Origin of the sequence: Flavobacterium chungangense LMG 26729 (assembly GCF_000735715.2) — a bacterium.
Classification (GTDB): domain Bacteria; phylum Bacteroidota; class Bacteroidia; order Flavobacteriales; family Flavobacteriaceae; genus Flavobacterium; species Flavobacterium chungangense.
This window is the reverse complement of sequence record NZ_JASY01000014.1, coordinates 1-57,671: the sequence shown is the minus strand read 5'-3', so window position 1 is coordinate 57,671 and position 57,671 is coordinate 1. Positions and strand designations below refer to the sequence as shown.

Below are 57,671 nucleotides of genomic sequence, written 5' to 3'. Positions count from 1 at the left end.
GAGCAGTTACACTACGTTTGTTTTAAATTATTTGACTGCCGAAACTATTAATATACCGGCAAATGGCGTGGATGGTTTTTACTCCAACTTTTCTACCAATAATGATTTTGTTTTAAATAAGGAAAAAACAGTATTGTTAAATTTCAATTTCCAGTGTATGCCTGTAGGCACTTATGGTGTTAACAGGCTTGATTTATCCAGCTCAACTTCTCTTTCTGCCCAATATTTATTACTTAATAAAGATTTAAAAATTACCCTGAAAGCGAATGATATTTTTAAGACAGACAAAATGAGGTTTAATTCAACTGTTAATGGGATATATCGTGATTCTAACTATTATTTTGATACCCAATACCTGCAATTGTCTTTCAACTATAAGCTTGGAAGCAATAAAGTAAGTGTTGCAAAAAGAAGAACCGGAAATGAAGAGGAAAGAGTGAGAACAGGAGTTTGATAATGATATGCCTTTCTCCTAATTAACAAATGATGGATTCATAATAAAATAAGATCCCTCGTTTTAAAAATGGTATCTAATCCTCCAAATAAACTTTATTGGTTTACTGGAGGAAAATTTTATAATGACAAACAAAACAGATGATCTGATGACTTTTGAATTCTCAAACATTATTACAAATATACAGCAGTTACAAAAGATTTAAGATTAAACTAAACCAATATTCCAATCTCACGTAAGAGCTTTTAGCAGACATTTATCCTATTATTTCTGCAGTCAGAATTTGACACAATAGTTTTGTTGATGATTCAATTTTAACTTTAAAACTTATGTAGAAAATTAAGAATGTAGCCGGTAATAATATTATAAAAAAATTCCAGGTAAAAAAGCTGCTAATTGGTTTTATAAAAAGAAATATTGCAAAAGCTAAATTCAAAATTATAATTATAAACATTGGAAGTTTTAGATAGTCTTGCACTTTAAATTTTAAATTAACTAAACTATAGTTTTCATGCTTTTCTATCTTTCCATTGATTTCTGGACGTAATTGATTTCTGGATCCATAATCAAAAGTTGGAAATATTTGAAATTCGGAATTGTATATCTTACCTTCGAATTTGTATTTTTTTCCAGAGTTTGTATGAAATTTTTCTGTCACAATATTTAGTTTGTCAATAACTTCAGTAACTCCTAAATCGGTTTTAATATTTTATTAAATGTCATGTTTAATTTATGTTTATGAATATGGTTACTGACTAATGTTCAATTCATTCAAAACTACTTTTAAATATTATTGTAACCCGGTTGGGTGAAATTAAAAATAAGTGTCTGGCTGAGTCCATTCGTCTTCGCTCAGGATAAACCTAGTCGAAGCCCTTTCGTATTCAAAAGCCTTCGACTCCGCTCAGGATGACATCAATGCCTTAAGTTATAAAATGATGTTTTACTCACGATTTTATACTTTTTTTAGTTAAATCAATTTTTTTAATCAATTTCACACAACGGGTTATTGTAATAATTTATTTTGTTACTCCAATTATCACTCCGAAATTACCATCTGTTTGTATCCAGTTTTTTTCTGGTAAATAAGTTCGTGAAACAAATCCATCCAAATATAAGGCATTTAAACAACCTAGTTTTTTAAAGTATTCTGCAAACTGATAGAAATTTATTTCCTTTTTGGACATTGCAAATACTATTTCGTTGTTTGGGAGAATTCCAACACCATTTCGAATATTTAAGTTTGTCGAATTTTCTTTAAAAGCGGGGTGAATTTTTCCGTTAATTACTAACATTGGTCCTGATTGCGTGGCATATTTTATTTTACTATTATCTGTAAAATCATTTGTTAAGCAAATAATTGGTGTATTGTTAGTTGTTATGTAGAAAACTCCATTTGGTTTAAGATAAAAATTCCCCCCACTTTGAGTTGTATCGATTTCAACTTTCTTAACCTTATTCTCAATGTAGAGCCCTTGTGGTGAGCTGTCTTTTTTATACATTCCTCCGTTGGTTGCAAAAACAAGTTCTCTTTTTTGTTTTGTCAATTCAACCTTTAGATTTTCAGCATTTTTAAAATTTTCATCTTCCTGGTTTTTCCAATAAAATTCAACTTTTAGTTTTTTTGGATTAACGGTATAGCTAATGAAACGTTCATCATCATTTTTTAGCTCTTTAGATTGTACAAAAAAGCCAACTGAAGTGAACAAAATTATAATTAATACTATGACAGCTTGTTTTCTCTTCATTTTTTTAGCATTTGGAAAAGCTTCCTGCAACAAATTTGATAACTAATTAAAATTTAATTTCGGCTGTGAAACTTAATTTTTGACAGTTGAATTCATAATTTTGATTGTTTTTGAAATATCGATGAAGTCTTTCATGTATTTATTTTTTTCGTCTTCATCAATTGTATTCAGCACCACAATAACAATAGTTGTTTTACATTCTATGACTAATGTAATTTGCTGGCTTTTGTCTAAATAATCATATGTTATAACCTTATATTTTCCGGTTAAAAAATTATCTTTATGAATATTCTCGAATTTTAATTCCTGCTCTCCAATTTTTACTCCTTTATTGTTTTCTTTTTGATATTGGTTTTCAATTTCAATCCAATTATCAATTTCAGGTGCGGTTTCATAATCGTTACCAAAAACATAAATATAAGTTTTATCACTTACATTTTTTTCATCAGGGACAATAAAAAAAGGAACAGGACCATCCTGAACCTGAATCCAGTTTTTAGGCATATCTACCAATAAAGTATGCTTTTTTGATACAATCATTTTAGTTTGAGCTTTTGAATAATTAATGCTCATTACAAGTATAAATAGAATAAAGTATCTTTTACTTTTCATTATGGTTGTTATTATATTAGGTTGTCTTAAGTTTTCTGTTAAAATTTGTGTTGCTGTACAAGATCACAAGTTGTGGTTATGGTTTCTTGCACAATCTATTTTTGTCTTTATAACTCAATTATTTTTTATAAATATTTTTTACTCAAAAAATCAGCAAGCCGTTTTATACTGACTAATCTTGACTAATCAAGAATGTTGGCTGTATTTTTATTCAGACAGCAATTTATAAAATTCAGAATTATTTTGAATTTCAGCAATTATTTGCCCTCTCTCTTGTTCGTTCATCATTCCGCCTAATCTCCAGTAACTTAATTCAATTTTTCTATTTAAGAAATTTATGTAGTAATAAGTATATTCATTTTTATTTCTGGTTTCTTTTGTAACTGCAACATTTTTAAAAGAATTTTCTAATTGGGCTTTTAAATCTTCTTTTTTGTGGTTTTTCAGCAAAGCATTGAATGTAATATTTACAAGTTCAGAATTACTTGCTAAACCATTTTCAATAATGTTTGGTATTAAAATATCATAAGCTTTCTCTTCTTCATTTAGACCTAAATAACATTTAGAGTACATTTGCGCCATATAAATTTCTTCTGCAGCGAATTCATTTCCGCAAAAATGGCGATATGGATATTTTTTAGTTAAATCAAGGTAAGTTATTGCGCCTTGAAAATTTTTATTTTTTATCTCTAAATCAGCAAGTATTTTGCAAGCTCTGTTTTTATAATTTGCATAGGGCTCTCCCATTAATCCTGAGCCAATTCCACCTTTTTCTTTGTCATTTGCTTCACTTTCTAAGACTTTTAAAAAAGTGTTTTTAGCATTCTTGTAATCCTCAAGTTCAAATTCTGCAAATCCTTTGTTATTTAAAGCCCTGAAAATAAGTTTTGATTTTGGATATTCTACTATTAATTCTGTGTAGTTTTTAATTACTTTATTTAGAATTTTTTCTTTGATTTCAATAGAAAATTTCTGTTTTATTTTTTCGTCCTTATCTATGCCAACCGTGTCTTTTGCACTTACAATTTGATATAATTCATCATGCAATAGTTCTTGTATTGCTACTGTTTTCTCAAATAAAATTAAATCTTCATTTAAGCTCTTTTTCTGTCCAAAACTAATTGATGAAAATAAAAGCAAGATTGTAATTAAAATATTTTTCATGATTTTGAAATTTTGAAATAGCATTATCAACGGTTCACAACTATCTACTGCTTATGGAAATAAAAACGAAGTTATGGAAAAAACTCTTTCCCATAAAAACAAAGCCAGCAATTTGAGGAAGTTGCTGACAGCAATTGTTGTGTTCTTTCGACAAACTTTTCATACATGGTGACATATCCATATTGATTTAATGATCACTATCGCCGTACACCTAAGACATTTCTGCCACTTATTTATATTACACATATACACCCAATTTTAGGTAGATTGGCGCAGTTGTAGTACATTATTATTTTCCGAATATAATAAAATTATTTTCACAAATCATCTATAGCGTATTTTGGTTGTCCTTAAATTCTCCAAGGCTCAACTGCCATTTTTAAAATCATAAAACCTATAATAGTCAGCAATAAAAAAAAATGCACGAAAAATATATCTTCGTGCATTTTTAGGTCCCTACCGTATATTTTATTTTTTAAAATTAGAGTTTAATTCCTTCATTCCCTGAAAAACTAATCTGGCTACCTCAACTCCTCCTTTGGTTTGAAAATGAGTGTTGTCTTTCTGGCCTTCCGGATAGGCTTCATATACGCCTGCGGGTAAATTCATGAAGTAGTTTTCAGTAACGTAAGGCTGTCCTTTTTTGGTAAAAAATTCTCTTGAAGCTTTGTTTAAATCTATTAAAGAAACCTTCATCTCTGTGGCAACATCTTTGGGTGCTTTATCATATTCGCCATGAGCATTGTTTAAAACATTGTCTTTCCATGGGAAATTCCTTGCTACAGGAGTCAGGATAATAGGATACGCTCCTTTTTCTCTTGCCTGCGATACAAAAAGCCTTAAAAACTCTTTGTACCCTTCAACATCTACATATCTTTCTGTTTTATCTACAGCTCCGTCATTATGTCCAAACTGCATGATAACTACATCTCCTTTTTTAAGGTTTTCATATACGGATCTCCAGCGTCCTTCCTGAAAAAATGTTCTGGTGCTTCTTCCTCCTCTTGCCCGGTCATCTACAAAAACACTATCTGTTTTTATTAAATTCTTTACTTGTTTTAAACTGTCTTTCGCAAAAAATTGTTGAAAAACCTGTCCCCAGCCAGTCACCGGATATCTCGTTTTCATATAATCTTTTCCCGGTTCATAATTATTGGCATAATCTGCCATAGTCGAATCTCCGATTAGATAAACGGTTGTTATATTGGATTTTTTTGTTGTAAAAGCCATAATCATAAGGCTGGCAGCAATGCAAAAAATTGAAACTGTAAATTTTGAATTCATTATTTATTTAAGTTTTTAATTAAAAAATCATAGATATAATTGACCGTAGGATCAACCCAGGGTTCAAACAGCCAGAAGGGATGCATTTTTACATCAAATTTATGAACTTCGGTATAAATTCCCCATTCTTTCATCATCCCGACTAACTCGTCCTGACCTGCATGAAATCTCGAAAATCCACTGTTAATGAATAAAACGGGACAGGACTTTTCGTTTGCCCAAAAAATACCGGAAGCGTCTTTCCAGATTTCGGGCTTTTCATAAAATGTACCTCCCAGCCATTCTACATCCGGAGAATTTGGTTTTCTGTTTAAATTTAGAGACGATGGTGCCATAAAATCGACTACCCCGTCAATATCAACAATAGCCTGAATTTCACTTGAAAAACCTAAATTTCCATGATCGCCTTCTTTAGATTGCACCCCATTTGTTAGTCCGACCAACATTGCCAGCTGTCCACCAGCCGAACAGCCGGAAATAGCAATTTTATTAGAATCAATATGGTACTTTTCTGCATTTGCCCGCATCCATCTGACAGCCGATTTGATATTGAAAACAGCTGCCGGATATTTTGCTTCCATCGAAAGCTGATATTCTACACATACTGTTACTATGCCTTTAGCAGCTAATTTTTGTGCCATCGGAATTTGTAATGATTTATCTCCCGATCGCCATCCTCCGCCATGAACCATAATTAAAGCAGGATATTTTCCTGATTTCTTTGGAGAGAAAACATCGACATGCAAATCCCTGTCTCCAAAAGGAGTGTTTTTTAATGTGGTGTAAATAACCTGTCGGTGTTCTGCAACTCCTGCCGGTAAGATATCTTTAGCTACTTTGATATCCGGAAAATGCCTGAGGTTCTTCTTAAACTCATTTGCTGCAGTAAAAGAAGTATCTCTTGGAATAGCACTAACTGTCTTTTGTGCCCAAATTTGGAAACACAGAAAAAAATTTAGAACGAAAATGATTTTATCAAATCTCATTTTTTGCTTATTAAATAATGTAATCAAAATCAATAATAGGATTGAACTTCAAATATACTGACAGTAATCAATTTATTCTTTGATAAACTTCGTTGTTTTAATTTTACCATTATCCAATATAATTTGTATAAAATAGTAACCCACAGAAAATCCTTCAACATTAATGGTTTGTTGAGTTGAATCATTCCCTTTCATCTCTTTTATTTTTGCACCGGAAAGATTATAAATTACAATTTTTTCAATCCCTGTATCAGTACTCACTGTAAAATCATTTCCTTTTACCGGGTTTGGATAAAAAGAAAATTTATTAGTAAAATTTACATCCTTCACTGATAAATTACATGATGTTGGAACTCCAGTCGTTGTATTGATGCCGCTTATTGTGTTGCTTCCGTTTACTGTTTCTGCTTTATAAGGAATAATCGCATCACCATTAGGAATACTAATAGAAGAGCAGTTTTGGAATACAAGCCCTGTTACAAAATTGACAACCATTCCCTTCTTTGCGCTAATCTTCACATTATCGAAAACAACATTGGTGATAAGGGATTCCGGCAAACCATAAAGTACTCCAGCGTTGGCCGAATTGTTTACGGTAATATTTTTGAACGTAATATTTTTCCAGGTTGGTGTTGTACTTGTAACTGTTCCGGGAGTTAATGTTGATGGTGACGCTGTAGGCTCTTTTGGATACCAACTTGTAATTGCAAACGGAGTCGATACATTTTCCATCGTAACATTCGAATAGTAAAATGTAGTTTCATTTCCCCCACGATCAATAGCTGATTTTAGGCGGAATCCGTTGGAAGTGCCATTAAAACTGCAATTATCGACAAAAACATTGTTTACATTAGAAGTGTAGCTTCCCACCGAAACACCGTGACCCTCACCAAAAGCACAATTTTTAATTTTAATATTCTGAGAATTGGCATCTACTGCCACATCATCGTCACCCACAGAGAATTTACAGTTCAGCACATCCAATCCGTCCCAGTACCATACATCCAGCGCATCTGTATTTGGAGCAGTTTCCGGTGCAATAACTGTTACATTTTTGATTGTTCCGTTTCCACCACGGCCACTGCCACTTTTTCCCATGGTAAGACTAACATTTGGGGCGTTGTGTACTTTAATATCAGAAATTAAAACCTTATTACAGGCCTTAAAACGTATTATCCCCGGACGACCGATACCAGTAGCATCAAAGGCTGTCCACCAGGCGCTGCCGTCTCCTTCTATAGTTCCTCCTCCGGTTATGGCAATATTGGTAAGGTTTTCTCCATAAATAAAGGTTGTATAACTATCCGTTGTTCCACTGTTTGGATAAGAACCGGCAGGAGATCCATTTCCGTTTCCGTAAGGCATCAACTGTAGGGTCGCACCTGCCGAAATATAAAGATTAACATTGCTTTTCATCGTAATGGGGCCACTAAAAAAAGGTGAAGCAGCGGCAGGAATGACAACAGTTCCCCCTCCTGCAGCGTTTGCAGCAATAATGGCTGCATTTATAGCCGCTGCATTATCAAGATTGGAAGTGCTTCCCCCATATATTGCCTCGGTAATCACATATTGAGTGGCAGGTATGTTAGGCAGGATTTGTGTAGTGGCGGCATCAGGAAAAGTCTCTGCCACAAATTGTGCAACACGGGTGGTATTTGCGGTCATAGCAAACGTAATTGTTCTATTTGTCGAAACAAGAGTTCCGTTACCATCTACCCATTTTGAAAAAACATATCCATATTCTGGATTTGCCGTCAAACTTATCAGGGTTCCTTCTGCATATTGGGTACCGGATAGATTCCCAATTATTGCTCCCGATGAAGCAGGACTCACATTGGTTGTCAAACTATACATGGTAACACTGGGGTCATTGGTCACTTTTTCAAAATAATCAAAATTACCTACATAGTTATTTCCTGATACAGGTTTAAATACAAAATACAAATCATGTGTACCTGCCGTTTGGCTTATTGCAGCAGAAACAATTTGATAAGTTGTCCAATTTGACGTCGAAGTCGCATTAACACTGGCTGTACCAATCAGAGTACCAGCAACTGCATCTATTCTTATTTCAACAGTCCCGGCCAAAGTGCCAACTGTTGGTGATCCGGTTTGCGTTTTACTGGCAGCTGCGATATCAAAACGGGTATCATATTGACTAAAAACATGTCCTGCGAATTTAACCCAATATCCATTTTTGCAACTTCCGATATTCTTACCTCCGGAGAGAGCCGCATTAGTTTCTGTGGATACACCATTGTAGGCGCTATAGTTTTCTGCTTCAATACGCTGAATTGTTTGCGAAAATCCTGTTAATGAATAGAGTACCAGTAATAAGGAAATAAAATATTGTTTTTTCATATTTAAATTTTTCTAGTTTTTAATCACTTTTACTTTATATACTACTCCGTCTGTATTTTTCATACTAATAATGTAAACACCGGAAGTCAATTTGCTTAAATCTACTGATCGGGTTGTATTAGCTGCTAAAACGCCTTGTTTTACCTTTTGTCCCAGAATTGAATACACTTCATAATTTACGCTTCCGGTTCCTTCTGGCAATGTTAGGTTCACGATATTATTTGTAGGTATTGGGTATGCACTTACTTCTTTTGATTGATTTTTCGTTCCTAAACCCAAAGTACCCAAAGTACTAACAGCGCTCAATCCACCATATTCACTAACAGCTTGTACTGTGTAAACATAATTACCTCCTGCTGTTGCAGCAGTATCTTCATAAGCTGCATCAGTTGTAATTGCCAACACCTTGCCGTCTCTGCTTACAACATAACAAATCGCATATTGATTATCATCCCATTTCAGCGTGTTGTTACCAAGATTCAAAAGATTAGTTGGCGCTCCAATTTGTTCCACCACCAAACGAGGATCCCATTTGTCTGTACCGCTAAGGACATTCTCTATGGTGTATTGATCTGCCTGTGCTTTGGTCAAAATTGGATTATAACTTCCTGTCTGATTAACACCACTCACTGAAAACACATTGGTTCTGTTCGCAGTATTAACCGCTATTCCACTTCCATTTACACTATTGTATTCTGCAAAAAGTGCCGGTAAAGTTCCCATACTTGCCCAGCCTAATGTATTTGGCTCATTTACCATTGTAGTATTCAGATAAACAGCTCTTGGCGAATTTTGCCATGGACGGCCTAAATAATAACTGGTAGTTGCTGTAATGGTGTTATTGTTAAAAATATATCCGTATTTAATGTCTGCTGTATGATTTGGAGCTACTATATAACCACTTGCTACAGAAACCAGTTTACATTCTTCAAACCAATGTGTTCCTCCTCCGCAGATAAAATCTACATCACCTTCAATGGTTGATTTGTAATAAAAACTTCTGTTTCCGCCTGTAACCTGGGTATCCTGCTTGCTTCTTAATTTGATTCCGTTATACACATTTCGATCTCCGGCAGGGTTTAGTGCTGGTCTTTGGCCTGATGTTGTGATTCCGTCTTTGTGTTCTATTGTTATATTCTCCATATATAAATCATTGGCTTCAATAGAAAGCACCGCATTCTTGATTCCCCATCCCGGATTTCCCTGAAGTATTACCTTGTCTTTTGACTGGGCAATTAAGGATACATTATTTTTTCCTGAAGGAAGCTGCAGTACAATTCCCTGTGGATTTGTTCCATCACCACCCAAATTATAAGTTCCATTTGTAATCAGTACCAAAAATCTGCTTGATGAATTAGAAGGTGCTGCAGTAAATGCCTCTGCAATGGTTTTTACATATTTTCCTGAGGCTATTTGGTCAGCTGTTGCATTAGCATCAATAATTAAATTGAATACACGTTTTGCAGGAACCGGTTTTTCCATTGTTTTAAATGATAGAGAAACTGCTGCAGCATTATTACCCGAAAGATCTGTAACCAATCCTGCTGGCAGACTAAAAGTATATTGTGTATTATAGTCCAAACCGAAATAGCTGAATTTTACTGTTTTATTTACAAATTCTGCCGTTAAATTTTTTCCGTTAAGTGTTGCCAATCCTGTACCTAACTTCACTTTTTCATCGTAATTAAGGATAATATTTCCGCTGGCACCAGCCGTTGTTGAAGCATTCGCAGGAATTGAAGACAAAAGCACCGGAGCAATTGCATCCGAAACTAAAACTTCTTCTGCTTTGATTATCACATTAGACAATACTGTTGCAGTTACATCGGTTGCACTTCCGTGTTTTGGTCCGTTTACATTTGGAAACCATCTCAGATATATTTTTGCTTTTCCTTCTGCTTCAACCGGAAGTATTCCTCCGATTGGCGTAACTGAGCTTGTATTTATGGTTGTTAAGCCTGAAATATTCTGAAAAGTCACACCGTCAAGTGAATATTGAAAAGTCCATTCGTCACAGCCGTAATAATATCCAATAAGTCCAGAGGAAACATTAATATTTTTATATCCAACCGTTGAAAAAGAGGTACTAAAATAGAAGAAATCGCCTCTAACCGTATTCCAAACACAGAAACCATTTTTCCCGCCTCTGTTTTGCAGTCTCACATTTGGTGCAAAAACATTATCTGCAACATTATAAGCAGATAGCTCAGGTTTGTTTTCAACTTTAGAAAACAATTCGGCAATTCTTGGATTAGCATACTGATCGTTCTTGAAGGTCCAGCCTGCTATAAATGATGCGTTATCATAAGTTCCTGTGACAGATCTGTTTTCAGTCATTGTAACAGCAGTACTTAAAGCAGTTGATCCGTCTGACCAATTGTTGAATTTAATAATATCATTTTCGACCGCCGTAATCGTAACATTTGTGCCTGTTTCGTAAACAGAGAATGCACCATCTTTACCAGCAGGAGAAACCGTATATTCGCCCAAACCGAAAGCGCCTGCAACATTTACATTTAAGCTATAGGTATTTACTGCTGCATATTCTGCAACCAAATTAGCATTTGAAGTGATCGTAAAAGTATATGGATTTGCCGTTGAAACAGGAGTTCCGTTTCCATCTGTCCATCTAACAAAGTTATAACCAAAGTTTTTATTTGCGGTTACAGTAATGGCAGTTCCATCAACAAAACTAACTCCTCCGGGATTCGAAGAAACTGTACCCGATGCGGCAGGACTTACATTCGTAGTTAAACTATAAGTAATCGCACCCGGAATGGTAGTCACTTTTTCTAAATAATCTAAATTAAATAAGTAACCCGTATTGGTTGGATGCTTAAAAACCAGATATAAATCATGTGTTCCGGTTGTAGGTATAATTGTTGTTGAAAATTTTTTGTAATCGCTAAATCCGGTTGATCCGCTTACTGTTACAGTTCCAATTAAAGTTCCGGTTGCCGAACCCAATCGCAACTCAATCGTCCCTCCTGTTGCTCCGGCTGCCAAAATATTAAAGCTACTGTCGTATTGATTAAAAACATGTCCGGTAAAGCTAATCCAGGTATTATTTTTAATGTATCCAACATTTTTTCCTCCGGAGAGCGCGGCATTATTTTCTGCTTTTGCTCCTGAAGCTGTATTAAAAGTTTCGGCTTCAATTTTTTGAATTGTTTGCGAAAATCCCATTACTGAAAAGAGTATCAGTAACAAGAACATAAAGTAATGTTTTTTCATTTTATGGTTTGGTTTATAGTTAGTAACTTATCTTCCTGCTCCAATTTAATTTCGGAGAAAGGTGTATTCGTAATTTAATTCATTAGATTTTAATTAATTTGATGATACATTTAATCAGTTCGAGTAATCCCGCCCAAAAGCGGGATTGCATCGAGAACAGTAAACTATCAAAACGGTTCCCGATACATTTTTTCTTGTATATCGATTACAGAAAACACTCGAATTGATCTTTTTAATATTTTTATTATTATCCTGAGCTTAGAACTAATCACTAAGGACTAATTACTAAGGACTAATCACTAATTACTCAACAAGTTTTACCTCGTCTTTAATCGACTCCAGCACTTTTATATCTTCATCAAAAGCCATTTTCTGACCATTTTTCTTCAATGATATTTCTTTTGTGGAAGTACCTCCAACCCAAAACAATTGGTTTTCTCCGGCAGATTTAAAACTTCCGACATTTATATTCTGGCTGTTAGAAAGACTGATTGCTATACCCGGTTTATCAAGTCTTAGATCAATATTATCAAAATCAATTTTACTTCCATAATTGATTTGGATTCCTGCTTCTGATCGAATAACCATGTTTTTGAATTGCAGATTTTCAACAGGCATTTCAGGGATTCCCATGATTTTTAAAGCTTGTTTGGCACCGTTTACATAAATATTTTTGAAATACATATTTTTAAACGAAGGAGTCTCTTCTGAAACTGCCATTTTTTCAACTGTCATTTCGCCTGTTTCCGGATCTTCATCAATTGCTTTTCCAAAATAATACAGGTTGAAATTGATGGCATCTGTTGGAATATTGTTCATTTTTATATCTTCCATCCAAATGTTTTCAACCGCACCGCCACGACCTCTGACCGATTTAAAACGCAGACCGCAATCGGTACCATTAAACGTCAGGTTTTTGACAAATATATTTTTAACTCCGCCTGACATTTCACTTCCGATTACAAAACCACCATGCGCATGATAGACCACACAATCCGTAATTACAAATAATTCTGTCGGTTTTCCACGATCCCTACCTTCTTTATCTTTACCTGATTTGATACATATCGCGTCATCGCCAACATCAAAACGACAGTTTGTTACAGTACCAATTCTGCAGGATTCTAAGTCAAGACCATCTCCGTTTTGAGAATACCACGGATTACGAATGGTGAGATTACTTAAAGTAACATGCTCGCACATTAACGGATTGACATTCCACGCCGGAGAATTCTGAAAAGTAACGCCATCCAACAACAGTTTTTTACAATTCACAAGACTCACCATTACCGGGCGAAGTGCTTGTTTGTAAGGCTCCATATTTTCGACAGTAGCCGTTTTAGGAAGTTTATCTTTTTCTTCGTTGCCAATATAAGCTCCTTCTGAAGGGTACCAAATTTTACGGTCTTTAGACAATACTCCTCCGGATTTAACAAGTTCACTCCATTGTCCGGCAGTCATTTTGCCAATTTTAACCGGACGCCAAGCAGAACCGTTTCCATCAAAAATTCCTTCTCCTGTAATGGCAATATTTTCTAAACCAACTCCCATAATTGGAGATTCACAACGGATAACCTTATTCCCTTCAAAATAGGATTCTATCAGTTTGTATTGCTTCACATCGCTTGTAAAAGAAATAAAAGCACCATTTTTGGTATGCAGATTTACATTGCTTTGCATCTTTATCGGACCGGTAGTCCACATCCCTGAAGGAATCACAACAACACCTCCACCCGATTTTGAGCATTTATTGATAGCATCATTAATCGCTTTTGTACAAAGCTGTTCTGTGTTTGGAACAGCTCCGAAATCAACAATATTCAACGTGTCTTTTTTAAACTTTGGAAGCTGTACTTCCGGCATATTAAAAGGGAGTTTGCTTTCTGTGGAAACCTTGTTTTTTTGTTTGGATTTATTTTGAGCAATAATATCGTTACAGAAAATCAGGGAGAACATTACTAATCCGATAAGGGAAACTTCTTTAATTTTTATCATAATTAATTTTATGTTTTAATCGCTGCTATAATTTTTTTGAAGCAGAAAAATTGAATATTTTCAGGCGTGTAGTCCCGCTATTCGTTGCAATCTTGTAAGCCGAACCCCGGCTCACAAGGATTTCCACTGCTATCGGGGCTAAATGGAGATATTTTGTTTTTTTGCGGACAATCAAATTATTTTTTATCCAAAATCTTTTGCAATTCGATACCCGCCATAATAAACGGACCAACTGCTTTGGCATCATCATCCCTTATAGGTTCTGAAATATAATATTCAAATGAACCATCACGATCTTTAGGATTTTTTCCTCCTAATCCGGCAACAGCACAGCATTTTGAAATCGAAATAGTGCCGTCTGCATTTTCTTTGATGAACTGTTTTTGGATTCCGTTAAAACCAATCCTTGCCGATTTTAGAAACTTTAAACCTACATATCCTTTTCGATACGCCTTCGCAAACGAATAAACAAACATCGTTGAACAGGTTGATTCCAGATAATTGCCTTTACGCCCCGGCTGATCCATTACCTGCCACCATACCCCAGCATCTTTTTCCTGTGCTTTAAGGACAGCTGTAAATACTTTTTGGAGGATTTTTATCAAATCTTTTCGTTTGGGATGCTCTGCCGGAACAAAGTCCAGAATATCAACCAAGGCCATACAATACCAGCCCTGAGCGCGTCCCCATATGTGGGAAGAACGTCCTGTTTCCTTATTCGCCCAAAATTGTGCTTTCTTCTCATCATAGCCATGAAAATTCAGTCCGGTTTTTGAATCAAAAGTGTGTTTTTGAATGAGTTCTGCCTGCAAAATGGCATCATCAATGGACTTCGGAACATTAAAAACGGCTCCATATTCTGCAGAAAACGGATCTGCCATATAAACGCCATCCAGCCACATTTGCCAAGGGTAACTTTTCTTGTGCCAATAGCCTCCATCTGAGTTTCTTGGATGACCTTCTAACTGTTTGTGGAGTGTGTCCATTGCTTTTTTGTAGCGCTCCTCACCCGTTTTTTTATATATTTCAAAAAGAATTTTTCCGGAGTTTATCAAATCAAGACTATATTTTTCCAGTTCGTAACCTCCTAATATTTTTCCTTCCTTATCAATGAGCTGATCAGCATATAAAACTCCGTAATCCCAGTACTTTTGTTCCTTTGTATAATCATATAACTGTTGATTGGCAAGTGTTACCAATCCGTTTGTATAATTCCATTTAGGAAATTTTACACCATCCAGAAATACCGGATTTGGAGTACGTTTTTGATCGGAATCGGCCATTTTTTTAGCCCATTCAATTGGTGAAATTTGATTGTCCTTTGGTTTTAATTGCCCAAATGAAGCCAAGTGGTAAACCAGAATTGAGAGGACGTAATATTTAATTTTATTTATCATTTTTTATTTGAGTAAAGTATATTTATACTTTTAGAAATCAATGTCATCCTGAGCCCATTCGGCTTCGCTCAGGATAAACTAAGTCGAAGAGTTTTAAACGGAAAGGGCTTCGACTCCGCTCAGCCTGACAACTTTTTATTTTTATATTACTTATTTTCTTCTACTCTAAACCAATCGTAATCGGCATAACTGCTGTCACTAATAAGTTTCGTTCCTGTTGCAAACAATCCTATTTTTGCTCCTACCCAACGGCCTGCAACAAGTTTAAAAGGTTTGCCAAATGCTTTGAATGTCTTTCCATCAGTACTGTAATAAAAAGCCGCTTTTGAGTCAAAAGGCTCTTTGTTTTGTACCATTTCGACCTTAGTACGGAAATAAATTGTTTTTTGATCGATGGGTATTGACGCTACTTCTGTCTCAGTATTCTTAGAAGTACGGGCGTCATTCATTAATCGCTGTACTAATTTGAGTTTACCTTCAACATCTTGTTCAATAGCGATGTACGCATAATCTTCACCAAAAAGAATTAGCCCGGTACTGCATTGTTTTGCATCTGGATTGTTCTCAAAAGTGAGTTTTGAGGTGGCTGTAAAGTTTGCACCAGGTAATTTTTGTAATAATTGATTAGGCATCATCCACATAGTTTTTATAGTTTCGTCACGAGGAATACAATTTAAACGCATAAATCCGAGATTGGCAGATGACCATCCCCATTGTTGTCCGGGGTTTTGATTGGCCTGCCACTGCCATTGCAGTCCCAATTGATGTCCGTTGAATTCATCCGAAGAAACCAAAGGAGTTGCGGGAAAATTTTTGCCCACATTTGGCTTTGTGTATTCCATAACCGGTTCTCCAATGCCATCATTATTAGAATCTTTTCCCATTATTGGCCAGCCGTCTTTCCAGGTAACAGGCTGCAGATTGACAACTCGCCCATATGCCCAACGATCCTGAAAGTGTATAAACCATCCGTCTCCGTTTGGCGTTTCAACATATCCTCCCTGATGTGGGCCGTTCATTTTTGTATCTCCTTGGTGCAATACGATTTTAGATTCATAAGGTCCCCAGACATTTTTAGAACGCATAGCCAGTTGCCATCCCGGTTTTACACCTCCGGCAGGAGCCATTACCCAATAATAGCCATCTCTCTTGTACATTTTAGAACCTTCAACAGTGGTATGACCATTATGTCCGTCAAAGACCATCGCCGGATTACCAATTAATTTGGCTCCATCTGGCGCAAGTTCTGACAACATTAAAACAGTCTTTACAGCTGCACGGCTACCTGCAAATGCATAAGACAGATATGCTTTTCCATCTTCATCCCAAAACGGACAGGTATCGATGATTCCTTTTGCTTCTTTTACCAATATCGGCTCATCCCAAGTCCCTGCCGGGTCTTTGGTTTTAACCATATAAATTCCGAAATCAGGATCACCCCAATAAATATAATATTCGCCATTGTGATAACGAATTGAAGGTGCCCAGACACCATCGCCATGACGTACCGTGCGATAATGTTCTACAGGAAATTGATTTTGTAATGCGTATCCAATTAATTCCCAGTTTACCAGATCATTTGAATGCAGAATCGGAAGTCCCGGTGAACTGTTAAAGCTGGAAGCAGTCATATAATAACCGTCTTTGCCCGCACATACATCCGGATCTGAATAATCCACATGTAAAATAGGGTTTTTGTACTTTCCGTTTCCTAAATCGCCATTCCATCCCTGAGCATTTGCTCCTAATCCATAAACTGTCAGACCTATGGACAGTACTAATTGTTTTAATTTCATTTTAAAAAGTATTTAATCAACATGTTTTTACTAAAAAACATTTATAATAACAGGCACTGATTATCTCCGGACTAAAATGTCTGAGGTCTCAGCATTAGAAAAAACATGGTAGGAAAAAGAAGTATCCGGGGTTAGGATACTTCTTTTTTTAACTAAACAATTAACCAGCAGGTATTAAGGAAGCCATCTAAGATCGCCCACTTTGTTTGTAACAATTGGAGAATTTGAATCTTTGATTGTTAAATCTCCTGCTTTTGGATTTACGAATAAGTCCTGAGCACTTATTCCTAATGCGGTACCCTGAATACTCGAAGGTCCCAGCAGATAATTTGTAGTGGTATAATTATTACTGAATGAAGTTGTACTGCCTGCAGCAATTGACTGGATAACTTTACCACAAGCTGAGGCTAATAATACATTTTTGAAAACCAAAGTAGACCCTACAGCTGCCGGGAGATTAATCAACCCTCGGTTATAAGCATAATCATAAATAGACACATGGTCGTATTCTAAATAAATTGGATAAGTAGAGGTACCATAATCGAACAGGTTTTTAAAATTGTACGTATTATTGGTTGTCCCATAATAGTCTCTCATAAAAGTACAATTTTTGAAAATAGCTTCTTTAAAATTGTCAGCTCCGGCAGAACCCAAAACAAAGGTACCATAGGTTCCTGAATGACCTCCTACTTCATCCAGAGTACAATATTCCATCTTAAAGCTTCCTACTTCTTTGTATTTTCCGCTTCCCTGATGTCTCCAGAAACCGCGTTTAAAATTATTAAAGTCGCAGTTGTAAATGATAACCTCTCCAATTTTCCATGAAGTTCCGCTATTAAAGAAATAACTGGCATCAATAGTCTGATAAAAACGAATGTTTTCAAACTCTAATGAGGTTAAAAATGATCCTTCAGTAATATTCCAGTTTCCGTTCATCTCAATTTGAGGTTTTGCTCCTTCTGTACCACCTTTAAGTTTAAAACCTTTTGAAATCGTAAATGGTGTAATCTTGAATAACGACCCTGCTTCAAGGAAATATACTGTTCCTTCCGGAATTGTAGCGTCAGTATTGTTTTTTTTCAATAATGCATCTAAATCATCCCCTTTCATAACCAAAATCTGTCCTGGTGATGGTCCTGCTGAACGGAAACTTTCCTGATTGTATGGTCTGTCATAAACACGTGGCTTATTATTGTCGTAAACATTTACATTGTAGGCTGTACTTTTTTCAAGACCTTCAATTTTAGCCTGTCCAAGACTTATTTCTGCCTGAGTCAATTTACGTCCTATAGCCGGAATTTCCTTAGACTGTGCCGGTGCTACTGAAATACTGTCGACTGGATTAGCCGCATCGATTGTCCAGCTTACGGTCACTTCAGTTTCAGTAATATTTACTTTCTCTACAGGTTTCAATATTTGAGCATAAGTCGGGCGATCTTCTGTCAAAGCATTTGTATAAGCCCATTGCGAATTAAATTTAGCGTCATCACTATTAGCGCGAACCCTTATATAGAACTGCGTTTTATATGGTATATCATCCATTAAAATTTGCGTATCTGTAATAGTATACGATTTGAATAAACTGGAGTAGTAATTATCTAAATGCAATTCTACCGTATAGGAAACAGCATCATTTACTTTGTACCATACTACTGCAATAGAATTACTTTTAACCACAGGAGCAGTAAGTACAAACTTTGGCTGAAACAAATCTCCAACCTTAGCATAAGCAAAATCGTCTTGCTGGCAGGAGTTTAGCATTCCTCCAAACAAAATCATGCTGAGGAATGATAAAATATAAATAGCTCTTTTTGAATTTTTCATATGTAATTCAATTAATAGTTAAAACCATAATAATTCTGAATAGCCCCACGATGATCTGAAATCACTTTTGAAGGATAAGGACATAAATAACGCAATGGGTCATTTGGAGATTTAGTTGAAGCGTTATTGAAGTTTATGAAACCTCTAAAACTCCACTTAACCTCGTTGTTTGGTTCATAAGCCTGCGTATCGTTATTTAAGGCATACCATTTTGTGGCAAAAGTCGTTTCTGTATAACCTGCGGGTTTGGCTTGTAAAACCGGATCAATTCCTTTTATATCTAAAATTATTCTGCCTGCATTAATTGGGTCCGGAATCTCTTTCCAGTAAACGCTTCCCGGAACATTGTCAACACCCGGAACATACGCTCCATTGGCTACTTTGCCCCAGTTCACGAATTTGTTATATTGATTGTAAATTACTTCACTGTATTTATTCCAACGGGCTAAGTCAAATTTACGCTTGCTTTCTCCGCCAAGTTCCCAGGCACGTTCATCCATAATTGCCTGAAAAAACAGATCCGGATTTGATTTTGAGGAAACATAGCTATCTACTTTTGCTCCCCAGTCTGCCTGACTGAATGCTCTGCGGCGCACTCGTTTTAAACATTCCTGAGCATCCTGACGAGGACCAAATCGTTCGTTTACCGCTTCAGCATACATCAACAGTACATCTGCAAATCGCATCCAGGAGTAGTTGATACCTGTTCCTTTAGTACTTGTACCTCCTTGTGGGGCTGAGTAAAGTTTTGACCATTTTCCAACAGCCAGCTTAGCTAAATCCAGACGAATTACCTGTTTTAAATTGGCATCATACGAGTAAGGTGCGCAGGTAAGATCACGTCTCAAATCTTTACTGTCAAACGAGTACAAATAGGTTCCTGCTAAATTGAGACTTCCGGAAGCGCTTCCGTAAGGGTGAGTTCCTTCTATAATTGGAATACCAATAGCATAGCCATATTCGCCTGAGATAGATTTCAATAATGGCAATGAAAACATTACATCATCATTAACCGGAGTTACCCAATTGTTTTGCGTAATCCAAAAATTGCGATAACTTAATTTGAGGTCATGCTGTCCTTCATTAATTACTTTTCCTAAATACTGAATGGCAATATCATAATACAATTCATGATTTTCCCCACGAACCATATGACCAATACTGGCTGCATCACTATCCGGGCGTAAAGTCCATCCTCCGCGTGTAAGGGCAAGCAAACCAATCAAACCCTGATTGAAGCTTCTTGATGCACGTTCTGTACCATACTCTACTACGCTTGCATATTGCATTAATGGCTCTACCGATTTTAAATCGTCTATTAGAAATTCAAGAATTTTATTTCTGTCTGTAACTCCTACTCTAAAATCCTCATCACCTGTTGATGATTTAGTACGAAACACAACGTCTCCCCAGATTCGGATCATATCTAAATATATCATGGCACGGATTGTTTTAGCTTCTCCATACATTTGCGTAATTTTTGAAGGCTCAGTTTTGCTGGCTGTTTTATAAAGATCAGAACCTTCAATTCCTTCAATAACATCATTCGCAGCATTGATAATCTTGTACATGGCATTCCAGGTAGAATTAAGGGTTGTCCAATACGGTTTCGGTTCAAAACAGGCAATATCAGAGCCGTTAACATTAACTGCAGTAGTGCTTACCGCTGCCATCTCTACATCTGTATTCGGATTAAAAACAAAGGCAAGACGATTAGAATACGTATCATCAGTCAGCATAAGTGTATATACCCCTGCAAGTGCAGATTGTATTTCACTTTCAGAACTAAAAACTTCATCTCCGGTAAAACCGGTTGCCGGCTGTACGTCTAGATAATCATCACAAGCTGTAAAGCACAGTGCGAAACTAAATAGCATACTTAATAATATCTTTTTATTCATAATTTTAAATTTTGATTTAATTAAAATGATAACTGAGCTCCTAAAGTGTAGTTTCTTGTCCTTGGATATGCATTGTAATCAATGTTAGGTGTCAATCCTGTTGACAGATTAACTTCCGGATCATAGCCTGAGTAATTCGTCCAGACATATAAATTAGTACCGGTTACATACAAACGAACTCTGTTAAATATTAATTTTTTGGATACGTCTATTGGAATTGTATATCCTATAGAAAGTGTGTTTAATCGTAAAAAAGAACCATCTTCAACGGCATAAGACGAAGCAATAGGACGACCGATTGATGTTGGGCTCCACATAGTGGCATTTTTATTGAAATCTGCCAAAAGTGCCGGAGAGTAACGAAGATCATTCCCCATATCATCAAAGTTACGCCAACGGTTATCCATCGACACTTCCATTCCTAAGTTGTTTTGGTTGTTTTGATACCATGAAGTCATCATAACTTTGTTTGCGTTGAAAACATCAAACCCATATACAAAGTTGAAAAAAGTAGAGAAATCAAAATTTTTCCATACTGCATTCAGTCCAAAACCTCCTGAATATTTTGGGTTTGTATCCCCAATCACTTTTCTGTCATTCGCACCAATTACATACGTATTTGAATCTGATGCATCAACAGGTGTCAGTTTTTTAAATTTAGCATTTCCCGGACGCGGATCACCTGACAGGTTTTTGGAGTTTGCCACACCTTCTTTCAGTTTCCATGTTTTTGTTAATGGGTCAAATGAGTCGAAATCATCCATGGTGTAAAAACCATCATTAACAAAACCATAAATCAACCCTTTTGTACCGCCTACATAAGCACGATAATCGTCATCATTTAACAATTGTGTTCCTGCCCATCCTGAACTAAGGATCCATTCACTCTCTCCGGTTGAAAGTGCGTCAATTTTATTTTTATTATATCCAATATTGAAATTTACATCCAGATGAAAATCTTTTTTCTGAATCAGATTGGCATTAATTGCAAATTCAACCCCTTTGTTGGATGTCTGTCCCACATTGGTCATAATTTTACTAAAACCTGATGATCCGGGAATATCAGAAGGCACTAACAAATCTTTTACCGTGTTTTGGTAAAATTCGATATTACCGGTTAGACGTTCTTTAAAAAAGCCGAAATCAACACCTATATTGGCAGTATAAGTTGTCTCCCATTTCACGTTAGGATTGTTTAAATACGTTACACTCTTACCGCTCGGATTATAAAAGTTATAGTAGTAATGACTCTCCTCTCCCCAGCCTACTGATCTGTCTTGTGAAACACCATAATATTTGGCGTACAAATCGCCATCAATTCTATCATTACCCGAAACTCCGTAACTTAAACGTAATTTTAAATTTGAAACGGTTGTACTCTCTTTTAAGAATTTTTCATTTGATATTCTCCATGCAAATGCTCCGGCTGGAAATACTCCCCAGCGATTTGCAGGACCGAACTTTGTGGAACCGTCTGCACGAATTGTAAATGTTGCAAGGTATCTGTCGTCATAACCGTAATTTACACGACCGAAGAATGATGAAATTTTATTAGGCGAACCTTCTTTTGATGAGTTATTATAACCTTTTCCTAGGGCAAGATTATCCAATGCTTTCTCTGCTGTTATACTTTCAGGGAAATAACCCGTGTAATAAGTTTTACTGGCACTCCTCTGATCCTTCATTTCCTGCCCCACCATAGTTTGAAAATCATGAACATTATTGATTTTGAAGCTATAATTTAATACATTGTTCAATTGTGTACGAGGACTTTGAGTCATTTGCCAGCCCACTACCGGCAGACCTCCATTAGCATTTGCAGTACCGGTCTTTAAGCCCCAAAAACGGCCGTCTTCTTCATACTGGTATTCAAAACCGAATGAGCTGCGAAAAGTCAATCCTTTCATTAAATTCCAGGTCAATGCCCCCACTGTATTGAATGTACGTGCGGTACGCTCCCGATAATTTCTTTCGGCTTCCTGTATCGGATTGAAACGCGGAACAGGTTCATAATCTTCCGGATCAAAATAAGTATCATCATCAGGCAATGTCATATAATCCTGTAAACCCAGTGTTGGTGCCTGACGCAGTGCAGTAAGCAAATTAACCCCTTCTGTACCTGCTCCTTCAATTTTCTTGTTTATAAAGCGGGACTGGAATTCGAAAGTAAATTTATCAGACAGTTTTGTATTAAGCGTTAGGTTCATGTTGGTCTGCTTTAAACCAGTTCCTATTAATACTCCGGGCTGATCCTGATTGGTTAGCGAAAACTTGAATTTGGTTTTTTTATTACCTCCATTCATACTAAAATCAAGGTATTTAGTAATCGGGTTAGTACCAAAAATTTCGTCCTGCCAGTCTACTCCATGATCACCTTTATAAATATACATTTCATTCGCCTGTCCATAACGATTGTAAAAAGCAGTCGGATTTGAGGATCTTCCTTTTTCATACTCATATTGCATCATAACATATTCATACGGATCCATTACATCCAGACGGTTCGCTAAGGTTTTTATTTGCATATAACTGTTTATATTCACTGAAACCCTTCCTGCTTTAGGATTTTTTGTAGTAACCAAGATAACCCCGTTAGCACCACGGGCACCATAGATAGCAGTAGATGCAGCATCTTTTAATACCTCTACCGATTCGATGTCTGTTGGCGGAATATCATTTAAGGTAGCAACCTCAAACCCATCAACCAAAATTAAAGGTGCATTGTCCTGAGTAATAGAACCTCCTCCACGAACCCGTATCATTATCTCGGAACCAGGAGAACCATCTGCCGAAGTAATCTGAACACCCGGCAATTTACCTACCAGCGCTTCTGCTACGTTACTGGTTGGAACTTTTTCTAATACTGTTCCTTTGATACTGGATACGGCACCGGTCAGGTTTGCACGTTTTTGCGTACCGTAACCAATTACCACTACTTCATTCAATTCACTGGTCGATTCCTTCATCTCGATGTCAATTCCGGAGGTGCGCCCATTTAAAGGCACCGTTATATCTTCCATACCAATAAATTTAACCACCAAAACAGCCGTTTTAGGGTTCGTTACTTTGATGGAAAATTTTCCGTCAAAATCACTGGTGGTATTTGATTTTTCATTCTTTACAATAATTGTTGCGCCAGGAATCGAGCCCATTTTATCTCTCACCACCCCGGTCACAGTTTCCTGAGCATAACCGCCAATCGCAAAAAACAAGACGATTAACGTGCTCATGATATGTTTTTTTATCATCATAACTACTATATTTTATTTTGATTTAGATTTGTTTTCAAATCTGTTCATCATTGAATTTTATTTATCTGGTCTGTACAACTCCATTAATGGTCACTACATAATCTTTAATGATTGGTGTATCGGGATCATTAAGATTAAAATCGATATTAGTAACACCGTTTCCTAAAATTGGAAAAGAGCCTTCAATTTCTTTTGTTTTTACTACAACCAAATCGGCTGTCATAAATTCAATACGAATCGTAACATTATTCGCTGCTTCATCAGTCTGAAATACAATAAAATCATCTAAGTAGTTAATTCCTCCTGTGGTTGTTTTCTTTGATCTGGAAACGGTCATATCTCCTTTTACAAAGGTTTCATCGGAGACTTTGTATCCGTTACGTTTTACAGAAACAGTAGTTTTTATGACAGCATAACCTGGATCGGCTACGATGTCTTTTGACTTCAGGCGTAATGTCCCTGTTCTGGTAAGAATGTTCATGGTAAGCTTTTCCTCAAATGGTGTTCCATAAGGAACCACTGCCGATAAATTTACTTTTTGATCAGCATTGACTGACTGAGGAACAACAAAATCATTTAGATTAACCGGTAACGGAACCATTTCTACCGGAATATCAGATGCAATAAACTTGTAACTTCCTTTTTCAAGGGCAAAACGATAAAGCGAACTGTAGTTGCCAAAATAATCACCGTTATCTTTATAAATAAAAATAGGTCTTGTCGATATACCTACATTTATATTCCACGGATTACCATTCAGCTGAAGTGCATAATCTCTCACAACAGAGGGCTCGTATTTCATTTCATCACTAGAGCAGGAAGTCATGATAAAAAGAAATACGCCTACTCCGAGTATTAGTTTTTTTATGTTTTTCATATCCTATTATTTTAATTGAAACTGTTTATCTGCTAAATATTCGTCTGTTGAGACCAATACGCCAGTTAATAATAGAATGAGAGTCTGGTTTGTTTTCATAAGTTTTGGTTATTAATAGTTAGTTAAAAATTAGTTAAAGACTTTTGGTTTATGCAGCAAAACTAGAGATAGCGAGCTGGAAAATGGTGTAAATATTGCTTTTCGAGGAGGGTGAAATCACTAATTCGAGTAGTAATAATTGATGATTAGTCAATTAATTAGGATATTTTTTACATTGTACTAAAAAATAACCGCTAATAAAAAACAAACTCGCATTGTATTTAGCTAAAAACAAAGTTTGAAGCTTTAATAAATTTTACAAACCCGAGTTCTTTAGTAAGAAGATTTTGAATTGCCTCCTGCTTCAGCTGGAGGATTATGATTTGATGTAGTAAAGGCTTTAGCAAAAATAACGTAGCAGTTTCATTTGGCTAAAGCCAATAACCTTTGAAATTTATTTACCTCCAGCTGAAGCAGGAGGCAATTGATAGATTTTGTAAGATCCTTTTTGCGGATAATAGTCAATTAGTATTTAAAACAAACACTATAAATAAAAAAGAAAACTTCTGCATTTTAAAAATGGTAAGTGCAAAAATTTTCCTTTAAATCTGAGTTCGATTAATACAGCACAGAACTTGTTTGCAAATAAATTATATCAGTTATGTTCCTGCAAGGTCTTTTTGGAGACCTTGTAGGTATCTTATCATCAGTATGCATACCTACAAGGTTGAAAAAACCTTGCAGGATATCCAATAGATAACAAATTATTCAATAATCGAATTCAGGCTTTAAACTATTTCTGCATTTTATATTATTTATCAGCGATTCAAGCGACGGTATTCAGCCGGTGTATAATTAAATTTTGCCCTAAAACACTTTCCGAAATATTTCAGATCATTAAAACCAACTTCAAAACAAATTTCCTTGATCAGCAAATCTTCTTTTTTAATAAGTTCGGCTGCTTCATTCAAACGCATATCGCGAATAAATACTACCGGCGAAACTCCTGTAATACTTTTAAGTTTATTAAAGAAACTGGCACGCGACATGCACATCAATTTACCTAATTCATCAACTGAAAAATCTGATTTAGACATGTTTTCCTTTACCAGATTTATTACCTGTAACATGAATTTATGATCCTTTGTAGAAATTTGCAATGGCTCTTTTTCAGAAATTTCAGGAATTGTACCCGTAGAATATAACTGTTGAAGGCGTTGACGCTGTTCTAAAATATTTTTTACCCTTGCTTTTAAAAGACTTACATTGAAGGGTTTGGTTATATAATCATCAGCGCCGTATTCCATTCCGTCCAATTTACTTTCAATTGCTGTTTTTGCACTAAGCAGAATTATCGGAATGTGACTTGTCGCAAGGTTGTTTCGAATCAATTTAAGCATTTCTATCCCATCCATTTGTGGCATCATGATATCACTGATGATAAAATCAGGAGATAATTCTGCAGCTTTTAAATGCCCCTCTCCTCCATTTTCTGCTACATAAATAGTATACTCTTTTTCTAAAACAGAAACAATAAAGGCTCTTAATTCAGGATCGTCTTCTACAATCAAACCTACAGGATTTTGTTCTTCCTCTTCATCAAATGTCTCCAAAATGGACTCCTCTTCAAATTTGTGATCATTAACAAAATGCTCATCAGATTCGGATTCCTCAAATATAATATCCACATCCTCATTAAAATGTTTATATCCTTTTAAGAAACTAATTTGAAAACAGCTTCCTCTACCAGGAGTACTGTCTACTAAAACACCTGCTCCGTGTTTATCTGCCAAATCCCTGACAATAGAAAGCCCTATTCCAGTGCTTGGGTTATAGGGATTTTCATTGTAGTTTGAAAAACGTATAAACAATCGTTTTTGAAGTATCGGACTAATCCCCGGTCCGTTATCCATCACTTTTAGAAAAACTTCTTTTTCAGATTCTTCCACATATACCTGAACCAAATCTCCTTTTCGACAATATTTAAACGCATTTGAAAGCAGATTAACCAAAATCTTATCAAGACTATCCGGATCAGCCCAAACAACTGGTTTTGAATCACTAATATTTACCTCCAATTGTATGTTACGCTGAATACTCATTTCACTAAAATTTTCACTTATTTTAGTTGCAAACACTCCTAAATCTATCTCACTAACTGCAAGTTTCCTGTCCTGAATTCTTCTTAAATCTAAAATCTGATTTACCAGATTCAATAACTTATTGCTGTTTTTTTCAATAATTCGAAGCTGGCCTTTTACAGAATCTTTAATATCATCATCGGTAAGCATTACCTCCAAAGGTGCCGTGATCATGGTAAGAGGAGTCCGGATTTCATGCGAAATATCAGTAAAGAATTTTAATTTTAATTCCCCCATTTGTTTCTGCAATTTTACATCACTTCTCAGTTTTAATATGGTCAGGATCGCACGATTAACCACTAAAAATAAACCAATAGCCAATACCAGATAACAGAAATAAGCCAAATTAGTTCCCCAAACAGAAGGCCGAATCGTAATTTTAATCTGCCTCTGATTATCTGCCCATAGATTATGACCATTTGTAGAGGATATCAAAAGGGTATAATTTCCCCTTCCCAAATTCGTATAATTAATGGATTGCCCCCCTTTAAGATAATTCCATTGCTTATCAACTCCTTCGAGTTTGTAGCGATACACAATACTCTCGCTTTTAATGTAATCCAAGGCGGAAATTTGTACTCTGAAAAAATTCTGATCGTGTTGCAGCGTAACTTCTTCCAGTAAATCAGGATTTTTAGGCGTATCAGGATTTATTTCATGTAGTTCTTTATTATTAACCAAAAAACCGGATATTGCCAGGTAAGGCTTGAAATTGAAGGCTTTAATAGCTTCAGGTCTGAAATAAATAACTCCGTTTGAATACCCTACTGCAATTTCACCATTTGCAAGGCGGCATTTTGTTGCTTCTGAAAATATTTCTGTACCAATAAGTGATTTCAGTTCAGGAAACGTTTCGGCAGTATTTTTCTTGGAATCAAATCTAACCAACTGGTTGTCACTCATTAACCAAATATTCCCAACTTTATCCTCTTGCATTGCCACTACTCCTTCAACAGGAAAAGCAGTACTCTCGTTCCAAACTGACTTAATATTCAATTGCTCCTTTTTATACAAATCATTCAAAATCAATCCATTGCCATTGGTTGCAAGCGCTACCTTATTGTCATGGGTTATTAGAACATCTAAAATATCGTTGCCTGAAACCTGACGATATTCTTTAAACTGCAGTTTTTCTGCGGGTTTATTTTCTCCGGAAAAAGAGAATAATTTATGGGATGAAATAAAAAATAATTCATGCTTTTTATTTTCAACTATAGAACGAACTTTATCAGCTGTTTTTATCGGAAAGTTTTTTAGTTCGTTCCTGTAATTAATAAAACGGAATTCATCATTTGACTGACGAATGAGATTGATTCCTCCTCCCCAGGTAGCTATATAAATCTGACCTGATGACGCCTGAAAAATTTTATAAATATCATTTGAACTAATGCTGTATTTATTATTTTCATCATATTTATAATGAGTCACTTTGTAGTTAAAAAGCTGTCCTGTAGGGGCTAAACAAAATAATCCATTTCCACGGGTTCCAATCCACACCTTGTTTTTGGTATCCTGCATCATGCTGTAAATATCTGCTCCCCATCCCGGACCTGCCTGAGACAATTGTCCGTCAGATGCTAATACACCTATCTTGTTTTTTTTCGCATCAAACAAGGTGATTTTTTCAGTACGGCTTGCGGCCCAAATATTACCGCTTTTATCTGTCATCAGACTACGAACATTATGTTTATGACCGTTATTCGATGAATTGAGATTTAATATTGAAAAATTACTGTTATTAAAAGTGATCAGATCTAATCCCTGCTTGAAGGAACAAAACCAGAGGTTTCCTAATTTGTCGAACATTGCCTTATGCATCACATCAGACACTGTTTCTTTTGATTCTTTAATAGATTGGATAATCGAGGATAATTTGTTGTTTTTTTCGTCCCAATAAGCAAATGGTTCACTGTGTGACTGAATCCAGACCTTTCCGTCCGGTGAATTAAGCAGAAAACTTTTTCTTTCGATACCGGCAGAGGCCGGATCAGCTGAATCAACTTTCATATGTCTTAGTTTTCGGGTAACCAAATCAAATTGATACACACCTGCTCCTGCACCCTCAAACCAAAACTGACGCGAATGGCTTGATCCTAAATAATTAACATTCTTATCAGGAAAACCTGCCAATGTTTTACTATTGTAAACATCCAGTTTGCCCGTTTTTGTATCATAAATATAAAAGCCATTGCTGCGTGTTATTAGCAATACTTTGCTTTCGCCCACACTTTCTTCATTAATAATATCTTCGTTAATCCCCAGCTCAAAATCAAAAAAAGTACTTGATTTTTTAGTAAAGCGCGTAAGCTTTCCACGGGCTCCTCCAAACCATATATCCTCTTTGGTTTCCATGAAAGAAATAAACGAATAAGACTTTCCGGACTGTCCTTTCATATTTACAAAAAAATATTCGGGCCCTGTACCCAGCTTTTTTAGTCTGCAAATACCGTTATCTGTCAAAATCCAGGTTGTTCCCAATCTATCTTCAAAAACATCATGGACTTTACCACAATGTTTAGAAGGGTCTAAAGGAATTTTTCGAATTTTCTTATTCGTTTCGAAAACTGTCAGATAGTTTTTCTTTTCAGGAAACAACCACACTCTTCCGGAAGGCATAACTTTAAATTTTTGAAAAACATTATCAGAAGATATAACAGATTTTCCTTCAACAGGGTAATGAAAATTTAATTGATGCGTATCAAAATAATAAATATCATTTTTTTCAGACTGAATCCATATACGCCCGTTTTTATCAAACTTAAATTTAGCAACCCTGTTCGATAATAAATTCATGGTATTGTTTTGTTCTGCCTTAAATTTCTGAAAAGTATTCCCGTCATAACGTATTAAACCATTGAAAGTACCAAGCCAGATAAATCCCTTTTTGTCCTGCTGTATATCAAGGATACGCGACTGACTTAACTTCAGATCATGCGAAAAATGAGTAAGAATACCCGATGGCTGTGACATACAAAGACCACAAATCAAACAGAAAAAAACTATAATTATGTTTCGTTTCAGCATTTATCTTTTTATTACGTAATGCACAAAAATATCAAAATTCTTTTCCCAACCTAAGATTCACCCTGTCAGTAGCCAAATACCACCCTTTAAATAGTAATTTGTACCTACTCGATATAGTAAAACAAATTATTAAATTTTAACAATGAGCTTTATAACGTCCCTTAAATAGTAATTTATCCCAAGCCAAAAAATATAAACATCTAATTTTGCGAAAGAAAAGTAATTGATTGTTCAAAATTTTCGAAATTTATAAAATAATTACCCCACTAACTATAAACCAAAAACTTTCAAGAGAATTCCATGAGAAAAATATACCATCTTGTGTTTGTACTAAGCTTTCTGGCAGTAAACACTTTCGCACAGGAAAACTTTGCGTTTAAAAATCCAAATTTACCAACTGATCAGCGTGTTAATGATCTCGTGTCCAGAATGTCAATTGATGAAAAAATCAGTCAGTTAATGGATTCCTCTCCCGAGATTGAACGTCTTGGTGTACCTGAATATAATTGGTGGAACGAATCGCTGCATGGGGTTGCCCGTGCCGGATATGCAACCGTTTTTCCGCAATCTATTTCGATTGCATCCTCCTGGGACAGGCAATTAATTTTTGATGTAGCCAATGCTATTTCGGATGAGGCACGTGCCAAACATCACGAATATTTAAGAAGAGGACAGCACGGCATGTATCAGGGACTGACCTTCTGGTCACCAAATGTCAATATTTTTCGTGATCCACGATGGGGACGTGGACACGAAACTTATGGCGAAGACCCTTATCTTACTGGCCAGTTAGGCCTTAAATATGTTACGGGTCTTCAGGGTACTAATGATAAATACTTTAAGGTAATTGCAACCGCTAAACATTATGCAGTTCATTCTGGTCCGGAACCTTCCCGTCACCAGTTTAATGCAGAAACGAGTGATATCGATTTATATGAAACTTACCTTCCTGCTTTTCGAACTTTAGTAAAAGAAGGACATGTCTATTCCGTAATGGGCGCTTATAACCGTTTTAGAGGAGAATCAGCCAGTGCCAGTCCATTTTTATTCAATATACTGCGAAATGATTGGGGATTTAAGGGTTATATTGTATCAGACTGCGGGGCTGTAACCGACATCTGGAAATACCATAAAATTACCCGTGATGCTGCAACAGCCTCTGCCTTAGCTGTAAAACAAGGTTTGGATTTGGAGTGTGGAAGCTGTTACAAATCATTAAAAGAAGCTCTTGATCGCAAGTTACTAACCGAAGCTGATATTGACATTACCTTAAAACGTTTGTTTACAGCCCGGTTTAAATTAGGTATGTTTGATCCGGAGGAGATTGTGCCCTACGCTCAAATTCCTTATTCGGTAAACAACAACTCAGCCCATGACTGGTTGGCTCGTGTCGCTTCTCAAAAAAGTATCGTTCTTTTAAAAAACCAAAATAATACACTTCCTCTTTCTAAAGATATCAAAACGGTTGCCGTAATAGGGCCAAATGCCAATGATTTACAGTCATTATGGGGCAATTATAGCGGTATTCCAAGCAATCCTGTTACCGTGTTAAAAGGAATTCAAAACAAATTAGAGCCTCAGGCTAAGGTTTTATATGCAAAGGGAACCGATTTAGCGAAAGGAGTTCCGGAAATGAAAGTTATTCCTTCTGTTTATCTTCAAAATGAAAATAGTACACAAGGGCTGACAGCAGAATACTTTGACAATAAGGAATGGGAAGGAAAACCAATTTTTACCCGTATAGATGATAATGTTGACTTTCACTGGGACATAAATTCTCCAGATACCCGCATGAAAATGGGCAACTACAGTGTGAGATGGACTGGTTATATTGTAGCACCAAAAACGGGAGTTTACAATATTTCCGAATGGTCTAAACCTTTTATGACAGTGGAAATTGAAGGTGGAAAAAACACTGGTGGAAAAAACAATCACCACCCGCGCATCCGTTCGCAGAAAATTCAATTAGAAGCTGGGAAAAAATATAAAATCGAGGTTAAGTACCAAAACTTCTATGGTGATGCCATCGCACAGCTTTTATGGTCTGAACCTGAAGAAAACATACTACAGGAAGCAATTCAGACTGCGAATCAGGCAGATGCTGTGGTATTGGTTTTAGGATTAAACGAACGTCTGGAAGGCGAAGAAATGAAGGTTGAGGCAGAGGGTTTTGAGGGCGGAGACCGTACAAGTCTTAACTTACCGGCTAATCAGGAAGAGCTTATGAAAGCAATGATAACAACCGGAAAACCTGTCATTCTGGTTTTAATAAACGGAAGCGCACTTTCAATCAATTGGGCCAACGATAATGTGCCTGCAATTTTAACCGCAGGATATCCGGGACAGCAGGGCGGTAACGCAATTGCAGATGTGCTTTTTGGCGATTACAACCCGGCCGGAAGACTTCCGGTGACTTATTATAAATCGGTTGATCAGCTTCCTCCTTTTGAAAATTACGATATGAAAGGCCGTACGTATCGTTATTTTGATAAAAAACCGCTGTATCCTTTTGGATTTGGTTTAAGCTATACCAAATTCGAATACAACAATCTGAAATTCGCAGCAAGCCCATCTTCTGAAAAAGATTTTGAAGTATCTGTTGATGTAACGAATATCGGTGAACGTGATGGAGATGAAGTTGTCGAATTGTATTTAAAAGATGAAAAAGCCTCTACACCACGCCCGATATTGCAACTGGAAGGTTTTGAACGCATCAGCCTGAAAAAAGGAGAATCAAAAACGGTTCGTTTTACAATAACTCCCCGACAGTTGTCCCTAATAGATAAAAAAGGCCAGCGTATTGTTGAACCGGGGTGGTTTACAATATCGGTAGGCGGAAAACAACCTGATGGTTCTGACGACACACAAAAAGGCCGATTTCAAATTACCGGAAAAACAGTTTTACTGGAAAAATAATTTTTAGTTTAATACATAAACCCTTTACATCTTTCGTAAGGGGTTTGTTTGTTTTTATTTATTATTAATACTCACTCCAAATAATTTAGTAAGGATCAAAATAAAAATCCTATTTTTACAACCGTGAAACTTACAAGTACCATATTATCAATTGTTATTCTAATACTTTCGTGTATGCCTTGTGCAGACATGGGGATAAATAGTTTCGCGCACACTAAATCAGAATTGGTTTCAAAACAAGACAATCATTCACACGAAAAAGAAAATGATTTGTGTTCACCGTTTTGTATCTGCAGCTGCTGTGGTTCACAAATGGCAAGCTATTCACGACCTATAGCAATAGATTTTCCAATACCTTTTAAAGATATAGAAACACAATTGCCAACTTACCAATCTATTTTCACTTCCAATTTCTACGGAAGTATCTGGCAGCCGCCTCAATTAGTATAATGATACCCGGGTAATACCAGGTTAGAAAGCTGTGCTTTGGCACGAACAATGGCAAATGTTCTGTTTACTTATTTCTAATACATTATACATTTTCAAATGTTAGACAAGATTATACAATTCAGTATAAAGAATAAATTCGTTATACTGCTTTTTACCCTTGTGCTTTTGGCATGGGGCAGTTATTCCATTAAGCAATTACCGCTTGATGCTTTACCTGATGTAACCAACAATCAGGTACAAATTATTACTACAGCTCCCACTCTTGCCAGTCAGGAAGTAGAGCAGTTGATTACCTATCCTTTAGAACAGGCTGTAAAAACCATTCCCAAAGTAATTGAATTGCGAAGTATTTCACGCTTTGGACTTTCTGTGGTAACGGTTGTATTTAAAGACGAGGCCGATATTTACTGGGCAAGGGAGCAAATTTTTCAAAGAATAAAAGCAGCTGAGGAAAATATTCCAAAATATGCAGGTACTCCTGAATTAGCACCAATCACGACCGGTCTTGGTGAAATTTTCCAGTATGATGTCTATGCCAAAAAAGGCTATGAAAACAAGTACGACGCCGTAAAACTGAGAACCATTCAGGACTGGATTATTATTCCGCAATTGCAGGGTGTCGAAGGTGTTGCCGAAGTAAGCAGTTGGGGAGGAAAACTAAAGCAATACGAAATTGCCGTTGATCCTAACACATTAAACAGTCAGGGAGTTACGATTACAGAAATTTTTGAAGCTTTAGAAAAAAACAATCAAAACACCGGCGGGGCTTATATCGAAAAAGACGAATATGCTTACTTCATCCGTGGTGTCGGAATGGCTTCAGGAATTGCTGATCTGCAAAATGTGGTAATCAAAAACCGAAACGGCGCTCCTGTTTTGGTTCGTGATGTTGCCACGGTTCGCGAAGGCATCGCGTTGCGTTACGGAGCATCAACCAAAGATGGAAAAGGCGAAATTGTCTGCGGATTGGTTCTTATGCTAAAAGGCGAAAACTCAAGCGCAGTTGTAGAAAGAGTCAAGGAAAGAATGGAGCAAATCAACAAATCCTTACCCGAAGGAGTTGTCGCAGAACCTTTTATTGACAGAGGAAAACTGGTCAATAACGCCATTGGAACGGTAACCAAAAACCTCGTTGAAGGAGCATTAATTGTAATATTCGTCCTGATATTGTTTCTCGGAAACCTGCGTGCCGGCTTAATCGTTGCTTCAGTGATTCCGCTATCCATGCTTTTTGCAGTGATACTGATGAATTACTTTGGCGTAAGCGGAAACCTAATGAGTTTGGGAGCCATCGATTTCGGAATTATAGTCGATGGCGCCGTAATTATTGTGGAAGCCACAATGCACCATTTAGCAAACATCAAAAGGAAAAAGGAACTCACTCAGGAAGAAATGGACAACGAAGTTTATTTGTCAGCCTCCAAAATCAGGAACAGTGCTGCCTTTGGCGAAATCATTATTCTGATTGTGTATCTGCCAATATTAGCCTTGGTCGGAACCGAAGGAAAAATGTTCAAACCCATGGCAATGACCGTTGGATTTGCAGTTATTGGAGCTTTCGTACTGTCATTAACCTATGTCCCAATGATGACTTCTTTATTCTTATCAAAAAAGACGGAGTATAAAACCAATTTCAGTGACCGAATGATGGCGTGGTTTGAGAGTAAATACACTCCGCTGCTGAATAAAGCTTTACATTTTAAAAAAGCGGTTCTTTTGGTTTCTGTTGGTTTATTTGCCTTCGCCTTTATTACTTTCCAAAATATGGGTGGCGAATTTATCCCAACCATTGAAGAAGGTGATTTAGCCATTAATACTACAATTATGACAGGAAGTTCTTTGAGTCAAATGGTAGAAACGACTACGAAATACGAAAAGATTTTAAAAGCCAAATTTCCTGAAATTAAAACTATTGTGGCAAAAATCGGCAGCGGTGAAATTCCGACCGATCCAATGCCGATCGAAAGTGCTGATTTGATTATTGTCCTAAAAGATAAAAAAGAATGGACTTCTGCACATAATTGGGAAGAATTAGCCAATTTGATGAAAGAAGAGATGGAAGCGATTCCCGGAGCCAATATCGAAATTTCCCAGCCTATCCAAATGCGTTTTAACGAATTGATGACAGGAAGTAGAAGCGATATTGCCATCAAGATTTTTGGTGATGATCTGGAAGTTTTAGACAACAAAGCCAAAGAACTTATTGGAAAAATCAGTTCCATTGACGGAATTGGTGATCTGAAAGCCGATAAAGTAACGGGATTACCTCAAATCACGGTCAAATATGACTATCACAAAATTGCTCTGTACGGATTGAATATTAGTGACATCAATCAAATTATCCGCTCTTCGTTTGCGGGAGAAAGTGCAGGAAAAATTTATGAGCAAAGCAGGCGTTTTGATATAGTGGTACGGCTGAATAAAGACAATCGGGCAGATATTTCAGATGTGAGCAATCTGTTTATTCCGTTGCCAAATGGACAGCAGATTCCGCTAGCGCAGGTAGCAACCATCAGTTACGAGCAAGGTCCCGTTCAGGTCGCCCGTGAAGATGGTAAACGAAGAATTACTGTTGGTTTAAATGTCCGGGGACGCGATATCAAAAGCGTGGTAGAAGAAATTCAGGAGAAACTGAAAACCAACTTCAAGCTTCCTGCGGGTTACTACGTTACCTATGGTGGACAATTTGAAAACCTGATCGAAGCCAACAAAAGACTTTCAGTCGCACTTCCTATCGCTTTGGGTTTGATTCTTGTTTTGCTGTATTTTACATTCAAAAGTATCAAACAATCGTTATTGATTTTTACAGCCATTCCGCTTTCTGCGATTGGAGGTGTCTTTGCACTTTGGTTACGCGGAATGCCGTTTAGTATTTCTGCGGGAATTGGTTTTATTGCTTTGTTTGGTATTGCTGTTTTAAACGGAATCGTGCTTATCTCCTATTTCAATCAGCTCAAAACTGAAGGCATTATTGACCCGCTTCAACGCGTTTTAATTGGAACCAAAACAAGATTACGCCCCGTTTTAATGACGGCCGCCGTAGCCTCTTTAGGATTTATGCCAATGGCGTTATCAACGAGTGGTGGTGCAGAAGTACAAAAACCTCTGGCAACTGTGGTTATCGGCGGATTATTTTCGGCAACATTACTTACGCTCATTGTATTGCCAATACTTTATTTATTATTCGAACGTGGAATTAAAAGAAAAAACACAATGAATACTTCAATAATGACAACAATCTTTTTGCTGATAAGCACCTTTTCTTTTGCCCAAAATACCCAAACGGTAACTTTGGAACAGGCTCTTGAATTAGCAAAAAAAAATAATGCGACACTGAAAATAGCCGATAAAGAAATCGAAAAACAAAACGCCCTGAAGAAAACTGCTTTTCAGCCTGATCCATTACAGATTCAGTATCAGGGCGGGCAGTTCAACAGTGCAGATTACGATCATAATGTTTCTGTTCAGCAATATTTCCCTATTGGAAAAATAACGAAAGCCAACCGACAATTACAGGAAGAACTGGCAGCATTGGCCGAAAAGCGCAAAGCTATCTCTGAATATGAAATTGAAAAAGCGGTAACTTTAGCTTATTATCAATATTTGTACGGTGTCGAACTACAAAAGCTGAATAACGAGCTGAATTTGATTTATACCAAATTCCTCAAAAATGCCGAATTACGTTTCAAAACCGGAGAAAGCGGCAATATTGAAGCAATAAGTGCCAAAGCCAAAGTAAAGGAAATTGAAACAATCAAAGCTCAGATTGAATACGATTTGGCTATTTATCAAAAGCAGCTGCAATATTTTGTGCAAAGCGATGCTATCGTCATTCCTGAAACAACCGCTACTTTACAATATAAAAATACACTTGATGTAAGTTCATCCAAAGCAGAAGGTTTGGTAAACGATTATTATGCACAGCAGATTTTAGTTAACCAAAAAGAAACCAGTGTTTTTAAAGCACAGCGAACACCTAAATTAGGATTGGGTTATTTCGCCCAAACGATTGACACTAAATCCTTATTTCAGGGATTTACGGCAGGTTTTCAGATTCCGCTTTTTGGAGGCGTAAATTCGGCTAAAGCCAAAGCATCCGAAATCAGTGTTTCGCAATCACAACTGCTGCTGGACAGGAATAAATTAGCCCTAAAACTGAAAAAAGAAGAATTGCAGAATGAGTTTGACAAACAGCAAAAAGCATTACAATATTATCAAAACGAAGGGTTGGAATATGCGGACCAAATTATCAATACGGCTCAAAAAAGCTATGCCAATGGTGATATGAGCTATTGGTCGTACATCAGTTTTTTGAATCAGGCTATTGACATCAAAAAGCAAAATGCCGAAGCGGTTAATTTATACAATCAAAGTGCCATTCAGCTGCAGTTTCCATCCATTCCTAACAATTAATTTATATAAGATGAAAAATATAATAGTCAATAAAATACTTCTACTTTCTATTTTCCTTTTTATTTCCTGTGGAGAAAAGAAAACCGAAGAAGAACATGCCGAAGAAAAATCAGAAACCGAAGTAGCCTTAACCGAAAAACAAGCCAAAACTATCGGAATTGAAACGGGTAGTATTGAAATGAAAAACCTCAACACCATCATCAAAGCCAACGGTTACACAGCTGTACCACCCCAAAACAGAGCTGATGTTTCGACACTAATTGGCGGAGTTGTAAAAGATATTTTTGTTTTGGAAGGAACATTTGTAGCAAAGGGTAAAACATTGGCAACCATCCAAAATCTGGAAGTTTCTGAAATGCAGGAAGAATACCAATCGGCAGTGGCGAATATTGAATATCTGGAGCAGGAATTTAAACGTCAGAAAACATTAAGTGAAGAAAATGTCAATCCGCGAAAAACATTTCAGGAAGTAAAATCAAAACTTGCTTCTGAAAGAGCCAAAGCACAGGCAGCCAAAAATAAACTTCAGGCTTTAAACGTAAATCCTAAAGGCAGTACTTCCTTAGTCCCTATAGTCTCTCCAATTAGCGGTTATGTGGGTAATATCAATATTACCAAAGGCGCATTTGCAGAAACTGGCGTAACTTTGTTTGAAGTAGTTGACAATAGTCAGATGCACCTCGACCTGAATGTATTTGAAAAGGATTTAGGTAAAATTTCGATAGGACAGGAAGTCGATTTCATACTGACCAATCAATCGAATAAAGCGATTAAAGGGAAAATATTTGGTATCAATAAATCGTTTTCCAATGAAAGCAAAACCGTTGCCGTTCACGCCAGAATAAATCCGGGCAATACCAAAGATTTAATCTCCGGGATGTATGTTGCGGCGAATATCAACATTTTGAATCAGACGGTTCAGGCATTGCCAAAAGACGCTATTGTAAAAAACGGAGAAAAGTATTTTATTTACATTCAAGAAGATAAGCACGAAGAAGTTTCAAAAAAAGAAGAAAACCATAAGGAAGGAGAAAATCATACAGAAATTCATTTCAAAGCAATTGAAGTCTCAGTAGGAACAACCGATTTGGGCTATACCGAAGTGAAGCTAATTGAAGAAATTCCTTCGGATGCCAAAATTGTGATTAAAGGTGCTTATTATCTTTTATCACAATCAAAAGGTGGCGGAGAACACGAACATTAAAACATTTAAATATGGAACACAAACACCAACATAATGCAGAGGCTAAAGAGTCTTGTTGTACCATAGAACAAAAAATCCATATCCAAACGGATACCCATGATTGCGGTTGTTCTTCCAAAAAACAAAAGCATACAGATCATGAGGGACATGACCATAGCCATAATGCAAATGAAAGCGTCTTCAAAATGTTTCTGCCTTCAGTCATTTCTTTGGTATTGTTGTTAATTGCTATAGTTTTAGACAATTACTTTACACCAATTTGGTTTAGAGACTGGATACGAATAGCCTGGTATCTTGTCGCTTATATTCCTGTCGGCTTTCCTGTTATCAAAGAATCTATTGAAAGTATTAGGTATAAAGATCTTTTTTCTGAATTCCTGTTGATGGTGATTGCTACTGTTGGAGCATTTGCCATTGGTGAATATCCCGAAGCGGTGGCTGTGATGCTTTTTTATTCTGTTGGAGAAGTTTTTCAGGCTTTGGCAGTAACAAAAGCGAAAACGAATATTAAATCTTTATTGGACCAACGGCCCGATGAAGTTACTATTTTAGTCGGTTCTGAACCTAAAACTATAAAAGCTTCAGACGCTACAATTGGCGACATCATCCAGTTGAAAGCAGGCGAAAAATTAGGTTTGGACGGAGAATTAATCTCTGAAACTGCTTCGTTCAACACCGCTGCTTTAACAGGAGAAAGCAAACCTGATACAAAATCTAAAGGAGAAATTGTTTTAGCCGGAATGATCAACCTTAATAAAGTTTCACAGGTAAAAGTGACCACAGCGTATAACGACAGCAAACTTTCGAAAATTTTAGAATTAGTACAAAACGCCACAGCGCAAAAAGCACCTACTGAATTATTCATCCGGAAGTTTGCTAAAATCTATACTCCTATTGTGGTTTTACTGGCAGTGCTGATTACTTTTCTTCCTTATTTGTTCGTACCTGATTATGTTTTTTCAGATTGGCTTTACCGAGCCTTAGTATTTTTGGTTATCTCTTGCCCTTGTGCATTGGTAATCTCTATTCCGCTTGGTTATTTCGGTGGAATTGGAGCTGCGAGTAAAAACGGTATTCTGTTCAAAGGAAGTAATTTTCTTGATGCAATTGCCACCATTCAGAATGTTGTGATGGACAAAACAGGAACCATGACCGAAGGCGTTTTTAAAGTACAGGAAGTTGTTTTTGACTCACAATTCGATGAAAAGGAAATTTTACAGATGGTAAATGCTTTGGAAAGTCAAAGTACACATCCCGTTGCGACTGCGATACATGAATATGCAGGCACAATTGACACTTCTATTAAACTCGAAAAAGTGGAAGAAATCCCAGGGCAAGGACTAAAAGCAGTCATTGATGGAAAAAGCTTATTGGTCGGCAACTTTAAGTTGATGGATGCTTTCTTCATTCCTTATGATGTTGACCCCAATTCGATAGTATACACACTGATTGCGGTTGCCTACGACAAAAAGTTTGTCGGTTATCTGACCATTGCCGACAGCATTAAAGAAGATGCGCAGATAACCATCGATAAATTAAAAGCACTGAATGTAAAAACCACTATGCTAAGCGGTGATAAAAATACAGTTGTACAATTTGTGGCTCAAAAACTCGGAATTGCAAATGCTTTTGGCGATTTACTCCCGGAAGATAAAGTCAATAAAGTCAAAGAAATAAAGGCTAATAATGAAACTGTTGCCTTTGTTGGCGATGGTGTAAATGATGCCCCAGTTGTGGCACTCAGTAATGTTGGTATTGCCATGGGCGGACTCGGAAGCGATGCCACCATTGAAACCGCCGATGTGGTAATTCAGGATGATAAGCCGAGTAAAATAGCGATGGCAATTGATATTGGAAAACAGACCAAGAAAATAGTCTGGCAAAACATAACACTGGCTTTCGTCGTAAAAGCAGGAGTTTTGATTTTGGGAGCCGGAGGTTTGGCAACCATGTGGGAAGCTGTTTTTGCTGATGTTGGAGTAGCCTTGTTAGCTATTTTGAATGCTGTCAGGATTCAACGAATGAAGTTTTAATTTCTATTTCGTTATTTTTTAAACCCTTGCAAGTCTTTACTTTTAAGGGTTTTGTTTTTAGCATTCACCTGAAATAACTAAACACTATATGGTCAGTTTCTAATAATTATATAACAGAAGATTTAAATTTTATAAAAGGAATAAAGAGAATCGTTTTTAAATTTATATTATCCTTAAAAGAGGAAACTCCAAACTCTAAAAATCCACTGAATAATCTTTAAAATACAAAATCATGACCGAGAAAAATTATGATCCGGACAACGAAAACTGTCCTGAAAAAGACATGGTAGAAAATATTCGGAATTTAAAAATCAATTCTGAAAATAATAAAAATGCCCAGACTGCTGAAGAATTTATAAACGACAGTCCAAATCGGACTACGGGTAAAAACAGGCTGAATACTTATGATTCAGATTATAATGAGGAAAAAATCAATAGATAAAACAAAAGGCATGCATTTTTTAAATGCATGCCTTTTGTTTTTTTAGACGGGCTATTATTTTATAGAACCAATAATATCATATTTGGTAATAATATGATAATTACCGTTTTTTAAATCTACTAAAACAGCATCATTTTCTTTGGTAAATAACTTTGAAACCTCTTCGATAGGAGTTCCTAATTTTACAATCGGGAATGGTTTTCCCATTACTTCCTTGATTGGTTTTTCGGCTACATTTTTATCGGCTACATAACTTCTAAACAAATCCGTTTCATCCACTGAACCTACAAAACCCGTGATATCCACTACCGGAATCTGTGAAATTTTGTATTTACGCATACGCTCGATAGCATGCGAAACCAGTTCTTCTGTACGCACTACGATTAATTCTTTGTCAATATGGTCTTTGATAACGTCTTCTGCTTTTGTAACATTTTCATCCAGAAAACCACGTTCACGCATCCAGTCATCATTAAACATTTTACCTACATAACGGCTTCCTGAATCGTGAAATAATACCACGACAACATCATCCGGCTTAAAATGCTCTTTTAACTGTAACAGCCCTTTTATGCAAGCTCCTGCTGAGTTTCCAACAAAAATAGCTTCTTCCATGGCAATTTTTCTGGTATAAACCGCTGCATCCTTATCTGTTACTTTTGTAAATCCGTCAATTAGCGAAAAGTCAACATTTTTAGGCAAAATATCTTCTCCGATTCCTTCGGTGATGTATGAGTAGATTTCGTTCTCATCAAAGATTCCCGTTTCATGATATTTTTTAAAAACTGAACCATAAGTATCAATTCCCCAGATTTTTATATTCGGATTTTTCTCTTTTAAATATTTTCCAACTCCTGAAATAGTGCCGCCTGTTCCTACGCCTACTACAAAATGAGTGATTTTACCGTCTGTCTGTTTCCAGATTTCAGGGCCTGTTTGCTCGTAGTGTGCCAGAGAATTGGATAAATTATCATATTGGTTTACATACCAGGAATTTGGCGTTTCTTCAGCAAGACGTTTTGAAACCGAATAGTAAGATCTTGGATCTGTGGGTTCAACATCTGTAGGACAAACAACTACTTTGGCACCTACGGCACGCAAAATATCCATTTTTTCCTTAGACTGTTTGTCAGAAATTACACAAATCAATTTATATCCTTTAATAATAGCTACCAGTGCCAGCCCCATCCCTGTATTTCCGGAAGTCCCTTCAATGATGGTTCCACCCGGTTTTAAGCGTCCATCAGCTTCGGCGTCTTCGACCATTTTCACGGCCATTCTGTCTTTAACAGAATTTCCGGGATTAAAAGTTTCGACTTTTGCCAGTACCAAAGCATCAATTTCAGCAACGACTTTATTTAGTTTTACTAAAGGTGTGTTGCCAATGGTTTCTAAAATAGTATTTGAAAAGTCCATTCTATCTGTGTTTAATTTTATTTTAATCGAAATTTTATTTTATTGGAAGAAATTCCAAACCAGTCCAAATCGGATAGTGAAATCACGATATGGATTATTTGGTGCTGCATAATAATTGTTGCCTGAAAAAGAAGAATTAAAATGTTCTGCTTTTAAATAAATTCGGGTTTGACGGATTCTTCCATTCAGGAAAAAATCAAAAGTTGGATAGCCACCAATCTCTTTGGTATTCTGAACAAAAAACTCTCCTATTACAGGATTATAATCGTTTGCGTAATATTTTGTAAAATAATTAAAAATAATCCCGGTCTGGATATACAGTGCCTTTTTAAAGAAATAGGTAGAATAATATAATGTATTTCTGGTTACAAAATCCGGAACATTTAAAATAGCCTCAGACTGATCTACTTTTTGGTATAAAAATGTATTATCTAAGCCAAATTTTCCAAATTTAAACTCTCTGTTTGCTTTAATAGATATGTAATTAATTGCATTTCCATATTGTGCCGGATTTATAATTTGAGTCCTATTTTCTGTCTGTTCAGGTGTTGAGACATCTTCAAAATATAAGTGATCGTTCAATACAGAATACTGAACCTCCCCATTAAGCCATGGTGTATAAATTTTTCCGCTAAACGAATTGATTTTTTCATTTTTAAAATCATCACCCCAATTATACTGTATATAACTGCTTTGATAAAGTTCATAATTATTATTTGGCAGTTTGCTTATGTTTTGGTAGCGAAAATCGAATTGGATTTTCTCGTTTAAATTATATCTCAGCTTGGCATCTAAATCTGAAATTGTCTCTTTTGTAATGGATCTTGTAAGTAAAAATCTTCCGTTCCATTTATTTTTTTGGTACTCGTATTGCGCACCAACATTATTAATTTCTCTATATAAATTATCATTAACAGCAACATTCCCGTCATTATCAAGAATGATACGGTAATATTTATAATTTGAACGGTAATCATCAATAAAGAAATTAAATTTCCCAAGAAGTGAATTCTCATACGCTACTCCTACTTTGTTATACAATTTTTCAAAACGGGTCTGGTCTTTAAGATTACTGGTAACATAAGATTCTCCAAACCTTTGAACAACTGTATTTCCTACGGTTGACAAAACTGTAGGTTGTTTGTATTCAAAAAATTTATTTTCGTAATTAAACTGATGTGTTACATACAAATTATTATTAGCCTGTTTAGGATTTATTCTGAAAGCGTGGTCAAAAAAAAGTCTTTTTCCTTTCAGGAAAGATTCGGCATCTGTCAGATAAACTTCCAGTCGCTGACGATTCGAGAAATTTGGATCTCCGCTTTCAAAATCTTCCGGGGTTGTAATTCCTCCATTTTCTTCATTTAAAACATCCTGATATGCATAATGGAGATATAAAATGTAACGTTTATCGGTAGTATTATAACTGGCTCCAATTCTAAAATTTCCAATACTGGTTAACTGATTGATATATTTTCCTTCTGAACGTAAACCTCTGTATCCGATAAAAAAGTTAAGATTTTTGGATGTATTTAAAGTAATAAACGAATCGACATTTTGACCTTTTCCAACTGATGTATTAAAGAATAACTCGGTCAATGGCGTTGCAACGTGATAATAGTGAATCTCGCTGGCATCCATAAAATTAAAATGTTTTCCACGAAAACCAATATCCGGATAGGGAGAAAAATCAGTCAGGCTATATTGTAAGGTATTGTAGGTTTGACCAATATTTGAGAAAGGCAAAAGGCCAAAATTATCTCTTCTAAGATAATTTTGTTTATAAGCACTTTTTAATGTTAACGAAGTATCTACAATAGTTGTATCGTGCTCTATAGTAACAATTTGATATTGCTCAATTTTGGCTATAAGGGCTTTTTTCTTTTTTACAGTATCCGTAATACTAGAATATTGCGAATTCATATCTAAACTCTTTTTGGGAGCTCCACCCTGAGAAAATAATAAAGAGGGCAGAACTAATAGATATAGAAAAAAAAGTATTCTCATTTGATGGTGTTATGTATGGGTAATGATTTCAATAAAATTACTAAAGCAAAGGTAAATTATAAATATATATAAATAAAAAAACACATCAATTAGTATTTACAAAATTTGAAACAAGCATAAAAAAACTGCCCAGAATTTGGGCAGTCTCCATACAATTTATAAAAAGATTTATAGATCATTTTGTTTTATCAATGGATTAGCATTGATTTCTGCTCTGGGAATTAGCCATTGCCATCTTTTATCTGTAGCGGGAACGCTTAAAACATTATTCGTAATTGCAGAATCATGATTAGCTCCCGTTCTGTCAAGAGGAGAATTTGTTCTTTTTAAATCATAAAATCTAAATCCTTCACCCCATAATTCAATCCTTCTTTGAAACCAAATTTCATCAACCAATGCCTGTCCTGTTTTTACAGACAAAACATACGCGGCATCTCTGCTTCTTGCTAAAGTAAACAATACTGTGTTAGCATCTGGTAATCCAAGTCTTGCTTTCGCTTCTGCTTCGATAAGATACATCTCAGCGACACGCATATAAGGAACATCACACCTGCTGTCTCCTGCATTTATTGATAAAAATTTCTGACTTGTGTAAGGAAATTTAGCATAAGTAGAGAGAAGTGCCAGTGCAGTATGCGCTCCTGTTTTATCAAATAATTTTGAACGTACATCAGTTGTTGGTATTTGATTATAAAGTTTACTGTTAATCGCCTTTGGACAAGAACGGATAACTGTAGAATTATAATTTCTGGACATGTATGCACCAAAATTACCAAAATAATCGGTTTGAACTTCATTAATGTGGCTGCCCCACATCCATTCGTTAGCATTAAAATCATTGAATCCTTTAACATATTCCTCAGCAGTCATTAAAGCAATACCTGCTTTTGCCTTAGCCGCGTAATCTGCAGCAATAGCCCAGTTTCCTTGTGTTAACGCAACTCTAGCTTTTAGACCCTGAGCAACTTTTAAATTCAAATGAGAATTATTTGGTTTTGCATAACCCACTAATAAAATATTGGCTTCATCCAGATCTTTGTTAATTTGAGCATAAACTTCTTCTACTGTTGAACGAGGAAAATTATCATTTCCTACCGTTAAAATTACAGGCACACCTAATTGTGTATTATCAATTCCGTTAACATATCTTTTTCCAAATAACTGAACTAATTGATAATGACAAAAAGCTCTGTAAAGCAATGCCTGACCTTTCAATATTTTTTTCTCAGCATCAGAACCAATAGCTGCATCTACATTTTCAATTATAGTATTAGCATTTCTTATTATTCTGTAATAAGTTCTGTAAGGAAATCTAATATCCTGAGAATTCTCATTAGCTACTCCATTCCAGTTATAAACTTGTAAAAACCATGCATTAGTTACAGGGTATACAATATCATCTCCTGCTATATCAACTTGTTGCATTAAACTTCCTAGTCCATTTTCATTTTGATTGCTTTCGTATCTGATATACAAAGATCTGTGTATCCCATTCAGAAGAGTCATTAAATTTTCTGTCGTTTTTGTAGCTCCTTCAAAATCAACATATTCAGTTGGTTTTTTTTCTAAAAAATCATCTGAGCAAGAAGTTACTATCAATAACGATATTGCAAAAAACAGCTGTTTTATATATTTAAATTTCATAATATTATTTTTTTAAAAGTTTAAGTTTAAACCTAATGTAATAACTCTTGAAGGGGTATATCTGTTTTGAGTTGTTCCATTAAAAGTTTGAGTTGGATCTAACCCCTTGCGCTTAGTAAATAATAATAAGTTTTCACCATTTGCATATAAAGTAGCATTATCAATCCCTAATTTAGAAATTAACTCCGAAGGCATTTTATAAGATAAATTAACTTGTCTTAACGTCAGATAATCTGAACTAATCAGCCATCTGTCAGAAGCTGCTGTAGATTGCGTATTTCTATTAATATCCATTCTTGGAACATCTGTGATATCTCCTGGTTTTTGCCATCTGTTAAGAGCATCAGTACTTAATGCATACCCGTAGTTATTTCCTGTATGCATTAAGGAAGCATAATTAGTATCATACATTTCCCCTCCTATTTGATAGGCAAATAAAACATCTAATTTTATACCTTTATATTCTACGTTAGTTCCAAAACTTCCATATAAATCAGGAATTGCTGAACCTCCATAATGATATAATGCTTTATTTTGATCCGTTGTTACACTTACACCATTCACTACTCTTTGAGTAGCGTCACCAGTAACTATTAAAGCCGGATCAGAAACATATAAGGCATACCCGTCTGTAGGATCAACTCCATACCAGTCTCTTAACCAAAAATCATAAAGTGATCTTCCAACCATAAGTTTCTTATTACCTGTTGTTGTTATGATTTCTTTTTGTGGCAATCTTGTAATTTCATTATGAATTGTTGAGGCATTTACATTCAATCCCCATGAAAAATCAGTTGTTTTTATAATTGTACCATCCAAAGATATTTCGAAACCTTTATTGTACATTGAACCAATATTTTCAACTCTGTTATCAAGTCCAGAAGATAACGGATTAGGAACCGAAAATATCAGATCGTCTGTATTTCTGTGGTAATATTCAACACTCCCTTTAAATCTATTTTTAAGTAATGAAAATTCAATTGCAACATCTTTTTGAGTGTTTTTCTCCCACTTTAATTCAGTTGCGCCTTTAGCATTTGTAATAATACCTCCTTCGCTACCATTATCATAACCTAAACTAAATGTTGACTGATAAACATAAAAATTCAAATCATCATTATTCGTATGAGAATCATTACCAACCTGACCGGTAGAAGCTCTTAATTTTAACTCATCAATCCACGAGACATTTGCCAGGAAATTTTCTTTTGAAATTACCCATGCACCTCCAACAGACCAAAAATTCCCCCAACGCTTATCTTCTGCAAATTTTGTAGAACCATCTCTTCTAAAAGAAGCGGTTAAAAGATATTTATCAAGATAACCGTATCCAATTCTTGAAAAGTAAGACTCAGTTGCATAATTTCTTGTATAAGAATTTAAATTAGTTGTAGTAGAATAATTAATGAATTCAGGATTATCCGGAGAAACCTGACCTGTTTTTGTACCTGTAAGCCATTCTCTTTCATAATCAAAGCTTTCGTGGCCTAATAAAACAGAAACACTATGATTTTCAATTTCTTTAGTATAATCTAATAATTGATTATAGGTAGTTCCTGTTAATACTCTATTTTCCCGAGATACTAATCCTGAAGGAGCACCATCACCTATTTCAGTATTGTAAGTATAAGTCCTGTTGTAGTAAGTCTTGTCTAACGATGCGTTTGTTGTAAATTTAAAATCTTTTAAGAATTTGATTTCAATGTATGTTCTCGCTGACAGCGCCAATCCTTTTTGATTATCAGTATTGTTTAGTGTTTCATATACAATATTTCTACCATTTGATGCCCCGGAACCTCTAACGGTTGAGTAAACCTTCTCACCTGTTACCGGATCTAATATATAGTCTCCATTTGCTGCATGGCTGTAGATTGGATAAATAGGTCCCATGTATCGGATAGTTCTAAATGGATTATTAAAAGACGTAGTATTATCAACTCCATCAACTGCCAGGTTTGAATTAGTAGTAGTACCAGACAAGTTAAGTCCAGTCTTAAAAAAATCGCTCAATGATGTATTAACATTTAAACGCCCCGTAATTCTTTCGTAATCCGATTTTTGAATATACCCATCTTCATTAAGATACCCTAAAGAAGCAAAGTAGTTTGATTTTTCTGTTTTTCCCTGATACGAAAAATCAACGTTCTGACGAACTCCCGATCTTTCTAATTCTTTAGCCCAGTCCAGATCTTCCGGATACAAAAGCTGTGCATTCGGATTTAATTTACCATCCGTACCAACAATTTGAGCATTTGGAACATTAAATGGGTTTGTTATTAAAACAACAGGTACTCTTCCTGATGCAAATGTATTTGCAGCATCTATTTGAGTTTGGTTAGCCATTGGGCGACTATTTCTGATTCCTTCCCATATTAAGGGATAATAATCATAAACATTTACTCTGTCATATTCTTTAATTAATCTTGAAGTCAAACCCTGACTTACATTCAGGCTAAATTTATCTTTTGATGATTTCCCTGTTTTCGTTGTAATAATAACAACTCCATTTGCAGCTTTAGAGCCATAAAGCGAAGTTGAAGAAGCATCTTTTAAAACACTTAAACTCTCAATATCACTTGAATTCAAGTTGCTGATATCTCCGGCAAATGGAATACCATCGACAATATATAATGGTGTATTTGACCCATTGATAGAACTAAAACCACGAATTCTAATAGACGGAGCTGAGCCAGGCTGCCCGGCAGCACTTTGTATTTGAATTCCCGCTGCACTACCTTCAATAGCTGACAAAGCATTTGTTAAAGGTCTATTTTCAAATTGTTCACCTTTGATTGAAACGGCTGAACCAGTATAGGAACTTTTTTTAGCTTTACCATAGGCAACAACCACGACTTCATCCAAATCTTTGCCTGAATCTACCATCGTTACATTTACTTTAGATGAAGGACCAACAGTTACAATAACATCATCCATTCCTACATACGAAAAAACTAATACATCGCCAGGTTTTGCTCTAACAGAAAATCCTCCGTCAAAATCAGTCTGGGTACTATTTTTTGTCCCTTTAACAATAACATTAACGCCAGGTATTACCCCTGTATTGCCAGAGACAACTCCGGTAACAATTTCCCCCTGTGCAAAAGAAAACTGTATAGATAACGCTATCAATAACGTAAAAATCCATTTTAATTTTAATTTCATTTTAATTTATTTTGAATTAGTAAGGGCGTAAAACTCTTAAATATTTATTAAAATAACAAATTAATATTTGCGTTTTTATTAAATTAAACACAATAAAAAACAAAAAAAACACATATAAATTCAATTAAAAACATATAAATTAACAATTAATTGAATAAAACAAAAAAGAAGGTTTTTTCTTTATTTTTTGAATTAACATTAAATTAACAACGAAATAACTTATAAATATTCAATTTTTTATAACATTTTATGTGTTTTTAGTTATTTTTAACATTTTTAAAAATGCTGTTTTTACTCAAAAAAGTGGAAAATCTGGTAAAAAATAGTGTTTATTTATAGTATCCTCTAGACTAAAAATCTTTTGTTGTTTTTTCAGGTTAACGTTACTTTAAATCTAAAATCACAATAAAATTGAAAGAATTTATTTATATTAAAATGAAAATCCCTTTTTAATTCCCGTTATAATGCAAAAAAATAAGACAAAGTGATTTTCTATAACACCTAAACAGGTAAAATAGAAGTACAATATTGAAATGATTTATAGTACAAAATATTATATGATAATGCTAAAAAAACATATTTTTGTCTTTCTAATAATTCAAAGAAATGCTTCAGAAAAATTTTTCAGGATATGTCTTCGAAACCGGCACTGATGAAGCAGGAAGAGGTTGCCTGGCGGGACCGGTTACTGCTGCTGCTGTTATTTTACCTGCTGATTTTGAGCACTCTTTTTTAAATGACAGTAAACAATTATCTGAAAAAATAAGAGAATCTTTAAAACCCATTATCGAAGAAAACGCCGTATGCTTTGCTGTAACACATTTACATCCGGATGAGATTGACGAAATAAATATCCTGAATGCTTCGATGAAAGGAATGCAGGAATGTATTTTAAAATTAAAGCAGATCCCGGAGTTTATTATTGTTGACGGTAACCGCTCGCTAAATGCAAAATTAGGTCTGAAAAATACATTTGGAAAACAATTTTCAGCAACAGAAATCGATTTGCTAAAATCAATTCCTAATCAAAGCATTATAAAAGGAGATTCGAAATTTTTGAGCATCGCCGCAGCTTCTGTACTGGCAAAAACGTACCGGGATGAATTCATGAACGAAATTCATAAAGAATTCCCGATGTACAACTGGAAAAAAAACAAAGGCTATCCGACCAAAGAACATCGCGAAGCCATAAGAAAATATGGTACTACAAAATACCACCGAATGAGCTTCAGACTCCTGCCGGAACAATTAGAACTGGATTTTTTTGAACAATAAAAAAGGCTTATCACATTTGACAAGCCCATTACAAAAAAATTATCGGTTAAAACTGAAATTTATATCCAAAATCCGGTGAAAAACCAATTTGATCTTTTTGATTCACAGTATTTGTAAGCCGATTGTATTGTTTGGTAAAAACGTTAGTATTATTAGTAACATTTTGAAAATCAATATAAAATTGATGAAACCTTTTTTTGTTTTTACTATTTAACTTAATTCCAAACTTCACATCCCATCTCAGGTAAGGATCATATTGCCGGCTAAATGCATTTGCATCATCCCTGATTTCGTATCCAGCCAAATTTGAAGCTGCCAAATCAACCGGTGTATAATAACGACCTCCCGCTGTTGTAAACTTAGTATCAATCGAAAATACATTATTCTGATCTTTTCCTATTTTAAATTCTTTTCCTCCCAAAAGATTAATGACATAACCATTATTAAAAGGTGAGTTTCGTTCTATCCCATCGCTTCCTTTATATTTACTCTCAAAAACTGAAGTGGTGAACAAACCATAAAATCCCTGACTGAAAAATTTCTCTAAAGTGAATTCAACACCCTGATTATGACCTTTCCCGTTACTTATCAAAGAGGTCTTATCAATTGAATAGCCAAAATCTGCACCTTCTGTTAATGACGAATAACTACTCGGAGAAGATTCAACCGCTGCTTTATCAATTTGCTGATAGTACAACTCAACTTTCCCTCTCCATTTATTCGCCAATTTAACATCATAGCCCAAAACATAATGATCGCTCTTAACCAAATCTAAATTTTTGTTGGTTTGGACTCTGTCTCCATTTATATTTTCACTTAAAAATAAAATTGGAACAGGGACACTTTGATGATGTAATCCGTAACCTAAACTTATTGTATTTTTAGGATTTACAGCATATGATAAGGCACTTCTTGTTTCAAAAACAAATTGCTCATTAATTGAAAAATATTGGGCATGAATACCTCCGTTAAAAGTTAATTTTTCCATTAATCGAAATTGCCCCTGTGCAAATGGCTGTACGATATTAAAATTCCCATCATTACGAATCAACTGAACCAAATCAGGATAACCGTCACCATCATTGTCCTGTTGTCTGTCCCTGGTTGCCAAATCTGCATTAAGCGTATAATTTTCAAATAATAAACCCGCCCGGATTGTTATCTTTTTATTCAGTTTTGAATTGAAAAGAGTAGAAAAAGTGATTCTGCTTTCAGAATTGTCTATGTCCGAAAATCTTAATTTATTTTCTGATGGTGTATCGTAATTATAATAGCGGTCATTTTTATAAGTATTCCCGGAATTTGCAAATCCAATAATTGTTTTTAACGATGAATTGCTTCCAATATCTAAATTATGTTTTAATCCTATTGATCCAAATGAAGAAGTTACGAAACCATCTTCGTCCTGAGCTGCAAAAGGATCTTCTTTATTAATATTTTCTCCTAAAAAATCAATTTTTGAAGTACCATATATCCCAAAAAGAGAAAAATTTCCTAATTTACTTTTTCCAAAAGCCACATTAAAACTAATATCGCTGTAATTAGGCTGAGCAGTGGTTCCGGCCAGTCCCAGAATCCCAACAAAACCATATCTTGCAGCTGCCACGAACGAGCCTCCTTTTTTACCCAGCGGCCCTTCTGCCATAAATTCTAATCCGGGATATGCGCCTGCACTTATCATGTATTCATATTCATCAGGATTCCCTTTTCTGAAACCTAAATCAAAAACTCCGGCAATTGCATTACCGTATTCAGCCGGAAAGGCAGAAGTCATAAAATCAGAATTCGCCAGAAGGTTCGGATTTAAAGCAGAAACAGGTCCACCTGTAGTTCCTAAAGTTGCGAAGTGATTTGGATTTGGAACCGGCATTCCTTCAATACGCCACAACATTCCGGAAGGAGAGTTTCCACGAACCACGATATCATTTCGGCTATCATCACCTGTTGAAACTCCTGCGAAATTTGAAACCAGACGCGCAACGTCACTTCTCCCGCCTGAAAACCTTGTAACTTCTTCGGGACTAAACTGTTTTGTAGAAACTATAGCCATTTTATTTATAGCTCTAGCTTTATTGGATCCGGAAGTAACTACAATCTCATCTAATGTATTGAATTGTTCCATCATTGGAATAGTCAGCAGATTCTCTTTTCCTGTAGTAATATCAAGATCAGAAACTGATGTGCTTTCATATCCTGTTAAACTTATCGAAATGCTTTGCCTTCCCAGCGGAATTCCGAATAACTTAAAATTTCCTTCTTCATCAGATGTGGTTTGATTTTCATCATTTCCGATGAGCGTAATAACCGCCCCAGAAATTGGTTTTTCAGATTGTTTATCAATTATTTTCCCTTTAACAACTCCTGTCTGGGCAAAAGAAGTTAAACCAAGAAGGCTTAAAATAATCAAAAATATTTTTTTCATTTTTTACTTTGCTTTATAGTTATTAAAGCAAATGTAAAAAGAGGGTTTTTCTTAAAAATTGACTCAGGTTAAGATTTATTATTTAAGGTTAGACGCGTTCTTATTCTGCTTAAACTTTCTGGTTTTACCCCTAAATAACTTGCAATATATTTGAGAGAAACTCTTTCGACAACCTTTGGGTAGTTTTTTATAAATCTAAGATATCTGTCTTCATGAGACAATAATGACATGAACTTATTTCTTCCTGTTAAACCCTGAATGGTTCGCTGCATCATAATCCTTAAAAAATTATTAAAAACCGGATACTCAGAAACTAATTTATCAAAATCATTTTTATAAGCTAAATAAAAGCGGCAATCTTCCAAAGCTTCAATATTCATCATGGAAGGTTTTTCATATAAGAAACTTTCAAAATCAGAATACCATTCGTTTTCAAAGAAAAAATTTACTGTTGATTCTGTTCCATCAACCGAATAATAACAACGAATACATCCCTCTTCTACAAAAAAACCAAAATTGCAAAAATCTCCCTCAACCAAAAGATGCTCATTTTTTTTGATTGTTTTCGGCTTTAGTATATTTTTAAAAGCCAGGCTCTCTTTTTCATTAAATTCCATGAATCCGGATAAATCGGCAATAACGCTTTGCATAAATTTGTGGTTTAGAAAATTTAGTTTTAGCTCCTAAAAAAGATTGCGTTAAAACACTATTAAAGAGAATTTATCAAAATAGTTATATCGAAAATTTAGCATCTGCATACTTTAATTTACGAATTCCTTTATTATTTAATTAGCTTACTGTCTCGATTTAGTTTTATGAATTAACCGTTATGGATTTTTGTAAGCTTACGCTTTTTCTTACAGATTGTTCTTTTATTTTATGGATTAGCTATTATTACAAAAATACACTTACTGAAAATATTAGAAATCACTATAAATAATGATTTAATTGAGTTTTAAAAAAAGACCCTGAAAATTCATGATTGTCTTTATTTCTAAATGATAAAAGAGGATCTGTTACAAAAGAGATTCAATTTATAATTACCCAACTTTTATTAAAAAAGCTGCTTAATCTTACTTTTATATTCCTAAGTATTTTTGTCTGAAACACTGTCTGCCTCATCACAAAAATTCTAATTCACTGGTAAAACTATATTGTTACTTTCTGCTTTTCAAAAATTCTGCAAATTGTTTCGTATCAAAATAAAATGGCCTAATAGCAGTAATTTTTCCGTTTTTTAAATCAAAATGTTCCGAGATTGGCATCGAAAGTGTTTTGCCTGACTTTTTTGACTTACAATTTATGGTAAAATAAATAATGACTTCCTTTTTGGAAGCATCACTAAAATAAACAGGCTCTTTTTCTATCTGCAAATCAAAGAACTCGGCTGATTTTGCAAACATTTTGGTCCATTCATTAAAGCCTTTATAAGTTCCTCCATAAGGCAAACCTTCTGCCTGATTATAAATTGCATCGTCATCGATTAAAGCTGCTATGGTATTAAAATCCCTTGTTTTAAAAAGGCATTCAAAATATTGTGCTACCACTTTAAAATTATCAGCTTCAAGATTTTTCAAAATATCAGCCTCAGACAAAACTGCATCCTTATCCCAAAAACTGATAATTTTACTCACCTGTCCTTTTCCGTTTAATCTGGCAAACTCACGACCGGCCATTATCAGCTTATTTTTAGAATCCTGAATCTTCCAGTCCCAGGTCACATAATTGTCTTTTACCGTTTTTGCCCCGGAAGTTAGTACAGCATCCGGATTTTTTTTATAAAACTCATTGATGACATTATTAAATGCAGCTATACCTTTTATAGAAGCAGAAGGATCTTCGAAAGTGCTGTCCTCGAGCCAAATCGTTTTTATTAATTTTAATCTGGTGTCATTATTGCGTTCCTGCCAGACTTTTTCATAAATCGTAACCGGATATAATTTTTCCTTCTTTTGAGCCAGAAGACCATTACATATAAAAAGAATACAGATGAAGTAAATTTTTCTCATAAGTCAGACAAATTAGATTAATAAAGCATTTACTCAAATTTAGCATAAATACAGAAAAGAATTACAATACTTTCATAATTTGTTATTTATTCAAAATCCTACAAGGTTGAAAAAACCTTACAGGAACATTAACTGATATAATTTATTTGTAAACAAGTTCTGTGCTGTATTAATCGAACTAAGGTTATAAGAAATCAATTTTATAATTTTTATCATTTGGATTAAATACTATTTTCTGTTAAAAACAGAGACTAATTTTATAGCATAATGATGTTTTGTTTTAGATAATCGGTCTTATGTTATATAAATTAAAAGGAGAGGAAAAGAATTTTAAATAGAAAAGAGACAATCAATTATGAAAATTGTTGTCTCTTTTTATTTTTATTACTACTTATATTTTTTAAAGCTGTCTTTAAATAAATTCAGCCTCAAACAAATTAGTCAAATGTTTGATGATTTTAGCTTTCACTTCCTCTTCGTCTACCTTTTCTACTCCAAGTTCAACGTTTAAAGATGTAACCGCTTTACCACGAATTCCACACGGAATAATATTGTCAAAATACCCCAAATCTACATTTACATTTAAGGCAAAGCCGTGCATGGTTACCCAGCGTGAAGCACGCACACCCATAGCGCAGATTTTACGTGCAAATGGAGTTCCAACACCAAGCCAGACTCCGGTTTCTCCATCGCTTCGTCCACATTCTAAGCCATATTCGTTCAGGGTTAAAATAATGGCTTCTTCGAGAAAACGTAAATATTTATGAATATCTGTAAAAAAGTTCTCTAAATCCAGAATCGGATAACCTACAATTTGTCCGGGACCGTGATAGGTAATATCTCCGCCACGATTGATTTTATAAAAGGTTGCTCCTTTTGCTTCGAGCTGTTTTTCGTTTAATAATAAATTTTCGAGATCACCGCTTTTACCTAAAGTATACACATGCGGATGTTCTACAAAAAGCAGATAATTTGGAGTTTCTAAATCCAGTTCTTCTCTTCTGTTTTTAATTTTTAAATCGACTATATCCTTAAAAAGTTCTTCCTGATATTCCCAAGCCGATTTATAATCTTTACTTCCTAAATCCTGAAGTTGAATTTTTTTGTTCATTTTAATTATTTTTCAAACTCAACATCAAAGTTTAGTTTGTCAGGATTCTCCATATAATCCGTGAAAGGGTATTGAATTGTAATTGTTTTTCTGTCCTCACTAAATAAAGCATTCGGATTTGAAACTTTCTTTATTTTTTTAGGAAAATGATATTTTACGATATAATTAGAAGAGGCAAAAATCATTTTTGACATATCTGCTGTCGAATCATTCGCTTTTTCAGTCAGTTTTTGTTTGTCTATTATTGCCTTACGGGTAAATTTCTTTCCGTTGTACGTATAGCTTAGTTTACTTTTATTATCACCTAGACCTGCAAAAGGAGTTGATGGATTTGCTCCGCCTTCCAGCTTTTGAAGAGTATTCATCGACTGTAGTACGTCCTGCAGTTCATTTACACTTTTAAAATCAGTAGCAATATTCATTAAAAACTGTTTTTGCTCTCCATTCATTTTTATATTGAATACCAAATTCTCTAATTTTTTAATTTCTTTTTGAGCTTCGGGAGATAACTTTGAGATACTGTCTTGTTTTTCTGCAATTAGCTGTTTAAAAGTAAAAGTAGAATCCATAGATTTTTTAGTATCTGCTCCCATCTGGCTCCCTATCTGGTCTCCAGCCATTGCCATTAAAGACGAACCATCCATATCTACAGAAAATTTGCCTGTTCCGTTATCGTTGATGGTTATATTTTCAGTAAAAGTGCAGCTTGTAAGTGTTGCCAGTAAAAAAGAAAAACTAAGTAATTTATATAATTTCATCATGGTTAATTTTTTATCAAAGATACGAACTTTTTTAAGCTACTAAGATTCTGAGATTCTAAGTTGCTAAGTTTTACAACTAACTCAAAATTTTATTGCTAACACTTCTACTAAAATGTCTTTTGAAAATAAAAATTTCTAATCTAGCCCCGATTACTATGACATAAACAAGTTAATAAATCTTTTTTTTTAATTTAAATTAGTTTTATTTTAAGACACAGCAAGTTTGCGAATAAGAATTCAACAAAAGGTTTTATATCTTACTCGTTGATAATAAGGGTTGTCCCTGATAAGATTTATGCTGATTTTCTAACCTCAAAT

At 35.3% G+C, this 57,671-nt stretch carries 32 protein-coding genes (1 of these 32 running past the window's edge); 8 read left to right on the top strand and 24 right to left on the bottom strand.

What is annotated here, in order from left to right:
* Positions 1 to 454: the 3' end of a TonB-dependent receptor gene (locus tag JE46_RS18880; protein WP_031456842.1), read on the top strand. It extends 1,931 nt beyond the left edge of the window; the window shows 454 of its 2,385 coding nt (coding positions 1,932-2,385); its start codon lies beyond the left edge, outside the window; the stop codon is at positions 452 to 454.
* 1,019 nt (positions 455 to 1,473) lie between these two features.
* On the opposite strand, the gene JE46_RS18870 is transcribed toward JE46_RS18880, so the two are convergent.
* The 15 genes from JE46_RS18870 to JE46_RS18795 all read right to left on the bottom strand — a co-directional run bounded on the left by JE46_RS18870 (position 1,474) and on the right by JE46_RS18795 (position 30,034).
* Complete coding sequence (locus JE46_RS18870; protein ID WP_031456840.1) at positions 1,474 to 2,202, bottom strand: phosphodiester glycosidase family protein; 729 nt, start codon at positions 2,200 to 2,202, stop codon at positions 1,474 to 1,476.
* Positions 2,203 to 2,274: 72 nt separating this feature from the next.
* Positions 2,275 to 2,742, bottom strand: coding sequence for a hypothetical protein (locus JE46_RS18865; protein WP_123921988.1), 468 nt, complete (start codon positions 2,740 to 2,742; stop codon positions 2,275 to 2,277).
* 279 nt (positions 2,743 to 3,021) lie between these two features.
* On the bottom strand, positions 3,022 to 3,978 hold the full coding sequence (locus JE46_RS18855; RefSeq protein ID WP_031456837.1) for a tetratricopeptide repeat protein: 957 nt from the start codon (positions 3,976 to 3,978) through the stop codon (positions 3,022 to 3,024).
* A 468-nt stretch (positions 3,979 to 4,446) separates the two neighbouring features.
* On the bottom strand, positions 4,447 to 5,262 hold the full coding sequence (locus tag JE46_RS18850; RefSeq protein ID WP_031456836.1) for a rhamnogalacturonan acetylesterase: 816 nt from the start codon (positions 5,260 to 5,262) through the stop codon (positions 4,447 to 4,449).
* Positions 5,262 to 6,248, bottom strand: coding sequence for an alpha/beta hydrolase (locus JE46_RS18845; protein WP_031456835.1), 987 nt, complete (start codon positions 6,246 to 6,248; stop codon positions 5,262 to 5,264). The genes JE46_RS18850 and JE46_RS18845 overlap by 1 nt, the downstream gene beginning before the upstream one ends.
* A 72-nt stretch (positions 6,249 to 6,320) precedes the next feature.
* The gene (locus JE46_RS18840) at positions 6,321 to 8,609 is read right to left on the bottom strand and encodes a glycosyl hydrolase family 28 protein (RefSeq protein ID WP_031456834.1); all 2,289 of its coding nucleotides are present in this window, start codon (positions 8,607 to 8,609) and stop codon (positions 6,321 to 6,323) included.
* Between the two features lie 12 nt (positions 8,610 to 8,621).
* Positions 8,622 to 11,843: a pectinesterase family protein gene (locus JE46_RS18835; protein ID WP_083480907.1), complete on the bottom strand. Its 3,222-nt coding sequence runs from the start codon at positions 11,841 to 11,843 to the stop codon at positions 8,622 to 8,624.
* A 303-nt stretch (positions 11,844 to 12,146) separates the two neighbouring features.
* Complete coding sequence (locus JE46_RS18830; RefSeq protein ID WP_031456832.1) at positions 12,147 to 13,838, bottom strand: glycoside hydrolase family 28 protein; 1,692 nt, start codon at positions 13,836 to 13,838, stop codon at positions 12,147 to 12,149.
* Positions 13,839 to 14,014: 176 nt separating this feature from the next.
* Complete coding sequence (locus tag JE46_RS18825; RefSeq protein WP_035136835.1) at positions 14,015 to 15,235, bottom strand: glycoside hydrolase family 88/105 protein; 1,221 nt, start codon at positions 15,233 to 15,235, stop codon at positions 14,015 to 14,017.
* 146 nt (positions 15,236 to 15,381) lie between these two features.
* A complete protein-coding gene (locus tag JE46_RS18820) occupies positions 15,382 to 17,031 on the bottom strand; it encodes a glycoside hydrolase family 43 protein (RefSeq protein ID WP_031456830.1) in 1,650 nt (549 codons plus the stop codon).
* A gap of 174 nt (positions 17,032 to 17,205) precedes the next feature.
* Complete coding sequence (locus JE46_RS18815; protein WP_031456829.1) at positions 17,206 to 18,855, bottom strand: DUF5123 domain-containing protein; 1,650 nt, start codon at positions 18,853 to 18,855, stop codon at positions 17,206 to 17,208.
* An 11-nt stretch (positions 18,856 to 18,866) separates the two neighbouring features.
* The gene (locus JE46_RS18810) at positions 18,867 to 20,756 is read right to left on the bottom strand and encodes a RagB/SusD family nutrient uptake outer membrane protein (RefSeq protein WP_031456828.1); all 1,890 of its coding nucleotides are present in this window, start codon (positions 20,754 to 20,756) and stop codon (positions 18,867 to 18,869) included.
* Between the two features lie 20 nt (positions 20,757 to 20,776).
* Positions 20,777 to 23,986 carry a SusC/RagA family TonB-linked outer membrane protein gene (locus JE46_RS18805; RefSeq protein ID WP_236010640.1) on the bottom strand — a complete coding sequence of 1,070 codons (3,210 nt, stop codon included), beginning with the start codon at positions 23,984 to 23,986 and terminating at the stop codon, positions 20,777 to 20,779.
* An 82-nt stretch (positions 23,987 to 24,068) separates the two neighbouring features.
* Complete coding sequence (locus tag JE46_RS18800) at positions 24,069 to 24,884, bottom strand: hypothetical protein (RefSeq protein WP_051872928.1); 816 nt, start codon at positions 24,882 to 24,884, stop codon at positions 24,069 to 24,071.
* A gap of 857 nt (positions 24,885 to 25,741) precedes the next feature.
* Entirely contained in the window at positions 25,742 to 30,034 is a 4,293-nt protein-coding gene (locus tag JE46_RS18795; protein WP_031456826.1) for a hybrid sensor histidine kinase/response regulator transcription factor, read from the bottom strand.
* Between the two features lie 354 nt (positions 30,035 to 30,388).
* Between JE46_RS18795 and JE46_RS18790 the strand changes: the two genes are divergently transcribed.
* The 6 genes from JE46_RS18790 (at position 30,389) to JE46_RS18765 (ending at position 41,546) form a co-directional block, all read left to right on the top strand.
* Positions 30,389 to 33,004 (top strand): glycoside hydrolase family 3 C-terminal domain-containing protein, encoded by a 2,616-nt coding sequence (locus tag JE46_RS18790; RefSeq protein WP_031456825.1) that lies wholly within the window; start codon positions 30,389 to 30,391, stop codon positions 33,002 to 33,004.
* Between the two features lie 123 nt (positions 33,005 to 33,127).
* Positions 33,128 to 33,454, top strand: coding sequence for a DUF6660 family protein (locus JE46_RS18785; RefSeq protein ID WP_031456824.1), 327 nt, complete (start codon positions 33,128 to 33,130; stop codon positions 33,452 to 33,454).
* A 96-nt stretch (positions 33,455 to 33,550) separates the two neighbouring features.
* Positions 33,551 to 37,867: a CusA/CzcA family heavy metal efflux RND transporter gene (locus JE46_RS18780; RefSeq protein ID WP_031456823.1), complete on the top strand. Its 4,317-nt coding sequence runs from the start codon at positions 33,551 to 33,553 to the stop codon at positions 37,865 to 37,867.
* A gap of 10 nt (positions 37,868 to 37,877) precedes the next feature.
* Positions 37,878 to 39,071 (top strand): efflux RND transporter periplasmic adaptor subunit, encoded by a 1,194-nt coding sequence (locus JE46_RS18775; RefSeq protein WP_031456822.1) that lies wholly within the window; start codon positions 37,878 to 37,880, stop codon positions 39,069 to 39,071.
* Between the two features lie 11 nt (positions 39,072 to 39,082).
* Positions 39,083 to 41,104, top strand: coding sequence for a heavy metal translocating P-type ATPase (locus tag JE46_RS18770; protein WP_031456821.1), 2,022 nt, complete (start codon positions 39,083 to 39,085; stop codon positions 41,102 to 41,104).
* Positions 41,105 to 41,336: 232 nt separating this feature from the next.
* On the top strand, positions 41,337 to 41,546 hold the full coding sequence (locus tag JE46_RS18765; RefSeq protein WP_031456820.1) for a hypothetical protein: 210 nt from the start codon (positions 41,337 to 41,339) through the stop codon (positions 41,544 to 41,546).
* Positions 41,547 to 41,600: 54 nt separating this feature from the next.
* On the opposite strand, the gene JE46_RS18760 is transcribed toward JE46_RS18765, so the two are convergent.
* From JE46_RS18760 to JE46_RS18745, 4 genes are all read right to left on the bottom strand, one after another.
* Complete coding sequence (locus JE46_RS18760; RefSeq protein WP_031456819.1) at positions 41,601 to 42,962, bottom strand: pyridoxal-phosphate dependent enzyme; 1,362 nt, start codon at positions 42,960 to 42,962, stop codon at positions 41,601 to 41,603.
* A 39-nt stretch (positions 42,963 to 43,001) separates the two neighbouring features.
* Positions 43,002 to 44,969, bottom strand: a complete 1,968-nt coding sequence (locus JE46_RS18755) for a putative porin (RefSeq protein WP_031456818.1) — start codon at positions 44,967 to 44,969, stop codon at positions 43,002 to 43,004.
* Positions 44,970 to 45,137: 168 nt separating this feature from the next.
* On the bottom strand, positions 45,138 to 46,613 hold the full coding sequence (locus JE46_RS18750) for a RagB/SusD family nutrient uptake outer membrane protein (RefSeq protein WP_051872926.1): 1,476 nt from the start codon (positions 46,611 to 46,613) through the stop codon (positions 45,138 to 45,140).
* A 12-nt stretch (positions 46,614 to 46,625) separates the two neighbouring features.
* Positions 46,626 to 49,775 (bottom strand): SusC/RagA family TonB-linked outer membrane protein, encoded by a 3,150-nt coding sequence (locus tag JE46_RS18745; protein WP_031456816.1) that lies wholly within the window; start codon positions 49,773 to 49,775, stop codon positions 46,626 to 46,628.
* A gap of 606 nt (positions 49,776 to 50,381) precedes the next feature.
* Here JE46_RS18745 and JE46_RS18740 point away from each other — a divergent pair.
* Positions 50,382 to 51,050 (top strand): ribonuclease HII, encoded by a 669-nt coding sequence (locus JE46_RS18740; protein ID WP_031456815.1) that lies wholly within the window; start codon positions 50,382 to 50,384, stop codon positions 51,048 to 51,050.
* Between the two features lie 46 nt (positions 51,051 to 51,096).
* Here JE46_RS18740 and JE46_RS18735 read toward each other — a convergent pair whose 3' ends face one another.
* The 5 genes from JE46_RS18735 to JE46_RS18715 form a co-directional block, all read right to left on the bottom strand.
* The gene (locus JE46_RS18735; RefSeq protein ID WP_031456814.1) at positions 51,097 to 53,472 is read right to left on the bottom strand and encodes a TonB-dependent receptor; all 2,376 of its coding nucleotides are present in this window, start codon (positions 53,470 to 53,472) and stop codon (positions 51,097 to 51,099) included.
* A gap of 68 nt (positions 53,473 to 53,540) precedes the next feature.
* The gene (locus JE46_RS18730) at positions 53,541 to 54,122 is read right to left on the bottom strand and encodes a Crp/Fnr family transcriptional regulator (protein ID WP_035136831.1); all 582 of its coding nucleotides are present in this window, start codon (positions 54,120 to 54,122) and stop codon (positions 53,541 to 53,543) included.
* Positions 54,123 to 54,629: 507 nt separating this feature from the next.
* Entirely contained in the window at positions 54,630 to 55,481 is an 852-nt protein-coding gene (locus tag JE46_RS18725) for a nuclear transport factor 2 family protein (RefSeq protein WP_031456812.1), read from the bottom strand.
* Positions 55,482 to 55,893: 412 nt separating this feature from the next.
* Entirely contained in the window at positions 55,894 to 56,592 is a 699-nt protein-coding gene (gene lipB / locus JE46_RS18720; protein WP_031456811.1) for a lipoyl(octanoyl) transferase LipB, read from the bottom strand.
* Positions 56,593 to 56,597: 5 nt separating this feature from the next.
* On the bottom strand, positions 56,598 to 57,353 hold the full coding sequence (locus JE46_RS18715) for a hypothetical protein (RefSeq protein WP_236010826.1): 756 nt from the start codon (positions 57,351 to 57,353) through the stop codon (positions 56,598 to 56,600).
* Positions 57,354 to 57,671: the final 318 nt, after the last annotated feature.

Bases quoted from the DNA above. Each gene is read 5' to 3' on its own strand.
- JE46_RS18780 (WP_031456823.1), top strand. From the start codon at position 33,551: ATGTTAGACAAGATTATACAATTCAGTATAAAGAATAAATTCGTTATA.
- JE46_RS18715 (WP_236010826.1), bottom strand. From the start codon at position 57,353: ATGATGAAATTATATAAATTACTTAGTTTTTCTTTTTTACTGGCAACA.
- JE46_RS18825 (WP_035136835.1), bottom strand. From the start codon at position 15,235: ATGATAAATAAAATTAAATATTACGTCCTCTCAATTCTGGTTTACCAC.
- JE46_RS18870 (WP_031456840.1), bottom strand. From the start codon at position 2,202: ATGAAGAGAAAACAAGCTGTCATAGTATTAATTATAATTTTGTTCACT.
- JE46_RS18725 (WP_031456812.1), bottom strand. From the start codon at position 55,481: ATGAGAAAAATTTACTTCATCTGTATTCTTTTTATATGTAATGGTCTT.
- JE46_RS18845 (WP_031456835.1), bottom strand. From the start codon at position 6,248: ATGAGATTTGATAAAATCATTTTCGTTCTAAATTTTTTTCTGTGTTTC.
- JE46_RS18815 (WP_031456829.1), bottom strand. From the start codon at position 18,855: ATGAAAAATTCAAAAAGAGCTATTTATATTTTATCATTCCTCAGCATG.
- lipB (WP_031456811.1), bottom strand. From the start codon at position 56,592: ATGAACAAAAAAATTCAACTTCAGGATTTAGGAAGTAAAGATTATAAA.
- JE46_RS18840 (WP_031456834.1), bottom strand. From the start codon at position 8,609: ATGAAAAAACAATATTTTATTTCCTTATTACTGGTACTCTATTCATTA.
- JE46_RS18835 (WP_083480907.1), bottom strand. From the start codon at position 11,843: ATGAAAAAACATTACTTTATGTTCTTGTTACTGATACTCTTTTCAGTA.
- JE46_RS18770 (WP_031456821.1), top strand. From the start codon at position 39,083: ATGGAACACAAACACCAACATAATGCAGAGGCTAAAGAGTCTTGTTGT.
- JE46_RS18850 (WP_031456836.1), bottom strand. From the start codon at position 5,262: ATGAATTCAAAATTTACAGTTTCAATTTTTTGCATTGCTGCCAGCCTT.
- JE46_RS18820 (WP_031456830.1), bottom strand. From the start codon at position 17,031: ATGAAATTAAAACAATTAGTACTGTCCATAGGTCTGACAGTTTATGGA.
- JE46_RS18795 (WP_031456826.1), bottom strand. From the start codon at position 30,034: ATGTCACAGCCATCGGGTATTCTTACTCATTTTTCGCATGATCTGAAG.
- JE46_RS18765 (WP_031456820.1), top strand. From the start codon at position 41,337: ATGACCGAGAAAAATTATGATCCGGACAACGAAAACTGTCCTGAAAAA.
- JE46_RS18855 (WP_031456837.1), bottom strand. From the start codon at position 3,978: ATGAAAAATATTTTAATTACAATCTTGCTTTTATTTTCATCAATTAGT.
- JE46_RS18760 (WP_031456819.1), bottom strand. From the start codon at position 42,962: ATGGACTTTTCAAATACTATTTTAGAAACCATTGGCAACACACCTTTA.
- JE46_RS18790 (WP_031456825.1), top strand. From the start codon at position 30,389: ATGAGAAAAATATACCATCTTGTGTTTGTACTAAGCTTTCTGGCAGTA.
- JE46_RS18810 (WP_031456828.1), bottom strand. From the start codon at position 20,756: ATGAATAAAAAGATATTATTAAGTATGCTATTTAGTTTCGCACTGTGC.
- JE46_RS18745 (WP_031456816.1), bottom strand. From the start codon at position 49,775: ATGAAATTAAAATTAAAATGGATTTTTACGTTATTGATAGCGTTATCT.
- JE46_RS18805 (WP_236010640.1), bottom strand. From the start codon at position 23,986: ATGAGCACGTTAATCGTCTTGTTTTTTGCGATTGGCGGTTATGCTCAG.
- JE46_RS18740 (WP_031456815.1), top strand. From the start codon at position 50,382: ATGCTTCAGAAAAATTTTTCAGGATATGTCTTCGAAACCGGCACTGAT.
- JE46_RS18750 (WP_051872926.1), bottom strand. From the start codon at position 46,613: ATGAAATTTAAATATATAAAACAGCTGTTTTTTGCAATATCGTTATTG.
- JE46_RS18755 (WP_031456818.1), bottom strand. From the start codon at position 44,969: ATGAGAATACTTTTTTTTCTATATCTATTAGTTCTGCCCTCTTTATTA.
- JE46_RS18830 (WP_031456832.1), bottom strand. From the start codon at position 13,838: ATGATAAAAATTAAAGAAGTTTCCCTTATCGGATTAGTAATGTTCTCC.
- JE46_RS18730 (WP_035136831.1), bottom strand. From the start codon at position 54,122: ATGCAAAGCGTTATTGCCGATTTATCCGGATTCATGGAATTTAATGAA.
- JE46_RS18800 (WP_051872928.1), bottom strand. From the start codon at position 24,884: ATGAAAAACATAAAAAAACTAATACTCGGAGTAGGCGTATTTCTTTTT.
- JE46_RS18865 (WP_123921988.1), bottom strand. From the start codon at position 2,742: ATGATTGTATCAAAAAAGCATACTTTATTGGTAGATATGCCTAAAAAC.
- JE46_RS18735 (WP_031456814.1), bottom strand. From the start codon at position 53,472: ATGAAAAAAATATTTTTGATTATTTTAAGCCTTCTTGGTTTAACTTCT.
- JE46_RS18775 (WP_031456822.1), top strand. From the start codon at position 37,878: ATGAAAAATATAATAGTCAATAAAATACTTCTACTTTCTATTTTCCTT.